At 74.2% G+C, this 49,403-nt stretch carries 43 protein-coding genes and 2 pseudogenes; 29 read left to right on the forward strand and 16 right to left on the reverse strand.

Features of this window, described 5'->3' with window-relative positions; all coding sequences use genetic code 11:
- Window positions 1–61: 61 nt before the first annotated feature.
- Window positions 62–1,387: an ABC transporter substrate-binding protein gene (locus AB0L34_RS04760; protein ID WP_363701894.1), complete on the reverse strand. Its 1,326-nt coding sequence runs from the start codon at window positions 1,385–1,387 to the stop codon at window positions 62–64.
- Window positions 1,388–1,447: 60 nt separating this feature from the next.
- Window positions 1,448–2,962, reverse strand: a complete 1,515-nt coding sequence (locus tag AB0L34_RS04765; RefSeq protein ID WP_363701896.1) for an alpha-N-arabinofuranosidase — start codon at window positions 2,960–2,962, stop codon at window positions 1,448–1,450.
- A 136-nt stretch (window positions 2,963–3,098) separates the two neighbouring features.
- On the opposite strand from AB0L34_RS04765, the gene AB0L34_RS04770 reads away from it, so the two are divergent.
- The gene (locus AB0L34_RS04770; RefSeq protein WP_357457429.1) at window positions 3,099–4,106 is read left to right on the forward strand and encodes a LacI family DNA-binding transcriptional regulator; all 1,008 of its coding nucleotides are present in this window, start codon (window positions 3,099–3,101) and stop codon (window positions 4,104–4,106) included.
- A 22-nt stretch (window positions 4,107–4,128) separates the two neighbouring features.
- On the opposite strand, the gene AB0L34_RS04775 is transcribed toward AB0L34_RS04770, so the two are convergent.
- From AB0L34_RS04775 to AB0L34_RS04785, 3 genes and pseudogenes are all read right to left on the reverse strand, one after another.
- A complete protein-coding gene (locus tag AB0L34_RS04775; protein ID WP_357457427.1) occupies window positions 4,129–4,854 on the reverse strand; it encodes a methyltransferase domain-containing protein in 726 nt (241 codons plus the stop codon).
- A 151-nt stretch (window positions 4,855–5,005) separates the two neighbouring features.
- Window positions 5,006–5,251 (reverse strand): annotated as a pseudogene (locus AB0L34_RS04780) (hypothetical protein); the annotation flags it as partial.
- A gap of 38 nt (window positions 5,252–5,289) precedes the next feature.
- Window positions 5,290–6,927 (reverse strand): ABC-F family ATP-binding cassette domain-containing protein, encoded by a 1,638-nt coding sequence (locus tag AB0L34_RS04785; protein ID WP_363701898.1) that lies wholly within the window; start codon window positions 6,925–6,927, stop codon window positions 5,290–5,292.
- 173 nt (window positions 6,928–7,100) lie between these two features.
- Between AB0L34_RS04785 and AB0L34_RS04790 the strand changes: the two genes are divergently transcribed.
- The 3 genes from AB0L34_RS04790 to AB0L34_RS04800 all read left to right on the forward strand — a co-directional run bounded on the left by AB0L34_RS04790 (window position 7,101) and on the right by AB0L34_RS04800 (window position 8,826).
- On the forward strand, window positions 7,101–7,871 hold the full coding sequence (locus tag AB0L34_RS04790) for an ROK family protein (protein ID WP_350707078.1): 771 nt from the start codon (window positions 7,101–7,103) through the stop codon (window positions 7,869–7,871).
- 94 nt (window positions 7,872–7,965) lie between these two features.
- Window positions 7,966–8,334 carry a tetratricopeptide repeat protein gene (locus AB0L34_RS04795; protein WP_357457421.1) on the forward strand — a complete coding sequence of 123 codons (369 nt, stop codon included), beginning with the start codon at window positions 7,966–7,968 and terminating at the stop codon, window positions 8,332–8,334.
- 237 nt (window positions 8,335–8,571) lie between these two features.
- On the forward strand, window positions 8,572–8,826 hold the full coding sequence (locus AB0L34_RS04800) for a Smr/MutS family protein (protein ID WP_013736060.1): 255 nt from the start codon (window positions 8,572–8,574) through the stop codon (window positions 8,824–8,826).
- Window positions 8,827–8,926: 100 nt separating this feature from the next.
- On the opposite strand, the gene AB0L34_RS04805 is transcribed toward AB0L34_RS04800, so the two are convergent.
- Complete coding sequence (locus AB0L34_RS04805; RefSeq protein ID WP_363701901.1) at window positions 8,927–11,302, reverse strand: M28 family peptidase; 2,376 nt, start codon at window positions 11,300–11,302, stop codon at window positions 8,927–8,929.
- Window positions 11,303–11,602: 300 nt separating this feature from the next.
- Here AB0L34_RS04805 and AB0L34_RS04810 point away from each other — a divergent pair, with 300 nt between their 5' ends.
- The 7 genes from AB0L34_RS04810 (at window position 11,603) to AB0L34_RS04840 (ending at window position 20,332) form a co-directional block, all read left to right on the forward strand.
- Window positions 11,603–12,781: a fused response regulator/phosphatase gene (locus AB0L34_RS04810; protein ID WP_363701903.1), complete on the forward strand. Its 1,179-nt coding sequence runs from the start codon at window positions 11,603–11,605 to the stop codon at window positions 12,779–12,781.
- Window positions 12,778–14,532, forward strand: a complete 1,755-nt coding sequence (locus tag AB0L34_RS04815; protein ID WP_363701905.1) for an ATP-binding protein — start codon at window positions 12,778–12,780, stop codon at window positions 14,530–14,532. The genes AB0L34_RS04810 and AB0L34_RS04815 overlap by 4 nt, the downstream gene beginning before the upstream one ends.
- Window positions 14,529–14,981, forward strand: coding sequence for a response regulator (locus AB0L34_RS04820; RefSeq protein ID WP_363701907.1), 453 nt, complete (start codon window positions 14,529–14,531; stop codon window positions 14,979–14,981). Before AB0L34_RS04815 ends, AB0L34_RS04820 begins: the two co-directional genes overlap by 4 nt.
- Complete coding sequence (locus AB0L34_RS04825) at window positions 14,974–15,786, forward strand: inositol monophosphatase family protein (RefSeq protein ID WP_363701909.1); 813 nt, start codon at window positions 14,974–14,976, stop codon at window positions 15,784–15,786. Before AB0L34_RS04820 ends, AB0L34_RS04825 begins: the two co-directional genes overlap by 8 nt.
- A 191-nt stretch (window positions 15,787–15,977) precedes the next feature.
- Entirely contained in the window at window positions 15,978–17,045 is a 1,068-nt protein-coding gene (locus AB0L34_RS04830) for a hypothetical protein (protein WP_363701954.1), read from the forward strand.
- Window positions 17,046–17,081: 36 nt separating this feature from the next.
- Window positions 17,082–18,635 carry a fused MFS/spermidine synthase gene (locus tag AB0L34_RS04835; protein ID WP_363701911.1) on the forward strand — a complete coding sequence of 518 codons (1,554 nt, stop codon included), beginning with the start codon at window positions 17,082–17,084 and terminating at the stop codon, window positions 18,633–18,635.
- 71 nt (window positions 18,636–18,706) lie between these two features.
- Window positions 18,707–20,332: a serine/threonine-protein kinase gene (locus tag AB0L34_RS04840; protein ID WP_363701913.1), complete on the forward strand. Its 1,626-nt coding sequence runs from the start codon at window positions 18,707–18,709 to the stop codon at window positions 20,330–20,332.
- 28 nt (window positions 20,333–20,360) lie between these two features.
- Here the strand turns inward: AB0L34_RS04840 and AB0L34_RS04845 are convergent, their stop codons facing one another.
- Complete coding sequence (locus tag AB0L34_RS04845) at window positions 20,361–20,993, reverse strand: TrkA family potassium uptake protein (RefSeq protein WP_350707193.1); 633 nt, start codon at window positions 20,991–20,993, stop codon at window positions 20,361–20,363.
- Window positions 20,994–21,018: 25 nt separating this feature from the next.
- A complete protein-coding gene (locus AB0L34_RS04850) occupies window positions 21,019–22,353 on the reverse strand; it encodes a potassium transporter TrkG (protein WP_363701956.1) in 1,335 nt (444 codons plus the stop codon).
- Between the two features lie 140 nt (window positions 22,354–22,493).
- Here AB0L34_RS04850 and AB0L34_RS04855 point away from each other — a divergent pair, with 140 nt between their 5' ends.
- Window positions 22,494–23,630 carry a glycerophosphodiester phosphodiesterase gene (locus AB0L34_RS04855; RefSeq protein ID WP_363701915.1) on the forward strand — a complete coding sequence of 379 codons (1,137 nt, stop codon included), beginning with the start codon at window positions 22,494–22,496 and terminating at the stop codon, window positions 23,628–23,630.
- A 191-nt stretch (window positions 23,631–23,821) separates the two neighbouring features.
- Here the strand turns inward: AB0L34_RS04855 and AB0L34_RS04860 are convergent, their stop codons facing one another.
- The gene (locus AB0L34_RS04860; RefSeq protein ID WP_357457398.1) at window positions 23,822–24,052 is read right to left on the reverse strand and encodes a winged helix-turn-helix domain-containing protein; all 231 of its coding nucleotides are present in this window, start codon (window positions 24,050–24,052) and stop codon (window positions 23,822–23,824) included.
- 291 nt (window positions 24,053–24,343) lie between these two features.
- Here AB0L34_RS04860 and AB0L34_RS04865 point away from each other — a divergent pair, with 291 nt between their 5' ends.
- The 10 genes and pseudogenes from AB0L34_RS04865 (at window position 24,344) to AB0L34_RS04910 (ending at window position 33,624) form a co-directional block, all read left to right on the forward strand.
- Window positions 24,344–24,646 carry a DivIVA domain-containing protein gene (locus AB0L34_RS04865; RefSeq protein ID WP_363701917.1) on the forward strand — a complete coding sequence of 101 codons (303 nt, stop codon included), beginning with the start codon at window positions 24,344–24,346 and terminating at the stop codon, window positions 24,644–24,646.
- A complete protein-coding gene (locus AB0L34_RS04870) occupies window positions 24,643–24,897 on the forward strand; it encodes a hypothetical protein (protein ID WP_363701919.1) in 255 nt (84 codons plus the stop codon). The genes AB0L34_RS04865 and AB0L34_RS04870 overlap by 4 nt, the downstream gene beginning before the upstream one ends.
- 266 nt (window positions 24,898–25,163) lie before the next feature.
- Entirely contained in the window at window positions 25,164–26,363 is a 1,200-nt protein-coding gene (locus AB0L34_RS04875; RefSeq protein ID WP_363701921.1) for a substrate-binding domain-containing protein, read from the forward strand.
- A gap of 6 nt (window positions 26,364–26,369) precedes the next feature.
- Window positions 26,370–27,113 carry an ABC transporter ATP-binding protein gene (locus AB0L34_RS04880; RefSeq protein ID WP_357457389.1) on the forward strand — a complete coding sequence of 248 codons (744 nt, stop codon included), beginning with the start codon at window positions 26,370–26,372 and terminating at the stop codon, window positions 27,111–27,113.
- Entirely contained in the window at window positions 27,110–27,895 is a 786-nt protein-coding gene (locus AB0L34_RS04885) for an ABC transporter ATP-binding protein (protein ID WP_357457387.1), read from the forward strand. Before AB0L34_RS04880 ends, AB0L34_RS04885 begins: the two co-directional genes overlap by 4 nt.
- Window positions 27,895–28,785 (forward strand): branched-chain amino acid ABC transporter permease, encoded by an 891-nt coding sequence (locus AB0L34_RS04890; protein WP_363701924.1) that lies wholly within the window; start codon window positions 27,895–27,897, stop codon window positions 28,783–28,785. Before AB0L34_RS04885 ends, AB0L34_RS04890 begins: the two co-directional genes overlap by 1 nt.
- Complete coding sequence (locus AB0L34_RS04895; protein WP_363701926.1) at window positions 28,782–29,981, forward strand: branched-chain amino acid ABC transporter permease; 1,200 nt, start codon at window positions 28,782–28,784, stop codon at window positions 29,979–29,981. The genes AB0L34_RS04890 and AB0L34_RS04895 overlap by 4 nt, the downstream gene beginning before the upstream one ends.
- A gap of 73 nt (window positions 29,982–30,054) precedes the next feature.
- Window positions 30,055–30,206: pseudogene (locus AB0L34_RS04900) on the forward strand (short-chain dehydrogenase); the annotation flags it as partial.
- Between the two features lie 76 nt (window positions 30,207–30,282).
- Window positions 30,283–32,436 (forward strand): DEAD/DEAH box helicase, encoded by a 2,154-nt coding sequence (locus tag AB0L34_RS04905; protein WP_363701928.1) that lies wholly within the window; start codon window positions 30,283–30,285, stop codon window positions 32,434–32,436.
- Between the two features lie 246 nt (window positions 32,437–32,682).
- Window positions 32,683–33,624 carry a hypothetical protein gene (locus AB0L34_RS04910; protein WP_363701958.1) on the forward strand — a complete coding sequence of 314 codons (942 nt, stop codon included), beginning with the start codon at window positions 32,683–32,685 and terminating at the stop codon, window positions 33,622–33,624.
- 179 nt (window positions 33,625–33,803) lie between these two features.
- Here AB0L34_RS04910 and AB0L34_RS04915 read toward each other — a convergent pair whose 3' ends face one another.
- The 3 genes from AB0L34_RS04915 to AB0L34_RS04925 all read right to left on the reverse strand — a co-directional run bounded on the left by AB0L34_RS04915 (window position 33,804) and on the right by AB0L34_RS04925 (window position 37,507).
- Window positions 33,804–34,220 (reverse strand): helix-turn-helix domain-containing protein, encoded by a 417-nt coding sequence (locus AB0L34_RS04915; RefSeq protein ID WP_091627481.1) that lies wholly within the window; start codon window positions 34,218–34,220, stop codon window positions 33,804–33,806.
- A 241-nt stretch (window positions 34,221–34,461) separates the two neighbouring features.
- Window positions 34,462–35,634, reverse strand: coding sequence for an SAM-dependent methyltransferase (locus AB0L34_RS04920; protein WP_363701930.1), 1,173 nt, complete (start codon window positions 35,632–35,634; stop codon window positions 34,462–34,464).
- 220 nt (window positions 35,635–35,854) lie between these two features.
- Window positions 35,855–37,507: a DEAD/DEAH box helicase gene (locus AB0L34_RS04925; protein WP_363701932.1), complete on the reverse strand. Its 1,653-nt coding sequence runs from the start codon at window positions 37,505–37,507 to the stop codon at window positions 35,855–35,857.
- 316 nt (window positions 37,508–37,823) lie between these two features.
- Between AB0L34_RS04925 and AB0L34_RS04930 the strand changes: the two genes are divergently transcribed.
- Window positions 37,824–38,618 carry a ferritin-like fold-containing protein gene (locus AB0L34_RS04930; RefSeq protein WP_363701934.1) on the forward strand — a complete coding sequence of 265 codons (795 nt, stop codon included), beginning with the start codon at window positions 37,824–37,826 and terminating at the stop codon, window positions 38,616–38,618.
- A gap of 148 nt (window positions 38,619–38,766) precedes the next feature.
- On the opposite strand, the gene AB0L34_RS04935 is transcribed toward AB0L34_RS04930, so the two are convergent.
- Both AB0L34_RS04935 and AB0L34_RS04940 read right to left on the reverse strand, forming a co-directional pair.
- Entirely contained in the window at window positions 38,767–38,994 is a 228-nt protein-coding gene (locus AB0L34_RS04935) for a DUF3107 domain-containing protein (protein WP_350684773.1), read from the reverse strand.
- A 65-nt stretch (window positions 38,995–39,059) separates the two neighbouring features.
- Window positions 39,060–39,698: a TetR/AcrR family transcriptional regulator gene (locus tag AB0L34_RS04940; RefSeq protein ID WP_357457372.1), complete on the reverse strand. Its 639-nt coding sequence runs from the start codon at window positions 39,696–39,698 to the stop codon at window positions 39,060–39,062.
- A 146-nt stretch (window positions 39,699–39,844) separates the two neighbouring features.
- On the opposite strand from AB0L34_RS04940, the gene AB0L34_RS04945 reads away from it, so the two are divergent.
- The 6 genes from AB0L34_RS04945 (at window position 39,845) to AB0L34_RS04970 (ending at window position 48,186) form a co-directional block, all read left to right on the forward strand.
- Window positions 39,845–42,856, forward strand: a complete 3,012-nt coding sequence (locus AB0L34_RS04945) for a hypothetical protein (RefSeq protein ID WP_363701937.1) — start codon at window positions 39,845–39,847, stop codon at window positions 42,854–42,856.
- A gap of 115 nt (window positions 42,857–42,971) precedes the next feature.
- Window positions 42,972–43,946 carry an alpha/beta hydrolase gene (locus tag AB0L34_RS04950; RefSeq protein ID WP_363701939.1) on the forward strand — a complete coding sequence of 325 codons (975 nt, stop codon included), beginning with the start codon at window positions 42,972–42,974 and terminating at the stop codon, window positions 43,944–43,946.
- A 5-nt stretch (window positions 43,947–43,951) separates the two neighbouring features.
- On the forward strand, window positions 43,952–44,911 hold the full coding sequence (locus AB0L34_RS04955) for a DUF3152 domain-containing protein (protein WP_363701941.1): 960 nt from the start codon (window positions 43,952–43,954) through the stop codon (window positions 44,909–44,911).
- A 124-nt stretch (window positions 44,912–45,035) separates the two neighbouring features.
- Window positions 45,036–45,881 carry a DUF3152 domain-containing protein gene (locus AB0L34_RS04960; protein WP_363701943.1) on the forward strand — a complete coding sequence of 282 codons (846 nt, stop codon included), beginning with the start codon at window positions 45,036–45,038 and terminating at the stop codon, window positions 45,879–45,881.
- 109 nt (window positions 45,882–45,990) lie between these two features.
- A complete protein-coding gene (moeZ, locus tag AB0L34_RS04965; RefSeq protein WP_350707166.1) occupies window positions 45,991–47,172 on the forward strand; it encodes an adenylyltransferase/sulfurtransferase MoeZ in 1,182 nt (393 codons plus the stop codon).
- A gap of 171 nt (window positions 47,173–47,343) precedes the next feature.
- On the forward strand, window positions 47,344–48,186 hold the full coding sequence (locus AB0L34_RS04970; protein ID WP_363701945.1) for a prenyltransferase/squalene oxidase repeat-containing protein: 843 nt from the start codon (window positions 47,344–47,346) through the stop codon (window positions 48,184–48,186).
- Here the strand turns inward: AB0L34_RS04970 and AB0L34_RS04975 are convergent.
- Window positions 48,170–48,685: an SUKH-4 family immunity protein gene (locus tag AB0L34_RS04975; protein WP_363701947.1), complete on the reverse strand. Its 516-nt coding sequence runs from the start codon at window positions 48,683–48,685 to the stop codon at window positions 48,170–48,172. The two genes, AB0L34_RS04970 and AB0L34_RS04975, sit on opposite strands and share 17 nt — an antisense overlap.
- Before the next feature lie 29 nt (window positions 48,686–48,714).
- On the reverse strand, window positions 48,715–49,332 hold the full coding sequence (locus tag AB0L34_RS04980; RefSeq protein WP_350707170.1) for a hypothetical protein: 618 nt from the start codon (window positions 49,330–49,332) through the stop codon (window positions 48,715–48,717).
- Window positions 49,333–49,403 lie beyond the last annotated feature (71 nt).

A 49,403-nucleotide genomic window follows, 5' to 3' on the forward strand; every position in this document is an offset into this window, starting at 1 on the left:
CCGCCGGGGGCGACGCGCCGTCGCGCGCCGCCCCGACCTCGATCACGTCCGCCACGGGAGATCAGCTCCCGTACTTCTTGCGGTTGTCCTCGAGCTGCTTGTTGGCCTTGGCCGCGCCGTCGTCCAGCGCCTGCCTGGGCGACTTCTTGCCCAGCGCCGCCTCGTTGAACGAGTTGTAGAAGGTCGTCATGACCTCGCCGAGGCCCGGGGCCGCCGGCGGGAAGGCCGCGTACTCCAGCTCGGGGGCGAGCGCGTTCACCTCGGCCAGCGCCGTGAAGTCGGCGCTGTCCCGGACGGTCTTGCGGGCCGGGACCTGGCCGCCCTTGGCCCAGTCCAGGGAGTGCTGGCTGAGCCAGTTGATGAAGACCTTCGCCGCCGAGACCTTGTTGGCGTCGTTGGCCCGCTGCTTGACGATCGTGAAGTTGTGCGAGTTGGCCCAGGCGGCCGGCTGGCTGCCGATCTGCGGCAGGGGCGCCACCCCCCACTGGATCTCCGGGCTCTTCTTCAGGTCGTTGACCTGCCAGATGCCGTTCCAGTTGAAGGCGTTCCGGCCGCTCTTGAACGCCAGGTAGTCGGCGTCCTGGCCGACGTTGGCGGGGGAGTGGCCCTGCTTGATCAGGTCGACCAGCCAGGTGCACGCCTCGACGGCCTGGTCGGAGTTGAAGGTGGCCCTGGTGGCCTCGGCGTCGAAGACGCTGCCGCCCCACTGGTGCAGCAGGGAGTAGAAGGTCATGCCTCCGGTGAACTGGAACGGGCTGACCCAGAAGCCCTGCACGCCGGACTTCTTCAGCTCGGTGAGCGCGGCGGTGTACTCGTCCTTCGTCGCCGGCGGCTTGGCCGGGTCCAGGCCGGCCTTCTGCATGACCCCCTTGTTGTAGTAGAAGCCGAGGGGGTGCATGTCCAGCGGGATGCCGTACCGCTTGTCGTTGTAGAGCCCGCCCTTCCAGACGGTGGGGGCGAAGTCGGCCTCGCTCAGCTCCAGCACCTTGGCCACGTCGTCCAGTTCGGTGATGACGCCACGGGCGGCGAAGGTGGCGAGCTGGTCCATGTGCATGACCGCGATGTCCGGCCCGTTGCCGCTGGAGGCCGCGCCGGGCAGCTTGGCGTAGTAGTCCGCCCACTCGTACGTCGCGATCGTGACGGCGATGTTCTGGTGCTCGGTGTTGAACTGGTTCACCAGCGCCTTGAAGATGTCGCCGTCACCGCCGGTGAACCCGTTCCACAGCTTCAGGTCCACCTTGGGGCCGGTGTAGTCCTTGCCGCCGTTGCCGGCCGCCGGGCCCGAGCTGTCGTCGTCGCCGCAGCCGGCCAGGGTCAGCGAGGCGGCGGCGCCGAGCCCGAGGCCGAGGCCGAGCAGGCGCCGCCGGCTCATCTCGTTCTGCATCATGCGGGTTTCACTCCTTGGGGGGACGGGGATGAATTGTGCGTGCCCAGGGTCGGTCCGGCGTCAGCCGGCGGCGGGGGAGAAGCGCAGCACGTTCCAGGAGACGGCCGGCAGTCGTACGGCGCACCGGCCGCCGTCGGTGGTGGGGGTGGGCAACTGCCGGGGCGTCACCCGGTCGGGCTCCGCCTCCGTGTTCGTCGCCGTCGGGTCGTCCCCGGCGGCGAGGCTCAGGTGGGATTGACCGGATAGTCCTGCCAGGCCGCGCAGGTCGAGGTGCAGCTCCAGGTCCGTCTCGTCCCGGTTGACGGCGAAGACGGTCAGCCCGCCCGTCTCCCCGTCGTGCACGGCGACGGTGTCGAGCACGGGGACCTCGCCGTACCGCTTCGTCTCGTAGGTCGGGCCGACCGGCTCGGTGCGCAGCACCGTCCCCCGGGCGTGCCGGGCGGTCAGCGCGAACGGGTGGAAGATGCTCTGCCGCCAGGCCGGCCCGCCGGTGCGGGTGCGGATCGGCGCGATCACGTTGGCGAGCTGGGCCTGGCAGGCCACCCCGACCCGGTCGGCGTGCCGGAGCAGCGTGATCAGCAGGTCGCCGACCACCACCGCGTCGACGGCGGTGAAGTCGTCCTCGATCAGCGCCGGGGCCTCCACCCAGCCGCGCCGGGCCAGGTCGGCCTGGAGGCGCGACTCGTACCAGACGTTCCACTCGTCGAAGGAGACCTTGAGCCTGCGTCGGTCCCGCCGCTTCGCCGCCACGTGGTCGGCGGTGGCGACCACGTCCCGGATGAAGTTGTCCATGTCGACGGCGGAGGCCAGGATGCTGGCCCGGTCGCCGTCGGACGGGTCGTAGTAGGTGTGCGCCGAGATGTAGTCGACGTGCTCGTAGGTGTGCTCCAGGACGGTCGCCTCCCAGGAGGCGAAGGTGGGCATCCGCCGGTTGGAGCTGCCGCAGGCGACCAGGCTGATCGAGGGGTCGATCATCTTCATGGCGCGGGCGGTCTCGGCGGCCAGCCGGCCGTACTCGTCGGCGGTCTTGTGGCCGACCTGCCACGGGCCGTCCAGCTCGTTGCCCAGGCACCAGAGCCGCACCCCGTACGGCTCCTCGGCGCCGTGCTTGCGGCGCAGGTCCGACAGCTGCGTCCCGCCCGGGTGGTTGGCGTACTCCAGCAGGTCGCACGCCTCCTGCACGCCCCGGGTGCCGAGGTTGACCGCCATCATCGGCTCGACCCCCGCCTCGGCGGCCCAGCTCATGAACTCGTCGAGCCCGAAGGCGTTCGTCTCGATCGTCTTCCAGGCCAGGTCGAGCCGGCGGGGACGGTCGCCCACCGGGCCGACGCCGTCCTCCCACCGGTAGCCGGAGACGAAGTTGCCGCCGGGATAGCGGACCACCGACACGCCCAGCTCCCGGGTCAGCTCCAGCACGTCGCCGCGCAGCCCCCGCGGGTCCGCCGCCGGGTGCCCCGGCTCGTAGATCCCGCCGTAGACGCAGCGGCCCATGTGCTCGACGAACGAGCCGAAGAGGCGCCGGTCGGCCGGTCCGATCGCGAAGGCCGGGTCGATCGTGAGCTGCGCGGTCCGCAAGGGGGTGCCACCTTTCCTCGTCGCGGTACCGGGTGACCGCGGTCACCCGGTGTCCCTGGTTTCTACAACGTTGTAAGCAACGTTGTAAAGAGTCGCTCACGAGGTAAAGTGCCCAGTCATGGCGGGAGGTGGCGCGGTGCGACACAGGCTCAAGGACGTGGCGGAGCGGGCCGGTGTGTCGGTCAAGACCGTCTCCAACGTGGTCAACGGCTACGTGCACGTCCGGCCCGACACCCGGGCCCGGGTCGAGGAGGCCATCGCCGAGCTGAACTACCGGCCCAACCTCTCCGCGCGCAACCTGCGCAAGGGGCGCACCGGGGTGATCGCGCTGGCCGTGCCCGAGCTGGACATCCCCTACTTCGCCGAGCTGGCCCGGCACGTCGTCACGGCCGCCGCCGAGCTGGGCTGGACGGTGCTCATCGACCAGACCGGCGGCGGCCGCGAGCAGGAGCGGGTGGTCGCCTCCGGCATCACCGAGCACCTGATCGACGGGCTGATCTTCAGCCCGCTGGCGCTCACCGCCGAGGACCTGACCGGGCTCGACGGCACCCCGATGGTGCTGCTCGGCGAGCGGGTCGACCACGGCCCCGCCGACCACGTCGGGATCGACAACGTGGGCGCCGCCCGGGAGCTCACCGCCCACCTGGTCGGGCTCGGCCGCCGCCGGATCGCCGCCATCGGCTCGCAGCGCACCCCGGAGGGGGCGAGCGCCCGGCTTCGGCTCGCCGGCTACACCGCCGCGCTCGCCGACGCCGGCATCGACTACGACGAGGCGCTGGTGGCGCCCGCGTCGGCCTGGCACCGCGCGGACGGCGCCGCCGCGATGCGCGCGCTGCTGGCCTCCGGCGTACGCCCCGACGCCGTCTTCTGCTTCAACGACACCCTCGCCCTGGGCGCCCTGCGCGCCCTGCACGAGGCGGGACTGCGCGTCCCCGAGGACGTCGCGGTGGCCGGCTTCGACGACATCGAGGACGGCCGGTTCTCCGTGCCCACCCTGAGCACCATCGCCCCCGACAAGGAGCGCATCGCCCGGCTGGCCGTGGAGCTGCTCGCGGGCCGCATCGACGGCGACCGCACCGCGCCGCCCCGGGAACTCTCCGCCCCCTGGCGCCTCACCCCCCGCGAAAGCACCCTCGGCCGCTGACCCCGGCTGCCCGTCCGGCGGGTCAGTCGAAGAAGCGGGCCAGGTGCGCGGGGGTGGGGCCGGCCGCGTCCGGGGTCAGCGGGGTGAGGTCGGCGAAGATCGAGGCGCCGTCGCAGCCGACGTGCAGCGGATACCAGCGCGGGGTGCCCGGCGGGCGCTGCAGGCAGATCCCCTTGACCGTCTGCACGTCGAGCAGCCGGACGTGGGTCGGGTCGGCGACGGCGTTCACGTGCCGCCACCACGGGCTCATCACGTGCAGCACGCCGCCCGGCCGGAGCACCCGGTGGCACTCGTCGACCAGCGGCAGGAAGTCGACCAGGTGCTCCAGGATGTGCACCGCGAACAGCACGTCCACCGAGTCGTCGGCCAGCGGCAGCGAGGCGGAGAGATCGGCCACCGCGTTCACCCCCGGGGCGGGGTAGATGTCCAGCCCCAGGTTGCCCGGCCACTGCTTGGTGGCGCCGCAGCCCAGGTCGACCACGACCGGGTCGCGCCCGCCGACCCGGACCCGGCACCAGACACCGAACACCCCGTCGAGCCGGCCCACCCGGTCCCGGACCAGGCGCAGGTCGGACGGCTCCGCGACCTCGCCGCCGAGGTGGGCCACCCCCCGGTCGAAGCGCACCTCCACCGCGAGGTCGCGCAGCCGGTCGTCGTGCCGGGCCTGGTCGGCCCACGCCTCGGCGAGGAATACGTCGATCGCCCGCAGCCGCTCGGCCGAGGGCGGGGTCTGTCCCAGCGCGACCATCCGGGTCCACCTCCCGCGGGCCGATACCCGGATCTCCGCCCGATATGCCCCGCGACACGTCGTGCCGTGAGCCGGGCGGTCAGCCGGTGATCGTCCGCCGGGGGCGACCGCCGCCGCGCATCCGCTGCCGGGGCGGCGGGGCGGCCGGCTTGGGCCGCTTGAGGTGGTAGCGGTGCAGCTCGTTGTTGCCGGGCAGGGACGGGTCCTCGCTCATGGCCACCAGCTCCCAGCCCTGGTCGCCGGCCCGGTTCAGGTGGGCCAGCGCGGTGTCGCCGTAGGGCGTCACGTCGACCATGGAGCCGTCCGGGCCGTACCAGACGAAGACGACCTCCCAGCCGATGTCGTTGGTGGCCGCCTGGCGACGGCGGACCAGCAGCGCGTACTCCCACTTGAGCATGGGGTCATTGTCACCCGCCGCGAGCGGGTCGGCACGGATCAGTCCTCGGCGATCCGTCCGGCGGCCACCCGCAGCCGCCGGTTGGTCTGCACCGCGTCGAGCATCCGCCGGTCGTGGGTGACCAGCAGCAGCGTGCCCGGGTAGTTGGCCAGGGCGGACTCCAACTGCTCGATGGCCGGCAGGTCCAGGTGGTTCGTCGGCTCGTCCAGCACCAGCAGGTTCACCCCGCGTCCCTGGAGCAGCGCCAGCGCCGCCCGGGTCCGCTCGCCCGGGGACAGGGTCGCCGCCGGGCGCAGCACGTGCGCCGCGCGCAGGCCGAACTTGGCCAGCAGCGTCCGCGCGTCCGCCGGCGACAGGTCCGGCACGGCGGCGCGGAACGCGTCGAGCAGGGGCGCGTCGCCGAGGAAGAGTCCCCGGGCCTGGTCCACCTCGCCGACCACCACGCCCGGGCCGAGCGCGGCGTGCCCCTCGTCGAGGGGGAGCCGGCCCAGCAGGGCGGCGAGCAGCGTGGACTTGCCGGAGCCGTTCGCCCCGGTCACCGCCACCCGGTCCGCCCAGTCGACCTGGAGGGTCACCGGGCCGAGGGTGAAGCCGCCCCGGCGTACGACGGCGTCGCGCAGCGAGGCCACGACGGCGCCGGCGCGGGGCGCGGCGGCGATCTCCATCCGCAGCTCCCACTCCTTGCGCGGCTCCTCGACCACCTCCAGCCGCTCGATCAGCCGCTCGGTCTGCTTGGCCTTGGCCGCCTGCTTCTCGGTCGACTCCGAGCGGAACTTGCGGCCGATCTTGTCGTTGTCGGTGGCCTTGCGGCGGGCGTTCTTCACGCCCTTCTCCATCCAGGCCCGTTGCGTGCGGGCGCGCGCCTCCAGCGCGGCCCGGGTGTCGGCGTACTCCTCGTACTCCTCGCGGGCGTGCCGGCGGGCGACCTCGCGCTCCTCCAGGTAGGCCGCGTAGCCGCCGCCGTAGTGCCGGATCTGCTGCTGGTGCAGGTCCAGCTCCAGCACCCGGGTCACCGTGCGGGTGAGGAACTCGCGGTCGTGGCTGACCAGCACGGTGCCGGCGCGCAGCCCGGTGACGAACTCCTCCAGCCGCTCCAGGCCGGCCAGGTCCAGGTCGTTGGTCGGCTCGTCCAGCAGGAAGACGTCGTAGCGGCTGAGCAGCAGCGAGGCCAGCCCGGCGCGGGCGGCCTGGCCGCCGGAGAGCCCGGTCATCGGGTGGTCCAGGTCGACCGTGAGGCCCAGCTCGGCGGCGACCTGTTCGGCGCGCTCCTCCAGGTCCGCCCCGCCCAGGCCGAGCCAGCGCTCCAGCGCCTCGGCGTAGTCGTCGTCCGCGCCGGGCGCGCCGTCGGTGAGCGCCGCGGTCGCCGCGTCCAGCGCGGCCTGCGCGGCGGTGACCCCGGTGCGCCGGGCGAGGAAGTCGCGGACGGTCTCGCCGGCGCGCCGCTCCGGCTCCTGCGGCAGGTGCCCGACGCTCGCCGTGGGCGGGCTGAGCGCGATGCTCCCGGCCTCCACCGGCAGCAACCCGGCGAGGGTACGCAGCAGCGTCGACTTGCCCGCCCCGTTCGGCCCGACCAGCCCCACCACGTCCCCGGGTGCGACCACCAGGTCCAGCCCGGAGAACAGCGCCCGGTCCCCGTGCCCCGCGGCCAGCCCCTTGACGATCATCGTCGCGCTCATCAACCGCGACCCTATCCCGCCTCCCGCCCCTTCCCACCCGCTCGCCCTCCCCGCCCCACCGCCTCCGCGATCTTGCACTTCGTGCCCGGACGGGTGGGGCGAAAGCCGCGGACGTGGGGCCGAAAGTGCAAGATCGCGAACCAGGCTCGGGAGGCGCACGGCACACTGCTCAGGTGGTGACCACTCTGGCGATCGATTGTGGCGGCGGCGGGATCAAGGGGTCCGTGCTGGACGAGGCGGGCACGATGCGCGCCCGGCCGCTGCGGGTGCCCACGCCGTACCCGCTGCCGCCGGCCCTGTTCGTCAAGACGCTGCTCGACCTGGGCGGCCGGCTGCCCGCGGCGGACCGGCTGACCGTCGGCATGCCGGGGATGATCCGACACGGCGTGGTGGTCGCCACCCCGCACTACGTGACCCGCTCCGGGCCCCGGTCGAAGGCCGACCCGGGCCTGGTCGCAGAGTGGTCCGGGTACGACGCGCGGACCGCGCTCGCCGAGGCGTTCGGCGTGCCGGCGCTGGTGCTCAACGACGCCGAGGTGCACGGCGCCGGGGTGGTCGCCGGGACCGGCTGCGAGCTGGTGCTGACCCTCGGCACCGGGCTGGGCAGCGCCCTTTTCGACGGCGGGGTGCTCGCCCCGCACCTGGAGCTGTCCCACGCGCCGGTGCGCTGGGGCACCACCTACGACACGTACGTGGGGGAGCCGGAGCGGCGCCGGCTCGGGGACGCGTTCTGGTCCCGCCGGATCCGGCAGGTCGTGGACGGGCTGCGCCCGGTGTTCCGCTGGGACCGGCTCTACCTGGGCGGCGGAAACTCGCGGCTGATCCGGCCCGAGCAGCTCGCCCGGATGGGCGACGACGTGGTGGTGGTGCCCAACACGGCGGGCATCGTCGGCGGCGTACGCGCCTGGGATCTGGTCGCCGGCCGGCACGGCGCACCCACCTGATCCCGCCCGCGTTCCGCCCGGGAACAGTCGCGGTACGCCGGGTGTTGTGCCAGCGTCGGGAGAAGTGGCGGCGTGACACGAGGGGGTGGGTCGAATGGATCTTCTGGCCGAGTACCGGCGGGCGACCATGTTCTTCGAGGCCGGTGACCCGACCGGAGCGGCCCGGCTGCTCGAACCGATCGTGGCGGCCGAGCCCGACAACTCGTCGGTGCGGCAGCTGCTGGCCCGGGCGTACTTCCAGTCGGCCCAGCTCAACCGGGCCGAGGAGCAGCTCCGCGAGCTGGTCGACCGCGACCCCAGCGACCACTACGCCCACCACGTGCTGGGCCGTACGCTGGAGCGGCTGAACCGGCACGCCGACGCGTTGCGGCACCTGCGCATCGCGGCGGCGATGCACAGCGGCAACGACGACTACCGCACCGCCCTGGACCGGGTGCAGGCCCGGGTCGCGGGCGGTCGCTGACGGCGGACGACCCGACGCCCGGGGAAGTGGGCGCACGGACGGGGCAGCTCGAGAGGGCTGCCCCGTCCGTACGGTCGTCACCGGGTGCCCGCCGGGCAGCTTGCGCGACGAGTGGAACGCCGTGGCTGTCACACGGGTCTGATGACAACCATGGTGTTCCACCCGTGCGGGTGGGGCGGAGCGCGCCGGGCGGCCTACCATCGGCGGCATGGGACGTGACCTGCCGGTGGCTGCGCGATGAAGCTGAAGCTGGACCTCCACGACATCTTCAACAAGGGTCACGACATCGACCGCGCCCTGCGCGGGATCATGGACGAGGCGGTGGCGAAGAAGGCCACCCTGGTCGAGATCATCCCCGGCAAGGGCTCAGGCCAGCTCAAGAAGCGGGTGCTGCGCTTCCTCGACCAGAAGGACGTCAAGCAGCTCTACCACCGCGTCGAGAAGGACTCGAAGAACTTCGGTCGCCTCTTCGTGCACTTCCGCTGGAAGTAGCGGCGGCGCGGCCCCGGTCGGGAGAGCCGACGCCGTCGATGGCTGGGAGACCACGCCGTCGACTGCGATCGGGGCCGCCCGGTGCGGCGGCCCCGATCGGTCAGAGCGGATACGTGCGGGCGACCGCGAGCATCTCGGAGCTGTGCGAGCCGACCACCCCGACGTCCGGCGGGCGGGGCCGGAAGCCGGGCAGCGCGTCCAGACCGTCGCTGGCGTCCATCGCGCGCAGCGCCACCTGCCCCGCCTTCGGCGTGACGGTCAGGGTCACCTCGACGCCCTCCGGCGGCGGGGCGTGGAAGACGACGCCGAAGCCCCAGCGGCCCTCCCGGGCCTCCGCCGGCACCGACCGGCCGGCCACCTCCGCGCGCAGCACCGTCGCGGTCGCCGAGTCGACGTGCAGGGTGGCCAGGCGGACCTGGCGCTGCGGGACGAGCCGCAGGCGCAGGGTGCGCTCGGTGCCGGCGGTGGTGTCCGAGAGCACCTCCAGCTTCGGCGCGGGCAGGTTCGCCGCCTGCGCCGGACCGGCGCGCAGCTCGGCGTCGCCGAGGCCGGGGAAGTCGGCGACCTCGACGACCCCGTCGACGTAGCCGTCGGTCCACGGCTGCGGGTCCTCCTCGTGGGAGAGCCAGCGGGCCTGCCCGGTGCCGGCGTCGAGGGCGTACATCAGGTGGGTGGGCGCGGGGTGCGCGGCGTCGAAGCGGTCGACGGCGAGCCCGACCCCGGCGAACACCACCGCCGCCAGCGCGGCGGCCGCGGCCGGCAGCGCGCCGAGCCGGCGGGCGCGCAGGGCGACCATGCCCCGCTGGCCGCCGGCCTGCGGGTGCAGGAGGTCGACCACCGGCAGCGCGGCCAGGCCGAGCAGCACCGCGACCAGCGCCGCGACGCCGCCCATCGCCATGCCGAGCGCCGGGAACAGCAGTACGACGGTGGGCAGCAGCACCACCACGGCCACCGCGGCGGCCAGGGTCGCCGCGACCACCGGCCACGGGCCGTCGATCCGCGCGCCCACCGCGACCAACCCGGCCAGCGCGCCGGCCAGGGCCGGCAGGGTGACCAGGTACGCCCCGCCGGGCACCAGCACGGCGAGCAGCACCCCGAGCAGGGCCAGCCAGCCCAGTGCGCCGATCGCGAGCGCGGCCGGGCCGACCCGGCGGCGGGTCAGCGCGTACCAGGCGAACAGGACGGCGGCGGCGAGCGCCACCACGGCCAGCCGGTACCAGGCGGGCCGGTACGGATCGAGCAGTTCGGCGTAGCCGGGGCGGACCGCGGTGACCGCCGCCCAGAGCAGGTGGGCGGCGAGCGGGGCGATCACGATCGGTGCCAGCGTCAGCCCGAACCCGGCGGCGAGCCGGCCCCCGGTGACGCGGCCCCGCCGCCGGGCCAGCCAGCCGAGGGCCACCACGGCGGCGAGCGCGAGCAGCGCCAGCGGCAGGGTCAGCCAGCCGGGGTAGCGGACCAGCCCGCCGGGCACCGGGAAGTAGGTGGCGTCGTGCCCGGACTCCAGCGCCGTCAGGTCGACCCGGCCGAACTCGCGGGCGAGGCCGAGGGCGTTGTCGCCGTGGTGCTGGAGGCTGGCCCGGTCCATGGCCGCCGGGGTGTCCAGCGGGGTGTGGTAGATCGCCCCGCCGTCGATGTACGCCGAGTTCAGCCCGACGAAGTCGGCGTCGAGGAACGCGGTGAAGTCGGTGTCGTTGGGCAGCGCCCGGTAGATCTCCACCGCGAACGACGTGCCGACCGGGTGCGGCGCACCCCGGCCGAAGGCGTCCACCAGCGCCGCGTTGTTCCGCGAGGTCTCGAACATGATCACTGGGCCGGTGGAGCCGCGCGCCTCCAGGTTGAGCACCACGCCGCCGTCGGCCGCCAGGGGATGGCCCGACGCGAACGCCGACGCCCCGCACAGGCACGCCTCCTCGGCGTCGGTGAGCACGAAGACGATGTCGTTGCGCGGCCGGGGGCCGGCGGCCAGCGCGCGGGCCACCTCCAGGATGGCCGAGGTGCCGGCGGCGTCGTCGTTGCCGCCGGGCCCGGACTGGACCGAGTCGTAGTGCGCGACGAGGAAGACCCGGCCGGTCGGATCGGTGCCGGGAAGCCGGGCCACCACGTTGCGGACCCGGGCCAGGGTGGCGCCGCCGGCCGCCCCGCTGAGCTGGCCGGCCTCGGGCGCGACGGTGTCCTGCACCTCCGTCTCCAGGCCGAGGCCGCGCAGCACCCCCTCGACGTGGGTGCGGACCTGGTCGTTGGCCGGGCTGCCGGCCACGTGCGTCCGCGCCGCGACGACCTTGACGTGCTCGTACGCCCGGCCCGCGCTGAACTCGCCGGGCGGCGCGTCGGCCGGTCGCGGCGCCGGGGTGCGCAGATCGAGCAGCGTGCCGGCGCCGACGGCGACGAGCGCGACGAGCGCCGCCGCGGCGGCGGCCAACCGGCGGCGTGGCCGGGCCAGCGCGCGGTCGGCGGCGCGGGTGGTGGGTGCGCCCACGGGGACTCCTCGGGGGTGGGGCCAGGGGTGGCACCAATCCTGCACCGGGGCGGCGCCCGCGGGACTCCCCCGGACGGGCGGGGCAGCGCCCGTGCCGCCCGGCGGGCAGTGATCCGGCCCATGCCCGCGCCTGCGGCGCCCGTCGTGTTGTGTGCGAACGTTGTCTAATACAGGATCAGCAGGGCACTCGGAAGGAGCCCCGACATCACCAGCGATCTCCCTCGTCTCGCGGCGGTGACCCGGTCGCACCGGGGGGCCGGCTCGGCCGGTTCTCCTGTCGTGCCGTACCCGCACGGCGGCATGGGGAGGCACCCCAACCTGCCTCCGGGTGAGCGGCTGCGGGTGCTGCTGGTCGAGGACGACGAGGGCGACGCCTTCCTGGTCGGCGAGCTGCTCGCCGAGACCAACTCCATGATCGAGCTGCTGGTGGCGACGAGCCTCAGCGAGGCCCGGCGGCGGGTGGTGGGCGTCGACTGCGTCCTGCTCGACCTCGGCCTGCCCGACGCGCAGGGCCTCGACGGCCTGCGCCAGGTGCTGGAGATGGCCAGCGGCGCCGCGGTCTGCGTGCTGACCGGCCGCTCCGACGAGCACCTCGGCATCGTCGCGGTCGCCGAGGGCGCGCAGGACTACCTGGTCAAGGGCGAGGTCGACGGGGTGCTGCTGACCCGGGCGCTGCGCTACGCGGTGGAGCGCAAGCGGGCCGACGAGAACGCGCGGCGGCTGCGCGAGGTCGAACTGCGCCAGGCCGAGTCCGCCCGCCTCGAACGGGGCCTGCTGCCGCAGCCGCTGATGACGACCGACGAGGTCGCGGTGCACACCTTCTACCGGCCCGGCCGGCACGCCGCCCTGATCGGCGGCGACTTCTTCGACGTGGTGCAGACGAGCCCCGACCGGCTGGAGCTGATCGTCGGCGACGTCTGTGGGCACGGCGTGGACGAGGCGGCGCTCGGCGTGGAGCTGCGGGTCGCCTGGCGGGCGCTGATCCTCGCCGGCGTACCGGACGACGAGGTGCTGCCGGCGCTGGAGCAGGTGCTGATGAGCGAGCGCCGCCTCCAGGAGATCTTCGCGACCGTCGCCACCGCGCGGCTGGACCTCGACGCCAACCGGGCCACCGTCCGGCTGGCCGGGCACCCGCCGCCGCTGCTGCTCGCCGGTGGCAAGGTGGCGCCCGTTCCGGCGCCCGGCGGCCTGCTGCTCGGCGTACGACCCCGCCGGCCCGTGGCCTACGACCTGGAGTTCGACACCGATGACTGGTCCCTGTTGATGTACACCGACGGGCTGATCGAGGGGCGGGTCGGCGAGGGCGACGAACGCCTCGACGTGCCCGGCCTGGGCGGCCTGCTCGCCGACCCGGCGAGCGTCGCCGTGCCGCTGGCCGAGCTGCCGGCCTGGCTGGTCGGGAGCGCCGAGCAGCTCAACGGCGGGCCGCTCGCCGACGACGTCGCCATGCTGCTGGTCAGCCGGGGCGGTGGCCGGTGACCGGAGTCCGCGAGTGGACCCTGCGCCAGCGGGTCGTCAGCCTGCTCGCCGTCGTCGCCGTGCTTCTGGTCGGCCTGGCCGGTGGCGCGGTCGTCGTGGCGGCGAAGAACCGGACGCACATCGACGCGATCCTGAACAAGACCGGCCCGCTGCGGGTGCAGGCGCAGGAGGTGCTGAACTCGCTGCTGGACCAGGAGACCTCCGTCCGCGGCTTCGCGGTCAGCGGCGACCAGGCCGACCTGGCCCCGTACGACGCCGGCCGGGCGCGGGAGCGGGAGCTGGTCGCCGAGATGCAGCCACTGCTTCGCGACTACCCCGCGATCCGGGAGCAGCTACGGGTCGTCGAGGAACGGGCCGAGGCCTGGCGCCAGGCGGTGGCGGTGCCCGTCATCACCACGACGGAGCAGAGCGGCACCGCCGCCGGGCAGGCGCTCGTCACCGACCAGGCCCGGGCGCAGTTCGACCAGGTCCGCGCCGCCCTGGACAACCTCCAGTCCGAGATCATCGAGGCCCGGCAGCAGAGCGCCGAGGACGTCCGGCGGACGAGCGACCTGCTGGTCGTCCTGCTGATCGCCGCCCTGGCGGTGGTGGTCATCGCCGGCAGCATGCTGCTGATCTCCCTGGACAAGATGGTGGTCCGCCCGCTGACCGGGCTGGCCGACCAGGTCCGGGAGGTCGCCGAGGGCGACTACCGGAACGGCATCACCGGCGCCGGCCCGCCCGAGTTCGTCCGGCTCGCCGGCGACGTCGACGCCATGCGGCGCAAGATCGCCAAGGAGCTGGACGAGGTACGGGAGGCCCGGGAGCGGATCGAGTGGGTCAACAGCCAGCTCCAGAAGCAGGCCGAGGAACTCACCCGCTCCAACCGCGACCTGGAGCAGTTCGCGTACGTCGCCTCGCACGACCTGCAGGAGCCGCTGCGCAAGGTGGCCAGCTTCTGCCAGCTCCTCCAGCGCCGGTACGCGGGGCAGTTGGACGAGCGGGCCGACCAGTACATCGCGTTCGCCGTCGACGGTGCGCAGCGGATGCAGCGCCTGATCAACGACCTGCTGGCGTTCTCCCGGATCGGCCGGCTCACCACCGGCTTCACCGAGGTCGACATGAACAAGGTCATGGGCGACGTGGCCGGCCAGACCGAGGCCGCCCGGCAGTACGCCGACGCCGAGCTGACCTGGGACGAGCTGCCGGTCGTCCGCGGCGAGGAGCCGCTGCTGACCAACCTGCTGGCCAACCTCGTCAGCAACTCGATCAAGTTCCGCCGTCCCGACGTGCCGCCGAAGGTGCACGTCTCGGCCCGGCTGGTCGGCGACGAGTGGGAGATCAGCTGCCAGGACAACGGCATCGGGATCGAGCCGGAGTTCGCCGACAAGATCTTCGTCATCTTCCAGCGGCTGCACGCCAAGGACGCGTACCCGGGCACCGGGATCGGCCTGGCGATCGTCAAGAAGATCGTGGAGTACCACGGCGGCCGGGTCTGGGTGGACACCGGCACCGAGGAGGGCACCGCGATCCGCTTCACCCTCCCCGCCCTGCCCGAGGACGTCGAGGCGGCGACCGCTGCCGCTGCCGACGCCGACGGGCCGGCGACCGACGACGCCGGGGACGGCGACGGCACGAGCGGGGACGACGGCGGGGCGACGGGCGTGCCGGAGCAGGCCGCTGGTTCCGGCGACGAGACGGACGCCACGGACGGCCCCGACCGGGCGCCGGCAGGCGGTAGAACGGGTGACATGAGGGAGACGGTGGGATGACCGCACCGGCGGACGGCAAGAGCCCGATCGAGGTCCTGCTGGTCGAGGACGACCCGGGCGACGTGTTGATGACCCAGGAGGCGTTCGAGGAGCACAAGCTCCGCAACCGGCTGACCGTCGTCTCGGACGGCGCCGAGGCGCTGGCCTACCTGCGGCGCGAGGGCCGGTACGCGGACGCGGTGACCCCGGACCTGGTCCTGCTCGACCTGAACCTGCCCCGCCGGGACGGGCGTGAGGTGCTGGAGGAGATCAAGAAGGACGAGCAGCTCTGCCGGATCCCGGTCGTGGTGCTGACCACCTCCCAGGCCGACGAGGACATCCTGCGCAGCTACCAGCTGCACGCGAACGCGTACGTGACCAAGCCGGTGGACTTCGAGCGGTTCATCTCCGTGGTCCGGCAGATCGACGAGTTCTTCGTCAGCGTGGTCAAGCTGCCGCCACGTGGCTGACACCCTCCTCGACGACGTCGGTGGGCTGCTGCACGAGGCCGCCGACCAGGTCGTGCTGCCGCTGTTCCGGAAGCTGGACGACGCCGACGTCACCGAGAAGGCGCCGGGCGAGCTGGTCACCGTCGCCGACCGTCGCGCCGAGGAGATGATCTCGGCGGCCCTGCGCCGGCTGCGCCCCGGCTCGGTGGTGGTCGGCGAGGAGGGCGTCGCCGACGACCCGGGCCTGCTGCGCCACCTGCGCGGTTCCGGCGACGTATGGCTGGTCGACCCGGTCGACGGCACGTCGAACTTCGCGGCCGGCCGGCGGCCGTTCGCGCTGATGGTGGCGCTGCTGACCGGCGGCGAGCCGGCGGCCGCCTGGGTGCTCGACCCGCTCGCCGGCACGCTGGCCGTCGCGCGGGCGGGTGAGGGGACGTGGCTGGACGGCCGGCCGGTGCGGACCGGCGTGGACACGCCGCCCGTGGACGCGCTGCGCGGTGCCGCGATGTCGCGGTTCCTGCCGCCGGCGTCGAGGGCGCGGGTCGAGGCGGGCGGCGGGCGGGTCGGCGAGCTGCTCCCCGGCCAGCACTGCGCCGGCCGGGAATACCTGGACGTGCTCACCGGCGACCAGCAGTTCGTGCTGTTCTGGCGCACCCTGCCGTGGGACCACGCCCCCGGCACCCTGCTGGTCCGGGCGGCCGGCGGCGTCGCCCGGCGCTTCGACGGCGCCGACTACCACCCCGCCGACGAGGGCCACGGCCTGCTGGTCGCGGTGAGCGAGCGGGTCTGGGTGGAGGTCCACGAGGCGCTGCTCGGCGCTGCGTGACGTCGATGCGACACTGCGTCGAAGTTCGATGGCCGGGGCGGTCACGGGCCTGGTCACGAGCGGCCGGTCCGGTATCCTGACCGCCGGTCTCCGCCAGCAGGCCGCCGACCGGCGCCCGGCGGGGCCGCCGCCGCGCAGCGCTGCCACCCGGGGCCGGCGGCCGACGAAAGGATGCTTTCGTGCGCAGGACCATGCCCGTCGGGCGTCGCGGCCGTCCGCTGATCGCCCTGTCGGCGCGGCGTGCCCGCCGCCCGCTGTCCACCCCGTCGGCCGTGCGCCGGCCGCTGGTCGCCCTGCTCGTCGCGGTGGCGCTGCTCCTCGGCGGCGGCGCCGTGCCCGCGTACGCGGAGCCCAACGAGGGCGGCACCAAGAAGCTGCGGGACGCCCTGGAGGCCACCGCCAAGGCGCACATCGAGGCCAAGGCGAAGCTGGACAACTCCAAGCGCCGGCAGAAGACGCTGACGGGGCAGCTGACCACGCTGGAGGGCCGCCTGGTCGAGCTGACCGCGCAGGTCGGCGAGGTGGCCGCCCAGTCCTACCGGGTGGGCCGGCTCACCCCGACGGCGATGCTGCTCAACAGCGCCTCGCCCGAGGCGTTCCTGGAGCGGGCGGCCCACCTGGACCTGATGGCGCAGCGCGACGGCCGGCGGCTGCGCGACCTGACCGAGGCGCGCGAGCAGGCGCGGCAGGCCAAGATCGCCCTCGACACCGAGGTCCGGGAGCAGCAGAAGCAGCTCGCGGTGATGGCGAAGAAGAAGAAGGAGGCCGAGGCGGCGCTCGCGGCGGTCAGCTCGGGCAGCAGCGGCGGCTTCAGTGGCGGGAACTCCTCCTCGGCGAAGCCGGCGCCGCGCAACCCCGACGGCTCCTGGCCCTCGGAGTCCTGCTCGGTGAACGACCCCACCACCTCCGGCTGCATCACCCCGCGCACGCTCAACGCCCTCCAGCAGACCCAGAACGCCGGCTACAAGCGGCACGTCTCCTGCTACCGCAGCGGCGGCTCCGGTGAGCATCCCAAGGGCCGGGCCTGCGACTTCTCGGCCGCCACCGGCGGGTTCGAGGACAAGACCGCCACCGGCGGGGACAAGGCGTACGGGGACAGCCTCGCCGCCTGGCACGTGCGCAACGCCAGCCGGCTCGGGGTGCTCTACGTGATCTGGTACCGGCAGATCTGGCACCCGGGCACCGGGTGGCGGGCGTACAGCGGCAGCGGCAGCCCCGCCGCCGACCACACGAACCATGTTCATCTCTCGATGTACTGACCCGCGGCCCCAGGTTCACTGCGTACCATCGCGCGGGTGAGCTCCCCATCGTCCGACGTCACGGCCCCGCCGGCCATGCCGGAGCGGCCGTCCGCCCGGGCCCTGCCCAACGGGCTCGCCGCGTTCCTGGTCTTCTTCTCCAGCGGCGCCGTCCTGGTGCTGGAGACCGTCGCGCTGCGCCTGGTCGGGCCGTACGTCGGGGTGACCCTCCAGGTGACCAGCTCGGTCATCGGCATCGCGTTGGCGGCCATCGCGTACGGGGCGTGGTCGGGCGGCTGGCTGGCCGACCGGCGTAACCCGCGCACCCTGCTGGCCCCGGCGCTGGTGCTGGCCGGCATCGCCACCGCGGTCACCCTGCCCGTGGTCCGGTACGCCGGCGAGGTGCTGCGCGGCGGGGCGGCCACGGCCATCCTGCTGCTCGTCGCGCTCGCCGTATTCGTGCCGGCGGCGCTGCTCGCCGCGGTCACCCCGCTGGTCGTCAAGCTCCAGCTCGCCGACCTGCGGCGCACGGGCCAGGTGGTCGGCCGGCTCTCCGGCATCGGCACGCTGGGCGGCATCACCGCCACCCTGGGCACCGGTTTCGTGCTGGTCGCCGCGCTGCCCAGCACGGTCATCCTGTTCGCCCTGGCGGCCTCGCTCGGGCTCACCGGGCTCGGTCTCGGGGTGTGGCTGCGCCGGCAGGACCGGGCGGAGCTGCCCGGCCCGGCGCGGGCCAAGGTGGCCCTGGCCGTGCTCGGTCTCGTCGGCGCCGGGCTCACCACGGTCGCCCCGAACCCGTGCGACATCGAGACGGCCTACCACTGCGCCAGCGTCGAGACCGACCCCGGCCGGGGCTCCGGCCGCACCCTGCTGCTCAACTCCGCCCAGCACTCGTACGTGGACCTCGCCGACCCCACCCACCTGGAGTACGCGTACACGCGGTGGATCGGGGCGGTGGCCGACGTGGTGGCCCCGGCGGGGCAGCGGCTGGACGCGCTGCACCTGGGCGGCGGCGGGTTCACCGTGCCGCGCTACCTGACCGCCACCCGCCCGGGCACGGACAACGTGGTGTTCGAGATCGACGGCGGGCTGGTCGAGCTGGGCGAGCGCGAGCTGGGCGTACGCCAGGGGCCGGACCTGCGGGCGGTGGTGGGTGACGCCCGGATGCTGGTCGCGGGGGAGGCGACCGACAGCCGGGACCTCGTGGTCGGCGACGCCTTCGGGCACCTGGTGGTGCCCTGGCACCTGGCCACCCGGGAGATGGCCGCCGAGATCCGTCGGGTGACCCGGCCCGGCGGCGTCTACGTGCAGAACGTCATCGACTACCCGCCGCTGCGCTTCATCCGCAGCGAGCTGGCCACCGTCGCCGCCGAGTTCCGGCACGTCGCGGTGATCGCCCCGGCGGCGGCGCTCGCCGGGCAGGAGGGCGCGAACTTCCTCATCGTCGCCTCCGACGCCCCGCTGCCGTTGGACGCGATCCGCGACCGGCTGGTGGACCTGCGGGAGGGTGCCACCCTGCTCGCGGGCGCCGAGCTGACCGCCTTCGTCGGCGGGGCGCTGGTGCTGACCGACGACTACGCCCCGGTGGACCAACTCCTCGCCACCGCCTGATCGGGTGACTTCGGTGACCGATTCCGACCGCCGAGGTGTAGCCGGGGCAGTCCGGGGCAACAACGACCCCCATGGGTGGACCGATCCGGGACGGCGCGCAACTGCTGGGTGAGCGGTACCGGCTGATCGAGCAGCTCGGCGCGGGCGGCATGTCCGTCGTGTGGCGGGGCTACGACGAGGTGCTCGGCCGCCAGGTGGCGGTCAAGGTGCTCGCGTCCCGCCTGGCCAACGACCGCGCGTTCCGGCACCGCATCCGGATCGAGGCGCAGGCCGCCGCGCGGCTGTGCCACCCCAACATCACCAACGTCTACGACTACGGCGAGTCCGAGCAGGTCGGCCTGACCGTGCCGTACGTCGTCATGGAGCTGGTCGACGGCGAGTCGCTGACGGGCCGGCTGCGGCGGGGGAGCCTGCCCTGGCGGGAGGCGGTGACGATCGGCGCGGAGGTGGCCTCGGCGTTGGCCACCGCGCACGTCCGGGGCGTGGTGCACCGGGACGTCACCCCGGGCAACATCATGCTGACCGCCACCGGCGTCAAGGTCGTCGACTTCGGCATCTCGGCGCTGGTGGGCGAGAAGGAGAAGGGGCCGGACGGGGCCCTGCTCGGCACGCCCGCGTACCTCGCCCCGGAGCGGCTCGACAACGGCCAGGTCTCCCCGGCCACGGACGTGTACGCGGTGGGCCTGCTGCTCTACCGGATGCTCACCGGCAGGCTGCCCTGGCAGGCGAGCACCACCACCCAGATGCTGCGTGCGCACATGTACAACGACCCGGAGCCGATGCCGCCGGTGCCGGGGCTCCCCGACGAGGTGCGCGACCTGGTGCGCCGGTGCCTGGCGAAGCGGCCCGAGGACCGGCCCGGCACCGCCGAGGTCGCCCGGACGCTCGCGGAGGCGGCCGGCATGATCGCGGCGGTGCCCGTCTCCCCGGCCGCCGGGCCCGTGGACCCGGCCGAGCTGGCCAGCGCCGGCACCACGATCCTGCCCTGGTCCGCCGCCACCGACGCGCTGCCGTTCTCGGGTACGCGCAACCGGCGGGCGGCGACGCGGCGCCGGCGGGTCGAGGCGGGGGTGGCCGCCGCCGGCCTGGTGGCGGTGACCGCGGCGCTGTGGGGGGTGACCTCCCGCAGCCCGGCCAGCGGCGGCATCGACCAGCCGACGCAGGCGCGGATGGGGGCGGAGCAGCCGGCGCCCTGCCGCGTGGCGTACACGCTGCGCAAGGACTCCGGCAAGGACTTCGCCGCCGAGCTGACCCTGACCAACACCGGCCAGCAGGAGCTGCGCGGCTGGCGGATGAGCTTCACCTTTCCCGGCCAGCAGACCGTGACGAAGTCGGTGCCCGTGCCCGTACGCCAGCAGGGCCGGACGGTGCTCGTGGAGCCGGCCCCGGAGCGGGCGTTGGCCCCCGGCGCGTCGGAGAAGTTCACGCTGACCGGCCGTCACACCGGGACCAACCCGCTGCCGGTGGAGTTCCGCCTCGGCGACGAGACCTGCGGGGTGCAGGTCTCCGGCGTGGCCGGCTCGGCGCCGAGCACCGCGCCCGCCACCAGGGCCCCGACGACCAAGACCCCGAAGACGAAGGCCGGCACCTCCGCGGGCGGCTCGAAGGCCAAGTCCGACAACTCCGGCAAGGGGAAGGGGTCGGGTGGTGGAAAAAAAGCAAGCCAGGAAAGGGAAAGGGACGATGACGACGACTGAGTCCGCCACAGTCAGCTGAGCCCGCCGGTCAGCTCAGCGCCGCGAAGCTCTGCACCTGCGCGATGTTCCCCTCGATGATCAGCATGCTGCCCGGGGAGATGACGGTCTCGTCGGTGGCGTACCGGAAGCGTTCGCCGGGCAGCTTCACGCCGACCACCCGTACCCCGTAGCGCTCGGTGGGCACCAGGTCCGTCAGCGGCCGGCCGACCATCGCCTCCGGAACGCACACCTTGGCGATGGCGAAGTCGTCGCCGAACTCGATGAAGTCGAGCATCCTGGTGACGATCAGGTGGGCCACCCGTTCGCCGGTCTCCGCCTCGGGAAAGATCACGTGGTGCGCGCCGACCGAGCCGAGGATCTTCGCGTGCTTCTCCGAGGTCGCGCGGGCCCAGATCTGCGGCACGCCCAGCTCCGTCAGCGCCAGCACACTCAGCACGCTCGCCTCCACCGAGGCGCCGATCGCGACCACCGCCCGGCCGAACTCCGCCACGCCGAGCTGCCGCAGCGCCCCCTCCTCGGTGGCATCGGCCTGTACGACGCGGTCGAGTTGGGCCGACCATCGCTGCACCTGGTCCGGGTTGCGGTCGATGGCCAGCACGTCGTGGTCGAGCGCGGTCAGCGCGCCGGCCAGGTGGTAGCCGAACCGGCCCAGCCCGATCACCAGGACGCCGCCTTCGTTCGTGGTTCTATCCGACAATGGGTTGCTCCTCCGGGTAGCGGTACAACCGCCGGCGGGTGTTCAGGGCGATCGCCGACCCGAGGGTCAGCGGCCCGACCCGGCCGACGAACATGAGGACGATCAGGGCGAGCTGGCCGCTCTCCGGCAGCGCGGAGGCGACCCCGACGCTGAGACCGGTGGTGGTGAACGCCGAGGTCACCTCGAACAGCGCCTGGTAATAGCGGACTCCCTCGGTGAGAAAGACCAGCAGCACCGTGCCGACGGCCACCAGCGCGACGCTGAGCAGCGCGACGGTGATCGCCTGGCGTTGGCTGGCGGTGGCCACCCGGCGGTTCCCGACCGTCACGTCCGGCTCGCCCCGCAGCTCGGCCCAGATGACGAAGGCGAGCAGGAAGAAGGTCGTCACCTTGATCCCGCCGGCGGTGCTGGCGCTGCCGCCGCCGATGAACATCAGCGCGATGATCAGCGGATAGGTCTCGTCCTCCAGGCCCTCGACGTCGACGACGTTGAAGCCGCCGGTGCGGATGAACGCGTTCTGGGTGAACGCCAGGAGGAGCTTGTCCGGCCAGGCGTAGATGCCCAGCGTCCGCGGGTTGGCCCACTCGATGACCAGCAGGCACAGGAAGCCCACCACCAGTAGTGTCAGGCTGCCCCAGACGGTGAGTTTGGTGGCGACGGCCCAGCGACGCGGCTGCCGCCACTCCCGGGTCGCCTCGAACAACGCCGGGAAGCCGAGCCCGCCGACGATGGTGCCGATGGCCAGCGGCAGGGTGACCCAGGCGTCGGAGGAGAAGCCGATGAGGTTGTCGGTGTAGAGGGCGAACCCGCCGTTGTTGAAGGCCTGGACGGCGTGGAAGACGCCGATCCAGAGGGCCCGGGTGAACGGGTAGTCGTAGGTGATCCAGAGCCGGGCCGTCAGGATCGCGGTGATCACCGACTCGCAGACCAGGGCGAGGCCGGCGATGCGCAGCAGCAGCCGGCGTACGTCGCCGATGCCGAACTCGGCGGTCTCGGCCTGCACCAGCAGCCGGCTGCGCAGCCCCAGCCGCCGGGCCACCACCAGGATCACCAGCGTCGCCCCGGTGACGATGCCGAGGCCGCCGACCTGGGTGAGCACGGTGATCATCACGAGCCCGAACTCGTTCCAGTAGTTCGGGGTGTCCACGACCGCCATGCCGGTCACCGAGACCGCCGAGGTCGCGGTGAACAGGGCGGTCAGGAACGGGGTGTAACTGTGCTCGCTGGTGGCCCAGGGCAGCATCAGCAGCCCGGTGCCGAGCAGGATCGCCACCAGGAAACCGAACGGCACGATCCGCACGGGGTGACGAAGAAGCCGGCGCACCAGACAATCTTCCTTTTCCATCGCGATCCGGGTGTCGAAACCGGCATGCCCAGGGTTCATCCGCCCGTCAGCCGCCGACCAACTCGCCGTCAATCCGGACAGGTCTGCTGAGGCGGATCCCTCGACGACAGGAGACGGCGTTGCGACGTACCCTTTCCGCCCTCGGAATGGCCGGGGCCCTGCTCGCGGCCGCCGTGGCCGTGCCGACCGTGGCCGCGTCGGCCGCCCCGTCGGTCGCCCCGGCACCCGCCGCCGAACGGGCCCGGGCGACCGACCGCCCCCTCGTCATCGCCCACCGCGGCGCCAGCGGCTACCGGCCGGAGCACACCCTGGAGGCCTACCGGCTGGCGATCCGGCAGGGCGCGGACTACATCGAGCCGGACCTGGTCGCTACCCGCGACGGCGCGCTGGTCGCCCGGCACGAGAACGAGATCAGCGGTACGACCGACGTGGCCGCCCGCCCCGAGTTCGCCGCCCGCAAGGCCACGAAGACCATCGACGGCGTCGCGGTCACCGGCTGGTTCACCGAGGACTTCACCCTGGCCGAGCTGAAGACGCTGCGGGCCAAGGAGCGGCTGCCGCAGGTGCGCGTCGGCAACACCGCCTTCGACGGGCGGTTCGACGTGCCCACCCTCCAGGAGGTCATCGACCTGGCCCGCGCCGAAGGGCGGGCGCGGGGGCGCACGATCGGCGTCTACCCGGAGACCAAGCACCCCACCTACTTCGCCTCCATCGGGCTGCCGCTGGAGGAGCCGCTGGTCGAGGTGCTGCGGCGCAACAAGCTGACCCACCGGAACTCGCCGGTGATCATCCAGTCGTTCGAGACGGCCAACCTGCGCAAGCTCGACCGGATGATCGACGTCAGGCTCGCCCAGCTCCTCGACGCCACCGGCCGCCCGTACGACTTCACCCTCGCCGGCGACGCCCGCACCTACCAGGACCTGGCGAAGCCGGCCGGCCTGAAGTGGATCGCCGGCTACGCCGACGGTGTCGGCGTGCAGAAGAACCTGATCGTCCCGCGCGACGCCACCGGCAAGCTGCTCGCCCCGACCACCCTGGTCCGGGACGCGCACCGGGAGCGGCTGGTCGTGCACGCCTGGACGTTCCGGGCGGAGAACCAGTTCCTGCCGGCCGACTTCCGGATCGGCACCGACCCGAACGCCCGTGGCGACATCCAGGCCGAGTACGAGCTGTTCCTCGGCCTCGGCCTGGACGGCATCTTCAGCGACCACCCGGACACCGCGGTCGCCGCCCGCGAGGGTCTCGCCCGGCGCTGACCGATCCCGCCGCCCCATCGCCGGCCCGTCACCCCTCCCCGGGTGCCGGGCCGGCGTCGTTTCCGGCCTGCCCCGTCTCGTGCACGTCGAGCCGATGCCGCAGACGGTTCAGGCGTCCCGGGTTGGCTGTGCGGACACTGTCCAGCTGCCCCGTCCATGAGGGCAGCTCGACAGAAGCGGAGCGGAGGCAGCTACGCGGTGGGGCGCTCGGCCACGTAGGTGCCCCGGCCAGGCTGGCCGATGATCAGCTCGCGGTCGTGCAGCAGCGACATTGCCCGATAGGCGGTGTTCATGGCGACCCCATACTGGTCCGCGATCTGCCGTGTCGAGGGCAACTTGTCGCCGGGCTTCAACTCGCCACTCTTGATCTTTGCGGCGAAGTCGTTGGCGATCACTTTGTAGGGCGCTGGCGCTGTGGGCATGACGAAGACTCCGGTTGGTTCGGCGACTCCGATCCTGCCCTACTTACTCAAGTAACTGCAACAAGTCGTGACGTGACGATGACGGAGGGGCTCGACTAGCGCAAGATACTGGTGTAGGTTGCTGCGTGTCCGGCTCCGGTTGGTTCGGCAAACCTCGGGGTTCGGACCTCAAGAGGGCTCCGGGGTCGTACCGCCGACGAGGGCTGCGGTCGCGGGGCCGGCGGCCCGGTCCGCATCCCCTACCTGTGGACCGGGCCGCCTTCCAGCGGACGCGACGCGAGGACGGTGGTCATGCGCAAGGTGCTGAACCTGTTCCGACCGGCCCGGCGAGGGCGGGTGAACCGGCCGCCCAACGGCGGCTGGTGCCGGTCGGACTCCTGCCGCCCGCTCACCGCAGGGCAGATCCGCGACCGGCGGTTCCGCTCTGTGCGGCGGGGGCTCGACCCGGTCGAGGTGCACGCGTTCCTGCACCGGGTGGCAGCCGAGTTGGCCGCCACCCGTCGGGACCTCGCCCTCACCGCCGAGGAGAACGCGCGGATCAAGCGGGCGCTGCGCAGTTGGCAGTCCCGGTTCGCGCCGGGCTGGCGGCGGTGAGCCGGGAACGGTTCGTGGTGCACCTGCCGGTGCTCGCCACCGACCTGCGCGCCGCGAAGCGGCTCGCCCGGGCGATCACCCGGGCGCTGGGCTTCCTCCCGGACGTCGACCGTGGCGAGACCACCGTCTCGGCGGAGGACGCCCAGCACGTACGCCATCGGGTCTTCTGCGACAGCCTGCTCGACGGCGGTCGCCGCTGCGGGCGGGCGGCGGACCACGACGGCCCCTGCGTCCCGCCGGAGCGGCCGTGACGGGTGCCCCGGCCGGCGGGGCGCGGGAGGAATACGGCATTCGGTGGGTATCGGTGGCGCGGGGCGACACAGGAGCGTTTCCATCGATGGCCCGGAGACCCATCGCGGACGTGCGCCGTTCAATGCCGAGTCGTGACCGTTGTAACTCTCGGCCACCCCACCCCTGTTACTTGTGTGTTTCGGCCACATAGCCCGTGCGTGACGTCACTTCTAGCGTGAGCCGTCACATGTAGTTCCCTACCTCCGAGTCCTCACGTGGAGTCGCAATGACGGTCCGGACGACGCGGCGGGTGTTCCTTTCCGCCGCCACCATGATGGCCGCGGCGCTCGCCGCCACGGCCTGTGGCAGCCCGCAGGAAACCGCCTCCGGCGGCGGTGACAGCGCCGCCCCGGTGAAGGTTGGCCTGGTGTACTCCCAGTCGGGAGCCCTCGCCAGCTACGGCAAGCAGTACATCGAGGGGTTCAAGGCCGGCCTCGACTATGCCACCAAGGGCACGAACAAGGTCGGCGACCGGACGATCGAGATCACCGAGGTCGACGACGCCGGCGACCCGGCGAAGGCGGTCTCCGCGGCCAAGGACCTGATCGGTAAGGGCAACAAGATCATCGCGGGCTCGACCGCGTCCGGCGTGGCGCTCCAGGTCGCCCCGATCGCCGCGCAGAACAAGGTCCTCTTCGTCTCCGGGCCGGCCGCCACCGACGCGGTGACCGGCGCCAACAAGTACACGTTCCGCTCCGGGCGGCAGTCGTACCAGGACGTGGTGACCGCCAAGTCGTTCATCGGCGACCCGGCCGGCAAGAAGGTCGTGGTCTTCGCCCAGGACGGCGCCTTCGGCGACGCCAACGAGGCCGCCGTCAAGACCGTCATCGGCGGCGCGGGCGCAACCGTCAGCAGCGTCCGGGCCCCGGCCAGCGCCACCGAGTTCACCCCGTTCGCCAGCCAGATCAAGTCCGCCAAGCCGGACCTGCTCTTCGTCGCCTGGGCCGGCACCACCGCCCCGGCCATGTGGCAGACCCTCGACCAGCAGGGCGTGCTCTCCTCCACCACCGTCGTCACCGGCCTGGACATCCGCGCCTCGTGGCCGACCTTCGGCGCCGCCGGCAGCAAGATCTCCTTCCTGTCGCACTACTTCGACGGGGCCTCCGACAACGAGGCCGCCAAGGCGCTGAAGGCCAAGGTCGGCACCGTCGACCTGTTCCACCCGGACGGCTTCGCGGCCGCGCAGATGGTCGTGCGCGCCGTCGAGGAGGGCGGCGACGACGTCGAGAAGATGGTCAAGGCCCTGGAGGGCTGGAGCTTCGACGGGGTCAAGGGCAAGATGAGCATCCGCGCCGAGGACCACGCGCTGCTCCAGCCGATGTTCCAGGCCAAGCTGACCGGCAGCGGCACCACGTTCACGGCCACCGCCCAGAAGGCGCTGACCGGGGACGAGACCGCGCCGCCGGCCGTGGCGATGAAGGGCTGACAACAGATGCTCGCCACCCGCGGTCTGACCTGGCGGATCGGTGAGGTCGCCATCGTCGACAGCGTCTACCTCGACCTGGCGCCCGGGGAGTTCCTCGGCGTCATCGGGCCGAACGGCGCCGGCAAGACCTCACTGTTCAACCTGATCACCGGTGTACGCCGGGCCACGGAAGGTCGGATCACCCTCGACGGGGAGGACATCGGCTCCCTCCCGCCGCACCGGCGGGCCCGCCTCGGGCTCGGCCGTACCTTCCAGGCATCCTCGGTCTTCGGTTCGCTCAGCGTGCGGGAGAACGTCCGGCTCGCCGTGCAGGCGCACCGCGGGGGCTCGATGAAGCTGTGGCGGCGGGCGGCGGCCGACCGTGAGGTCGCCGCCGCCGCCGACGCGGCGCTCGACCGGGTCGGCCTCGCCCACCGGGGCGAAGCCCTCGCCGGCACCCTCGCCCACGGCGAGAAGCGGAAGCTGGAGATCGCCCTGCTGCTCGCCGGGGAGCCCCGCGTCATGCTGCTCGACGAGCCGATGGCCGGCGTCAGTGCCGAGGACGTGCCCGAACTCGTCTCGGTGATCCGCTCGCTGACCGGCGACAGCGGCCGGTCGGTGCTCATGGTCGAGCACCACATGGACGTCATCCTGGAGCTGGCCGACCGGATCGCCGTGATGCACCACGGCGCGCTGCTCGCCTGCGACACCCCGGAGACGGTGATGGCCAACCCCACCGTGCAAGAGGCATACCTGGGGGAGTCGCTATGAGCAGTGAACCGATTCTCAGCGTGGAGAACCTGTCGGTCCGGATCGCCGGGCTGCACATCCTCCAGGGGGTGTCCTTCACGGTCGCCCCGACCGGCGTCACGGTCCTGCTCGGGCGCAACGGCGTCGGCAAGACGACCACGCTGCGCGCGATCGTCGGCCTCACGCCGCGTGGCGGCGAGGTCCGGGGCGCGATCCGGATGGGCGCGCAGAGCCTGCTGGCCCGGCCGACCCACCGGCTGATCCGCGGCGGGCTCGGCTACGTGCCGGAGGACCGCTGCGTGTTCGCCGGGCTCACCGTCACGGAGAACCTGCGGCTCGCCGAACGCCGGGGCACCACCCCGGCGTACGACAAGGTCTACGCCCTCTTCCCGGAGCTGGACCGGCGCGGACGGCAACGGGCCGGCTCGCTCTCCGGCGGGCAGCAGCAGATGCTCGCGATCGGCCGCGTGCTGCTCAACGACAACCGGCTGCTGCTGATCGACGAGCCGACCAAGGGCCTCGCGCCGAAGGTGGTGACCGAGGTGGCCGAGGTGCTGGAACGGGTCGCCGAGTCCGTGCCGGTGCTGCTGGTCGAGCAGAACCTGGCGGTGGTCCGGCGGCTCGCCCGGGACGCGGTCGTGCTGGCCGCCGGGCAGGTGGCCTGGACCGGCGACGCCCAGGAGCTGCTGCTGGAGACCGCCCTGACCAAGTCGTTGCTGGGCGTGGGCTCGGCTGAGGGGCACGCGCCGAGCGCGAGGAGTGAGCTTGCGAGCCCCGCAGGCGCGAGGAAGGACCAGCACTGATGGACACCGTCATCCTGTTGGCGCTGACCGGGCTCGGCCTGGCGGCGCTCTACTTCCTGGTCGCCAGCGGGCTCTCCCTGGTCTTCGGCCTCGCCGACGTGCTCAACTTCGCGCACGGCGTCTTCCTCGGCGTCGGCGCGTACGGGACCTGGTGGGCGGCGCACAACCTGCCCGGCGCCGGCTCGGACGGCTTCGGCTTCGTGGTCGCCGTCGCCTTCGGGGTGGCCGCCGGCACGCTGGTGGCGATGCTGGTCGAGCTGGTGCTGATCCGGCCGCTCTACTCCCGCACCATCGAGCAGGTGCTGGTCACCGTCGGCCTCTCGCTGGCCGGCGTGGCCCTGCTCCAGGCCACCTGGGGCGCGGACGCCCGGCCGTTCCCGCGCCCCGAGTGGACCCGGCAGGTCACCTCGATCCTCGGCGCGAACGTGCCCAACGGCGGCCTGCTGCTGATCATCGCCGCGGTGCTGGTGCTCGGCGCGATCCTCGCCTTCCTCCGCTGGACCCGCTACGGCCTCATCATCCGGGCCGGCGTCGAGAACCGGGAGATGGTCACCGCGCTCGGCATCGACGTGCGCAAGGCGTTCACCCTCGTCTTCGCCATCGGCGGGGCGGCGGCGGCGCTGGCCGGCGCGCTCGGCGGCGTCTACTTCGGCACCGTCTCGCCCGGCCAGGGCAGCTCGCTGCTGATCTTCGCGTTCATCGTGGTGGTCATCGGCGGGATGGGCTCGGTGGTCGGCTCCGCGTACGCGGCCGTCGCCGTCGGGCTGACGCAACAGTTCGTCAACTACTACGGCACCTCCGGGCTGGGCGACATCTGCGTGGTCGCGCTGCTGGCCGTGGTGCTGCTGCTGCGCCCGCAGGGCGTCGCCGGAAAGGTGGCAACGGCATGACCGAGGTCAAGAGCCCCGAGGTCCCCACGCCTCCGGCGGCCGTGCCGTCAGAACCGCGTCCCGGTCGGCGCCGTTGGCGCCGGTTGCGTCCCTGGCTGGCGCGACTGCGTCCCGGTCGGCGCCGTTGGCGCCGGTTGCGTCCCTGGCTGGCGCGACTGCGTCCCTGGCTGCCCCTGGTCGCGTTGGTGGTCGCGCTGATCCTGCCGTACTCGACGCTGCACCTGCCGGGGCTCTTCGAGGGGCCGCTGAACGAGCCGGGCAACCTGCAGGTGCTCGCCATCTGCCTCGTCTTCGGCGGCCTGGCGGCCGGGTACGACCTGCTTTTCGGGCGGACTGGGATGCTCTCCTTCGGGCACGCCCTCTACTTCGCCGCCGGCGTCTACGGCACCGACATCCTCGTCACCAAGGCGGGGCTGCCGCTGTGGCAGGCCGCGCTGCTCGCGATCACCAGCGGGACGATCCTCGCCGCGCTGCTCGGCGCGATCGCGCTGCGTACCGTCGGCATCGCGTTCGCCATGGTGACGCTGGCCTTCGCCCAGGTCGGGGCGATTCTGGTGGCCCGCGACTTCGGCGGGCTCACCGGCGGCGAGGAGGGGCTGCCACTCGACGTCTCCGGCGTGCCAGCCGCTCTGGTCGGGGTGAACAACACGTTCAACCTCTACTGGTTGGCGCTGGCGTACCTGGTCGTGGTGGTCTTCGTGGTGCACCGGGTCTCCGGCTCGCCGACGGGGCGGGTGCTCGCCGGCCTGCGCGACGACGAGCGGCGCATCGGGGTGCTCGGGCTCGACCCGTACCGGTTCAAGCTGGTGGCGTTCACCCTGGCGGGTGGGCTGGCGGCGGCCGGCGGCGTGGTCTACGTCCTGATCGTCGGCGGCGCCTCGCCGCACATCACCTCCTCCGAGTGGACCCTGGCGCTGCTGGTCATGGTGGTGCTCGGCGGGCCGGGCACCCGGTGGGGTCCGGTGATCGGCGGCATCCTCTACATGTACCTGGACCACCGCCTGGTCGCGTTCGGCACCTCCGACGCGGTGGAGGCGTTGCCCGGGTTCCTGAGCCGCCCGCTGTCGCAGCCGCTGTTCGTGCTCGGCACGGTCTTCATCCTGGCCGTCTACTTCTTCCCCGGCGGCCTGGCCAGCCTCGCCCCCCGCGTGGCACTCCTGCGCCACTCGCTCCGCAAGCCGTCCCGTCCGTCCTGACCCGGCCCGGGCCGGACAGACCCCGTTGATCATGAAGTTGCCGCGAAACGCCGTTGAGGGTGGCAATAACCTCATGATCGACGGGGTCTCGGTCGTGGGGAGGAGCGGTGCGGGAGGGGTGAGCGGTTGGCGGTGGTGAGTGGCGGCGGGACCGGGATCGGGGCGGCCGTCGCGCGGGCGCTCGCGGCGGACGGGTGCGACGTCCTGATCGTGGGGCGGGGCGACCGCCACCGGCCGGATCGTGACCGGAACCTCCCGCGTGAACCGGGGCGCGGTCGTCCGGCGCTGGTAGAAATGCCGGATGAGCCAGGATCGGACGGCGGTACGGGAGCGGGCCGAGGCGGTGCTGCGGCGGTTGGCCGGCGAGCACGCCCGGCTCCGCGAGGACCAGTGGCGGGCGATCGAGGCGCTGGTGGTCGACCGGCGCCGGGTGCTCTGCGTGCAGCGCACCGGGTGGGGCAAGTCGGCCGTCTACTTCGTGGCCACCGCCCTGCTGCGGGGGCGCGACCATGATGCCGCCGCCGGACAGGGCGACGGGGGCGGCACCGGCCCGACCGTGATCGTCTCGCCGCTGCTGGCGCTGATGCGCAACCAGGTCGAGTCGGCGGCCCGCGCCGGCATCCGGGCCCGCACGATCAACTCGGCCAACCTCGACGAGTGGGACGAGATCACCGCCGAGATCCACGCCGGGGCCGTCGACGTGCTGCTGATCAGCCCCGAGCGGCTCAACAACCCGGACTTCCGGGACACGGTGCTGCCGAAGTTGGCCGCCACCACCGGCCTGCTGGTGGTCGACGAGGCGCACTGCGTCTCCGACTGGGGGCACGACTTCCGGCCGGACTACCGCCGGCTGCGTACGTTCCTCGGCAACCTGCCCGAGCGGACCCCGGTGCTCGCCACCACGGCCACCGCCAACGCCCGGGTCACCGCCGACGTCGCCGAACAACTGGGCGACGCCCTCGTGCTGCGCGGCAGCCTGGACCGGGAGTCGCTGCGCCTCGGCGTGCTCGACCTGCCGACCCCGGCGCACCGGCTGGCCTGGCTCGCCGACCACCTGGACCGGCTGCCCGGCTCGGGCATCGTCTACACGCTCACCGTCGCCGCGGCGGGGGAGACCGCCGAGTTCCTCCGCTCCCGGGGCTACGCGGTCGCCTCCTACACCGGCCAGGCCGAGGACGCCGACCGGCGCGCCGCCGAGCAGGACCTGCTCGACAACAAGATCAAGGCGCTGGTCGCGACGAGCGCCCTGGGCATGGGCTTCGACAAGCCCGACCTGGGCTTCGTGGTGCACCTCGGCGCGCCGGCCTCACCCATCGCGTACTACCAGCAAGTCGGCCGCGCCGGCCGGGCCGTCGCCCACGCCGAGGTGCTGCTGCTGCCCGGCGTCGAGGACGCCGCGATCTGGCGCTACTTCGCCTCGCTGGCCTTCCCGCCGGAGGTGCAGGTCCGCGCGGTCCTGGCCGCCCTGCACACCGACCGCCCGCTCTCCACGCAGGCCCTCGAACCGATCGTCGACCTGCGCCGGGCCCGGCTGGAGCTGATGCTCAAGGTGCTCGACGTCGACGGCGCGGTCCGCCGGGTGCGCGGCGGCTGGCTCGCCACCGGCGAGCCCTGGGTCTACGACGAGGCCCGGTTGCGCCGCGTCGCCCAGGCGCGCACCGCCGAGCAGCAGGCCATGCGGGAGTACGCGACCACGCCCGACTGCCGGCTGCGTTACCTGCGCGAGTGCCTGGACGACGCCGGGGCGACCGACTGCGGCCGGTGCGACCGCTGCGCCGGCCCGCTGTTCACGCCCGAGGTGTCCGACGTCGCGCTGACCGCCGCGCAGACCTTCCTCGGCCGCCCCGGCGTGGAGATCGCGCCGAAGAAGCTCTGGCCGACCGGGCTGGAGGCGGTGGGCGTACCGCTCAAGGGGCGGATCGCCCCGGCCGAGCAGGCACTGCCGGGGCGCGCGGTGGGGCGGCTGTCCGACCTGGGGTGGGGCGGCCGGCTGCGCGACCTGGTGGCGCCGGAGGCGCCCGACGTCGCCGTCCCCGACGACGTGGCCGCCGCCGTGGTCGAGGTGCTGAAGGCGTGGGCGCACGGGGACGACCCGTGGCCACGCCGCCCGGTCGGCGTGGTCGCGGTCGGCTCGCGCAGCAGGCCCCGGCTGGTCGGCTCGCTCGCCGAGCGGATCGCCGCCGTCGGCCGGCTGCCGATGCTCGGCCGGGTGACGGCGGCCGGCCCGGCCGGCGGCGGGGGCCCGCGTGGCAACAGCGCCCAGCGGGTACGCGCGCTGCACGGTGCCTTCACCGTGCCGGAGGACCTGGCCGACACCCTCGCCGGCCTCGACGGGCCGGTGCTCCTCGTCGACGACCTGGTCGACTCGGGTTGGACGATGACGATGGTCGCCCGGGAGCTGCGCCGGGCCGGCGCCCCCGACGTGCTGCCCCTTGCCCTGGCGGTGGCCGGCTGAGCCGCGCGTCCGCGTCGCGGACCCGGCCGGGAAGTTCCCGGGCGGGCGGGATTGCGACCGCCGCCACGCCGTGTCGCCGGCGGGGCGGCGCGACGGTGACGGAGGGTAGCGTGAGCGACATGACCGATCAGCAGCCCGGGCGTGAGCGGGAGGGCCGCGTTGCCTGACCAGGCGTCGGCCGTGCCGGACCAGGGATCGACGGTGCGTGAGCAGACCTCGGCGGGGCCGGACCAGTCCCCGGTCGGGATGGACCAGTCCCCGGTCGGGCCGGAGCAGGTGTCGGCCGTGCCGGACCGGAGCACGCTCCGGCTGGCGCTGGTCGTCGGCGGCCTGGTGCTCGCGGTGCTGCTCGGCTTCGGTCTCGGCCGGCTCAACGGCGGTGGCCCGACAGGGCCGGTGGGGCGGGACAGCGCCCTGGCCGACCACGCCCACGCGCCCGGGACGGGCGCGCACGAGCACGGCGCCGACCAGGACGCGGCAGCGGAGGCGGCGGGCCTCTCGGTCACCTCGGCCGGCTACACGCTCGCCCCCGTGGCGTCGTCGTTCACGGCCGGCCGGCCGGGCGAACTGCGCTTCCAGGTGCGTGACGCGCAGCGCCGCCCGGTGACGCGGTTCGCCGTCGTGCACGACAGGCCGATGCACCTGATCGTGGTGCGCCGCGACCTGACCGGCTACCAGCACCTGCACCCGACCATGGCCGCCGACGGCACGTGGTCGGTGCCGCTGACCCTCCCGCAGCCGGGCGTCTGGCGCGCGTACGCCGACTTCACCGCGCTCGCCGACGACGGCCGGCAGACGGCGGTGACGCTCGGGGTCGACCTGGTCGCGCCCGGCGGCTACCAGCCGCGGCCGTTGCCGGCGCCGGCCACCTCGGCCACGGTCGACGGGTTCACCGTCGGCTACCAGGGCACACCGCAGGCGGGCCTGACCGTCCCGCTGACCTTCCGCTTCGGCTCGGCCGCCGGCGGCACCCCGACGCTGGAGCGCTACCTCGGCGCGTACGGCCACCTGGTCGCGTTGCGCGAGGGCGACCTGGGCTACCTGCACGTCCACCCGGAGCCGCAGGCGGTCGACGGGGCGGTGAAGTTCTGGGTGACCACGCCCGGCCCGGGCCGGTACCGGCTCTACCTCGACTTCCAGGTCGGCGGCGTGGTGCGGACCGCCGAGTTCACCCTGACCGTGCCCTGACCCTCCGGCAGCCGGCCCCGTCGTCGCGCCCTCGGCCCCGTCATCGTCGCGCCGCGGCCCCCGTCGTCGCGCCACCGGCCGCAGTCGTCATCGCCACCGGCGCCGCGGATGGCGGCTCGGCCCGCGCTGCGAGTGGTGCCTCGGCCCGCGCTGTGCGTGGCGGCGGCGCGGTTGGCGGCTCAGCCGGCGCGCCGGATCGGGCGGCGGGCCAGGTAGCGCAGCAGGTCGCGGATGTGGTGCTTCTCCTCGGCCGGCACGGTCGGATCGGCCAGCCGTTGCAGGATCACCCGGACGTCCGCCTCGACCGGGCCGTCGTCGACGCGCCGACGGGGCGCGGGGCCGGCGTCGGGCAGGCCGAGCGCACGGAACGCGGCCGCGACCGGCAGGTCCAGCGCGGCGCAGAAACCCCGCACCTTGGCGAGTTCGGGGTAGTCCTGCCAGTCCCCGGCGAGCCAGCGGAACACGGTGGAGCGACCGACGCCGGTGTGGGACGCCAGGTCCGTCACGGTCCACCCGCGTTCCTCGCGGGCGTCGTCGATGGCGCGCCGCACGAAGCGTGCGAAGGCCATCTGCGGCGATACCTCTACCGAACCCATCCCTGCGGGTCTTCCCTCCCGACCGGCACCCGGCGGTGCGCCTCCGAGGGTAGTACGGAAAGGTATGGAAGCAATTGACTGACCGACCAGACCGTCCCGTCGGCGGGACTTTTTCGCCGGAACAATGACGCGAATCACCCGGGACCGAGCGATGGTCGTCGCTTCTCAACCAAGCCGCGAGCGGCTGGGGCGCCTTGGGCACCGCGTGGCCCCCGCGGGACCGGGGCCGCGATCGACCGCGCTAGCGCGCTGACGCGCCGGCGTCCGGGGTGGTTGCGGGGAGCAGCGTCGCCAGCCGTGGGGTGACGTCCCACTGGCCGACCAGGTCCCGGTACTCCGCCCGCTGGCCGTCCGTCGGGGCGGTGCCGGTGCGCCGGGCCCGGATGAGCAGGTTGCGCGGGGTGTGCCGGGAGTCGACGAACTCCACCACCTCGGCCCGGTAGCCGTGCAGCCGCAGCAGCCCGGCCCGCAGCGCGTCGGTGAGGACGTCCGCGAAGCGCTCGCGCAGGATGCCCTGCCGGGTCAGCAGGTCGTACGGCGCGGGCGCCGGCCTGGCGCGCAGCTGGGCGGCGACGTCGTGGTGGCAGCACGGCGCGGCGAGCACCCAGCGGGCCCGCCAGCGCACCGCCCGGGCCAGCGCCTCGTCGGTGGCGGTGTCGCAGGCGTGCAGCGCCAGCACCAGGTCGGGGGCGGGCTCCACGACGGCGTCGGCGATCGTGCCGGCCACGAAGCTGACCCGCTCGGCCCAGCCGAGCCGCTCGGCCAGCTCGGTGTTGCGGCGGCGCTGGTCCTCCCGGACGTCCACGCCGACCAGCTCGACGTCGAGCCCCCGCCGCGCCAGCCAGCGGTACGCGGCGAAGGTCAGGTACGCGTTGCCGCACCCCAGGTCGACGACGCGCAGCGGCCCCGTCAGGTCGTCGGGGAGGGTCGCCGCCAGCGCCCGCAGGAACGCGTCGACCTGCCGGCGTTTGGCCGCCGAGCCCCCGATCGCCGCGAAGATCGGGTCGCCCGGGTCGAGCAGGTACTCCTTCGCCCGGTCGTGTCCGCCCGGCTCGGCGACCGGCCGGGTCGCGGCGGCCCGGTGCACCTGCGCCTCGCCCGACTTGGTCACCCGCAGTTGCAGCGTCGCGTCGGTGGTCTCCACGTGCCAGTTGCCGAACGGCTCGGCCAGCAGCGCGTCCACCGCCGCGTCCGCCTCGGGGCCGGGGGCGACGTTGCGGGTGTAGGGCCGGGAGCCGTCGGAGGTGGAGATCTGCAGCCGGGGACCGGCCTTCAGCGCGACCGGCCGCAGTTCGGCGCGGACCATCGAGGGGCGGTGCCCGCGCCGACGTCCGGCGGCCACCGCCCGGGTCAGCGCGGGGTCGAGCAACAGCGCCCGGACCTCGGTCAGGGCGGCATCCAGCGGTTCGGGCATTGCTCCATCTTCCTCGTCGTCTGCGGCGCACCGCCGGGCGGCCCGACCGCTTCGGGCGCGCCGCGATCCTGCCGACGTGCCGCGTGCGCCAGACCATGCGCGGTGGGCGGGTGGGGGCCGGTCGCGTTCGGTCGCCCGGTCGCGCGGGCTTCATCCGGTCACGACGGCGACATCCCCGCACCGGGGACCGGTACGGGGATGTCGGGTGTCGTGCTCGGGGTCAGTCGGCGGTCGCCTCGGCCGGCGTACCGGCGGCGGAGCCACCGGCACCACGACGGCGCCGGCGGCGGCGCGGCTTCGGGGCCTCGCCCGCGGCGGCTGCGGGGGCGTCGGCGGCCTCCGTGGTGATCACCGCGGTCGGCTCGCCCGAGACGGTCTCGCCAGCACGGCGACGCCGGCGGCGACGCGGGGTGCGGGTGCCCTCCTCGGCGGCCTCGGCCGGCGCGTCGGCGCCCGGCCCGCCGGTCTCCCCGGTGCCGCGGCCCTGGCGGCGCTCGCCGCGACCGCGACCGTCGCCGCGCCGGGAGCCCCGGCCCTCGCCCCGGCGGGACCGGCCACCGCCCAGGTCCTCCTCCACCTCGGCCGCCAGGCCGGCGCGGGTGCGCTCGGCCGTCGGCAGGGTGCCGGTGACCTCGGTGGAGATGTGCAGGTCGGTGTAGAGGTGCGGGGACGTGTGGTACGTCTCCGGCGGCTCCGGCATCTCCAGGCCCAGCGTCTTGTCGATGATCCGCCAGCGGGGCATGTCGTCCCAGTCGACGAAGGTCACCGCGACGCCGCTCGCCCCGGCCCGGCCGGTGCGACCGATCCGGTGGGTGTAGGTGTCCTGGTCCTCGGGGCAGTCGTAGTTGATCACGTGCGTGACACCGCTGACGTCGATGCCCCGGGCGGCGACGTCGGTGGCGACCAGGGTGTCGATCTTGCCCGCCCGGAACGCCCGCAGCGCCCGCTCGCGCGCGCCCTGCCCGAGGTCGCCGTGCACGGCGGCGACGGCGAAGCCCCGGAAGTCGAGGTCCTCGGCGACCCGGTCGGCGGCGCGCTTGGTGCGGGTGAAGATCATGGTCAGCCCGCGACCCTCGGCCTGCAGGATGCGGGCCACGATCTCGATCTTGTTCATCGAGTGGGTGCGGTAGGCCAGCTGCTCGGTCTGCGGCGACGGCCCCGTCTCGGCGGTGTGACCCGCGTGGATCGTCACCGGGTGGCGCAGGAAGCGCCGGGAGAGGGTGACGATCGGGTCGGGCATGGTCGCCGAGAAGAGCATCGTCTGCCGGTCCTCGGGCAGCATCGCGAGGATCCGCTCGACGTCGTCGAGGAAGCCCAGGTCGAGCATCCGGTCGGCCTCGTCGAGGACCAGCGCGTGCACCCGGTCCAGGCGCAGGTGCTTCTGCTTGGCCAGGTCCAGCAGGCGGCCGGGGGTGCCGACCAGGATCTCCACGCCCTTGCGCAGCGCGTCGACCTGCGGCTCGTAGGCCACACCGCCGTAGATCGGCAGCACCCGGACGCCCCGCGTCCGGCCCGCGGCGGCGAGGTCCTTCGCGACCTGGATGCCCAGCTCGCGGGTGGGCACGACGACCAGCGCCTGCGGCACGCCGTCGCCGCCCTCCTCGGGCGCGAAGACGCGCTCCAGCAGCGGTACGCCGAAGCCGAGGGTCTTGCCGGTGCCGGTGGGCGCCTGGCCGATCAGGTCGGTGCCGCGCAGCGCGATCGGGAGCGCGTACTCCTGGATGGCGAACGCGCGGGTGATGCCGGCCGCGGCCAGCGCGTCGACGGTCTCCTGACGCGCGCCCAGCTCGGCGAAGGTGGGTGCCTCCGGACGCACCGGAGCGGTGGCGGCCAGCTCCTGGCCGTCCATGAGTTCTTGGGTCAGCTCGCTCATATGGATTTGGGGGTGCCCTCTCGTGGGTGCGCCCCGTCATGTCCTCAGGGCGCGATCGGTGTGGCGCGGGCCACACGGTCGGCGGCAGAACGCCTGGCCGGACCGGGCCGCACGCGCGCCGTGGAGTCGGACTTCGATGGGACCGACCGGTCTGTTGGACCGGCCTGGCCAGCTCGGCGCCCACGGCAACTGCTCCATGTTACCTGAACAGCACGCCAGTCGTCCTGATTCCTGGCGCAGGTGGCATGCCCGGGGGCATCTGGTGTGACCCGCGTCACTCCCCCCGGGGCGTGCGGGCGGGCGGTAGCCTGCGCTCGTGCCCGCCCCCGACCAGACCGGCCCTGCCGTCCCGGACCGGCCCGGCCCTGCCGTCCCGGACCGGCCCGGCCCTGCCGTCCCGGACCGGCCCGGCCCTGCCGTTTCGGCTCTGTCGGCCCACGTCGTCCCGGACCCGCCCGGTCCTGCCGTCCCGGACCCGCCCGACCCCGCCGTCCCGGATCTGCTCGGCCTGGTCGCGTTCGGCGAACTGCTCGCCTTCGAGCGGATGGCCGTCGACGCCCGGCTCGCCCCCGACCTGCGCCGCCGGGCGGCCCTGAGCGAGATGGCCGCCGCCGAGATCGCCAACTACCGTCGACTGGCCGACCGGCTGGCCGCGCTCGGCGTGCTCCCCGACGACGCGATGGCGCCGTACGTCGCGCCGCTGCAGGCGTACCACGACTCGACCGAGCCGCGGGACTGGGCGGAGGCGGTGACCAAGGCGTACGTGGGCGACGCCATCACCGACGACTTCATCCGGGAGATCGCCGCGGCCCTGGCCGAGCCGGACCGCCGGCTCGTCCTCGACGTGGTGCACGACTCCGCGTACGCCGACTTCGCCGTCGCCGAGATCCGGGCCGCCATCGCGGCCGACCCGAAGGTGGCCGGCCGGCTCTCGATGTGGGCGCGGCGGCTGGTCGGGGAGGCCCTGTCGCAGGCCGGTCGGGTCGCCGCCGACCGGGGCGCGCTGACCGCCCTCATCGCCGGTAGCGACCGGGTGGACGTGCAGGGACTTTTCCGGCGGCTGACCGCCGCGCACACCACGCGGATGGCCGCCGCCGGGCTGAACAACTGACGCGCGGGCGAACTCCACCGCGACTGGCGCCAGGAAGCCTGCCGCTCGACGACCGACGCACGGAGTGCCGGACGAGCCGGCGTGCCGGGCCGGGTCGGCGGGGTCCGCGACGGGCGACGTCGTCACCCGTCGCGGGCTGCCGACCGGGTCAGCGGACGGTGAAACCGACCGCCCGCGGCGACGCCTCGGCGATCTCGACGTAGGCGACCTTGTTGACCGGCACGATCACCCGCCGGCCCTTCTCGTCGGTCAGGGAGAGGGTGCCCTCGTCCTTGGTCATGGCGTCGGTCACGATCTGCTCGATCTCGGCCGGCGACTGCGCGCTCTCCAGCACCAGCTCGCGGGGCGCGTACTGCACGCCGATCTTGACCTCCACAGTGCCTCCTCGTTCGGGCGAAAGAGCCGCCGAGGGGAAGGCTATCCGATCTCGCGCCCCGATGCTCAGGCTGACTCACCTTGCAGCGGGAAGCTGGCGATGCCCCGCCAGGAGAGCGCGGCGACCAACGCCTCCGCCTCCGCCTTGGGCACCTGCCGGCCGCCGGCCAGCCAGAACTGCGCGGCGGTCTCGGCCGCCCCGACCAGGCCGGAGGCGAGCAGCTCGGCGTGCGCCCGGCTGACCCCGGTGTCGGAGATGATGGTGTCGGTGATGGCCGCGATGCAGCCCTGCTCGACCCGCTCGACGCGCTGCCGCACCGCCGGGTCGTTGCGCAGGTCGGACTCGAAGACGAGGCGGAACGCCTCGCTCTCGTGGTCGACGAAGTCGAAGTACGCGCGCACCGACGCGCTGACCCGCTCCTTGTTGTCGTTGGTGCCGCGCATGGCCTCGTCGACCTTCGCGAGGATCGCGTCGCAGTGCGTGTCCAGCAGCGCGAGGTAGAGGTCCATCTTGCCGGGGAAGTGCTGGTAGAGCACGGGCTTGGAGACTCCCGCCCGTTCGGCGATGTCGTCCATCGCCGCGGCGTGGTAGCCCTGGGCGACGAACACCTCCTGAGCGGCGGCGAGCAGTTGCTTGCGGCGCGCCGAACGGGGCAGGCGGGTGGGCCGGCCGGCTGTCTGTGCACCGTTCCCCACAGCGGTCATGGGAACCTCCGAGTTTCTTCGTACGAGCCGGCATTTCACCCGAACCGGTCTGGGCTCAGGGCCCGTCGCGGAATTGGCCCGCCGCTGTAACTTATCGCCACTGTCACCACACGGTAGCCTCAGCGGGGGCGACCAAGGAGCGCGCGGTGAGTGAAACAGGGCAACCCGGTGCCGCCACCCCGGGAGAGCACGGCGACGGGACGGGTCAGCAGGACGACCTGGGCCGGGCCGGCAGCGGGTGGGCGCCCTCGGCGGCCGGATGGTCCCGGGGCCAGGAGGTCTCCGGGGCCCGCGAGCAGGCCTCGGCGTGGGGTCCGCCCGACCCGGGTCTCGGCTGGGCCGCCTCCTCACCCCGGCACGGCGACCTGCCGTCGCCGCTGCCCGGTCCGCCGGTCGCACCCGAGCCGCCGGCCCGGGCCAACGGTCACCACGTCAACGGCGTCAGCCACGCCGACGACGCACCGGTCGGCCGCCAGGCCCCGGTGAGCGCCCCGCCCGGCATCCTCGGCGAGCAGCGCCGCGACCCGGGAGGCGACCGGCTGGTGGTGCCCGCGCAGCGGCCGGCGCCCACGGCCGATCAGCCGTCGGACCCGCAGCACGGGCTCGCCGAGCCCGAGACCGGCCCCGCCCGGCACTCCTCCGCGGACCCGTCGGCCGGCCGCCAGCCGCGCTGGGCCGACCCCGGCCCGCCGACCTCGGCCCCGCCGGCCATGCAGGTCCCGCCCGTCGGCACGGCGGCCAGCGGCTTCGAGGTGCCGCCCGGCTTCCACGCGCCGACCGTCGACCGCTCCGCCGCCGAGGAGCCCTCCCCGGCCGCCGGTGCCACCGGCTGGGCCGACTCCTTCCCGCCGGAGCCGCCGGCCCCCGCCCCCCGCCCGTTCCCGCCGGCCGGCGAGCGCCCGCCCGCGCCCGAGCCCTCGGTGGGCGACCGACCGGCGACCGGCGACCGGCTCTCCGGCGTCGACCGCGCGCTCGGCGCGGAGCGCCCCTTCCGGCAGGAGTACGGATCCGACCCCGACCGTGGCCCGGTCGCCGGGCAGGACCCCGCGCCGGCCCCCGCCGAGCAGGCCGGCACCTCGGGTGCCACCGGCCCCGACCGCGGGCCGGGCGTCGAGCAGGTGGCCGCGGAGCACGCGCCGGGCGCCGACCGTGGGCCCGGTGCCGGCCGGGAACCGGGCGACTCCCGCGCGTCGGCCGCCGAATGGCCGCCGGCGACCGAGCCGGACTGGTCCGGCCCGAACTGGAACCGGCCGAGCTGGGGCGGCGGCTGGGCACCCCCCTGGTCCCGTGAGGAGAGCGAGCCGGCCGGCCGCCGGGCCTGGGACGAGCCCGGCCGCCGGTCCCGGGCGGAGGACGAGCCGGTCGGCCGCCGGGCGCGCGAGGAGGACGAGCCCGTGGGCCGCCGGTCCCGGGAGGACCGGGCGCCGGGCTGGACCGCCGAGCCGCACCGACCCTACGAGCCGCCGCGCGCCGAGCCGTCCGGCCGACCCTACGAGCCGCCGCACGCCGAGCCGGGCCGCCCCTACGAGGTCGGCCGGACCGAGTCCGCGTCGCGCCCGGCGTACGAGCCGCCGGCCGATCCCGCCGACCGGGCGGCGTCGCCCGCGGCCGACCGCTCCATCCCGGTCCCTGCCGAGCGACCCGCCTGGGCGGGCGGGGGGCCGTCGGGCGCGCCCGCGAGCGCGCCCCCGGCTGCGTACGACCTGGCCGGCCCGGTGGAGGGCACCACTCCTGCGCCGGCCGGGGACGAGACCGCGGGTCGGACGGCCCGGCCGTTCCGGCTCCGGTCGGTGAGCGAGGAGCGACCCCTGGAGGCGCCGGGCGGCCCGCAGGCCGCCTCCGGTCCCGCCGCCGCGGCCGCCACGGGCGGGCCCGGGCGACGTGACCGCACCCCGTCCGCGCCCGCCCCGACGAGCGCGCCTCCCTACGCGGCCCGCCGATCCGCCCCCGAACCGGCGTCGACGGCCGAGCCGGCCGGCGAGGACCGGCTCCCGGACCACCCGTCGGCGGTGTTGCCGCAGCGCGTCCCCGCCGAACCGGACGTGCCCGTCGTGCCGGAGCCGCCAGCCGTGGAGCCACCCGCCGAAACCCCGGAACTCGCCCGCATCGCCACCCACCTGCGCCGCGACGACGAGCCCGCACCGCTGCGGGAGCGGCCGGAGGGCTTCGACGTCAACGCGATCCTCGACGCCGTACGCGGGGTGGCCGGCGTTCGCGACGCGGCCCTGCGCCGCACCCCGGCCGGCGCGCACAGCCTGCGGCTCGACCTGGCCGACGGGGCCGACCCGGCCGAGGTGAGCCGGCTGGTCGCCCGCCTGCTCCAGGAGCGGATGGGGCTCGCCGCCGCCCCGCGGAACGTGCCCGGCATGCCGGCCGCCCCGGTGCGCCGCCGGTCGGCCGAGCCGCGCGCCGCCGAGACCAGGTCGCCGGGCTCCGCCGGGCCGCGGAGCGCCGAGCCGCCGGCCGCCGAGACCCGGGTGCCCGGCAGCCGCGCGGCCGGCAGCCCGACCGAGGCCCCGCAGGCCCGCGCCGAGCAGCGCCCCGAGGCGGCGCCGGAGCCCCCGCGCCGGCGCCGGCAGTCCGCCGCCCCGCACCGGGGCCGGGCCACCGTGGAGGAGCCGGGCTCGGTCTCGGCTGCCCCGGCCGGGACCCCCACCGGCAGCCCGGCGACCGCCGGCACGTCGTACTCCGGCGGGCAGGTGACCACGACGGAGTCCGCGCCGTCCCGGCCGTTGGACACCGGCGGCGCGGCCGGTCCCCGGGTGGTGATCGACCACGTCCAGGTGAGCACCTTCGGGCTCGACGCCACCGTGGAGGTGCGCCTCGTCGCCGGCGGGGAGAGCGCCGCCGGCTACTCGACGGGACCGGCGGTCGACGGGTACGTGCTGCGGCTCTGCGCGGTGGCCGCCGCGGCGGCGGTGGACGAGCTGCTCCGCGGCGGGGATCCCGGGCCGGGGCGTGGCCGCTGCTTCGTGGAGCACGCCGCGGTGGTGCCGTTCGGCAACTGCGAGGTGGCCACGGTCGTGGTGCTGCTCGTCTGCGACGGCTGGGTCGAGCAGCTGGTCGGCTCCGCGCTGGTCGCCGGCGACCCCCGGCAGGCGGTCGTCCGGGCCACCCTGTCCGCGGTCAACCGCCGGATCGAGGCGCTGCTGGCCTGAGCGCGGGGGTGTGGTCCGCCGCGCCGGGGGCGCGGTGCGGGCCGCTCGCGGCCCGCACGCGGCAGGCGCGGTTCGACGCGCTGCCGGGCGGCGCGGGCACGGGCAGACTGGAGGGATGAAGCGCGCCACCCTCTGGCCGGACCATCTCCTCCCCGAGCACTCCGTCCCGCCGCCCTGGCCGGGGCGCGAGGTGCGCCTCGACGGCACCGTGACGTACGTCCGGGACACCCCGGCCACCGCCCCCGGCGCGGAGCCGGCGCTCTACGTGCACGGCCTGGGCGGCTCGTCGCAGAACTGGACCGACCTGGCCGGCCTGCTCGCCGACCGCCTCGACGGGCAGGCCATCGACCTGCCCGGGTTCGGCCGCAGCGAGCCGGGGCGCCGCTACACCATCCCGGCCTTCACCGAGCGGGTGATCCGCTGGATCGAGCACTCCGGCCGGGGGCCGGTGCACCTGTTCGGGAACTCGCTGGGCGGGGCGATCTCGGTGCAGGTGGCGGGGCTGCGGCCGGACCTGGTCCGGACCCTGACCCTGATCTCGCCGGCTCTGCCGTTCCTCGACTTCCGGCGCTCGTTGCAGGGTCGGATGCTGCCGCTGCTGGCGATCCCCCGGGGCGAGCGCCTGGCCGCCCGGCAGCTGGCCAAGCTCGCCCCCGAGGTGATGGCCCAGCAGGTCATGGAGGCGTGCGTCGGCGACCTGAGCCGGATCAGCGAGCAGCGCCGGCAGGAGGCGCTGGAGGAGATCCGGGTGCGCTACGAGGCCGAGCACTACGCCGCCGCGTACGTCCGGACGTTCCGCGGCCTGGTCTCCAGTTTCCTGCGGTCGTACCTGCCCGGGTCGGGGTCGCTGTGGCGGCTGGCCGGTGTGGTCCGGGCGCCCACGCTGGTCATCGGAGGGCGGCACGACCGGCTGGTGGACGTCCGGGTGGCGCCGCAGGCCGCGCGGGTCGTCCCGGACAGCCGCCTGCTGATGCTCGACGGCGTCGGGCACGTGGCGCAACTGGAGGTGCCGCGCCTGGTCGCCCGTGCCGTGCTGGGCCTGCTCGCCGAAACGGGGGACACCGCGAAGCGGTCCGACATGGCAGGCTGACCGGGATGTCCTCCGCCCACCGCCGCCCCGCCCCGCCCCCGACCCGGGGCCAGCGGGCCGCAGCCTCCGCCGGCGGGCGTCGGCACTCCACGGGCCGGGCGCCGGCCGCCGCCCAGGGCCCGGACCTGTCCCGTTCCCGGCACCGCCGGCCGGCCCGCCGGCGTCGCCTCGTCGAGCTGGTCGCACTCCTCCTCGCGGTCGGCGCGGCGGTGGCGGTGGTCGCCGACCGGCGGGGTGCCGACGTCGACGCGGAGGTGCTCACCGCCGAGGAACTGGCCCCCGCGCCGGCGGTCGCGCCGGTGTCCGCCTCGCCGGTCCCGGCGTCGCCCGCCCCCGCGGACACCACGCCCCCGCCGCCGGTGCTGCGGCTGCCCGGGCCGGTGCCGTCGGCGGGCCGGGGCAGCTTCGGCTACGACGACCGGGTGCGCCCGGTGCTGGGGGAGGCCGGCAGGCTGCACCGCTACCGGGTCGCCGTGGAGTCGGGCTCCGACGAGGACGCGGGTGAGTTCGCGGCCGCCGTCGAGGAGGCGCTCACCGGGCCGGGGAGCTGGGTCGACGGCGGGCTGCGGTTGCAGCAGGTACGCGCGGACGCCCGGCACGACTTCACGGTCTACCTGGCCACCGCCGCCACGGCGGGCCGGATGTGCGCGGCGGGCGGGGTCGACATCCGGGTGGGCGGGCGGCCGTACACGTCGTGCCGGGCGCCCGGCAAGGTGATCATCAACCTGGACCGTTGGCGGCTGTCGGTGCCGCACTACGTGAGCGCCCGCGTGCCGCTCTCGGTCTACCGGACGTACGTGGTGAACCACGAGGTCGGGCACCAGTTGGGGCACCGGCACGAGCGCTGCCCGGGCAGGGGCCGCCCGGCGCCGGTGATGATGCAGCAGACGCTCTTCCTCAACGGCTGCGTCGCCAACCCCTGGCCGTACCGCGACGGTCGGCGTTACGCCGGGCCGCCGCTCTAGCCGCCGCCGACCGGACAGCGGGGGCGGGAACGCCCGCCGGTGCCGCCGTCGACGGCCTGGACTGGCCGTAGCCGAACTGCGGCAAAAGCGCGGAAATGCCAGATTCGCGTGGGACGCTCAGGTCATGACGTCGTCGTCCCCTTGCGACCCGCCTGGTCCGCCGAGCCACCGTCCGTCGCCGCGATCCCTGTCCCGGGACCGCCGCCTGCCGGCCCTGCTCCGGGACCGGCGCGCCCTCGGGATCGGTCTGGCCCTGCTGCTCGCGGCGGCCGCCGTGGTGACGCTGGCCCCCCGGCCTTACGGGCAGGCCGGCGAGCCGCCCACGGGCGACCCGGGCCGGGCGGCGTACGGGGCGGCGGCGGGCGAGCACGAGCAGCGGCCCACCCGTTCCCCCTACCCCCGGGAGGGCACGGGCAGCTTCGACGCCGCGACCGGGGACTCCCCGGTGCGGGGCACCGCCGGGCCGGTCCGGCGCTACCGGGTGGCCGTGGAGTCGGGCACCGGCCAGGACGTCGCCGCCTTCGCCGCCACCGTCGACGAGGTGCTGGGCGACCCGCGCGGCTGGACCGCCTCGGAGGAGTTCCGGGTGCAGCGGGTGGCCGAGGCGGACGACGCCGACTTCACCGTCTACCTCGCCACCCCGGACACCTCGGAGCGGATGTGCGCGGAGGGCGGGCTGAGCACCGAGGGCTACACCTCCTGCCGGCTCCCCGGTCGGGTGATCATCAACCTCGCCCGCTGGCTGGAGGCCGTTCCCGACTACGGGGCGCCGCTGGAGATCTACCGCGCCTACGTGATCAACCACGAGGTGGGCCACGAGTTCGGCGGGGAACACCAGGCGTGCCCGGCCCCGGGCGAGCCGGCGCCGGTGATGCAACAGCAGACGTACGGACTGGACGGCTGCGTCGCCAACGCCTGGCCCTACGTCGACGGCTCGCGCTACGAGGGCAAGCTGGTCCCCGGGATCTGAATATTCCCGCTCCCGCAGTTCGGGCGACGTGTCCCTCCTCATGGCCGACCGGCCCCACGACGGGCGACAATGGCTCGGTTCGCCATCAGCCGATCCCGGGGAGTCCACCGTGTCGTTGCCCCCGCTCGTCGAGCCCGCCGCCGAGCTGACCGTTGACGAGATCCGCCGCTACTCGCGCCACCTGATCATTCCCGACGTCGGGGTCGAGGGGCAGAAGCGGCTGAAGAACGCCCGGGTGCTCTGCGTCGGCGCCGGCGGTCTCGGCTCGCCGGCCCTGATGTACCTGGCCGCCGCGGGCGTCGGCACCCTCGGCATCATCGACTTCGACACCGTCGACGAGTCCAACCTCCAGCGCCAGATCATCCACGGCGTCTCCGACGTCGGCCGCTCCAAGGCCGAGTCGGCCGCGGCGTCGATCCGGGAGATCAACCCGCTGGTCGACGTGGAGATCCACAACACCGCGCTGGACCGGGACAACGTCCGCGACATCTTCTCCCGGTACGACCTGATCGTCGACGGCACGGACAACTTCGCCACCCGCTACATGGTCAACGACGCGGCGGTGCTGCTCGGCAAGCCGTACGTCTGGGGGTCGATCTACCGCTTCGACGGCCAGGCGTCGGTGTTCTGGGCCGAGCACGGCCCCTGCTACCGCTGCCTCTACCCGGAGCCCCCGCCGCCCGGCATGGTCCCCTCCTGCGCCGAGGGCGGGGTGCTCGGCGTGCTCTGCGCGTCGATCGGCTCGATCCAGGTCAACGAGGCGATCAAGCTGCTCGCCGGCATCGGCGAGCCGCTGGTCGGCCGGCTGATGGTCTACGACGCCCTGGAGATGAGCTACCGCAAGATCAAGGTTCGCAAGGACCCGAACTGCGTGCTCTGCGGCGAGAACCCGACGGTCACCGACCTGCTGGAGGACTACGAGGACTTCTGCGGCGCGGTGTCGGTGGAGGCGCAGGAGGCGGTGGTCGACTCGACCATCACCGCGCTGGAGCTCAAGGAGTGGCAGGACGCCGGCAAGGACATCTTCCTCGTCGACGTCCGCGAGCCGGCCGAGTACGAGATCGTCCGGATCCCCGGCGCGACGCTGATCCCCAAGGGCGAGATCATCTCCGGCGAGGCGCTGGCCAACCTGCCGCAGGACCGGCAGATCGTGCTGCACTGCAAGTCCGGGGTCCGCTCCGCGGAGGCGCTCGCCGCGCTGAAGGCGGCCGGGTTCCGCGACGCCGTGCACGTGCAGGGCGGCGTGCTCTCCTGGATCAAGCAGATCGACCCGTCGCTGCCCGCGTACTGACCGGTCGCACCAGAGGCCCTTCCGCCCGTGCGGGAGGGCCTCTGTGCCGTGCCGCAGCCCCGGCACCGGGCCCGGTCCGCACGTCGCGCCGGTCGACGGTGGCTACCCGGTGGACCCGGCCGAGCCGTTTCCCGGAGGCGGGACCGACTTTTCGCAGGTAGCGTGTCCGCCGTGGTCGACATGGACGCCGCGATCGGCTTCGTCGTGGCGCACGGGGACGCGGTGGACCGCGCCCGTCTCTCCCGGTTGCGCACCGGCGCGCCGGTGCCGGTGGAGCTGCTCGACGAGGCCGAGGCCGGGCAGGCGCCCGGCGGCGGCTGGCCGGCGGTGCTCGGCGGCGAGGTCGCCTCGGTCGACGCGACCTGCTTCCGCCTCGCCGAGCTGGACGACCTCGGTGCGCTCGGCCGTCCCGCCGCCCGGCACGCGCTGGACTGGCTCGCCGCCCGGCAGCTGCCCGACGGTGGCTGGGAGGAGGACCCGCGGCTGGCCGGCCTGGCTCCGGAGTGGGCCCGCCCCGGCGACCCGGAGGCCCGGCTCTACCTGACCGCCAACGCCGGCTACTGGCTGACCGTCGCCGGGCTCGACGCCCGGGCCGCCGGCCCGCTTGACCACCGGGTCGGTGGGGCGTACGCCGGGGTGGTGCAGGCGGCGGCGCACGCGCTGGCCGCGGCGCTCGCCCCCGACGGCAGCTGGCCGTCCTTCCTGCCGGCCGGGTGGCTGAGCGCGGCGGTGCTGCACCGGCAGCAGATGTACGACGAGTCGGCGCGCATCCAGGCGGTGCTGGCCGAGCGGGTGCCGAGGATGTCCCCGGCCGACGTGGCGTGGCTGGCTGCCACGCTGCGCCGGGTCGAGGGGAGCGAGGAGCAGTGGCTGTTCGTCGCCGCCCGCAGGCGGCTCGCCGAGACCCAGCGCAGCGACGGCGGCTGGGACAGCGACGACGGGCACCAGTTCGACGTGCACACCACGCTGACCGCGATCCGGGCCTGCCGCCCGGCGGTCACTTCAGCTGGCTGATCACCAACGGCCACCAGCCGTCGGGGGTGAAGGCGGCCGGGTCGATGCTCTCCAGCACCATCCGCAGCTGCTCCGCCCGTTCGGCGCGGCCCGGCTTGCCCTCGTCCGCCTCGACGAAGACCGCGAACTGGTAGAGGAACTCGACGAAGGTGCGGAAGTTGCTGTTCACCGGCTGCACGTCCGGCTGCTCCAGGTCGCACTGGAGGATCTCCCCGGTGCGCGGGTCGAGCACGTAGAGCAGGTCGTTGTTGTCGGCCACCGCGCCGACCACGATCAGTCGGATGTCCAGCGAGCCGTCCTCGGTGGTCAGCTGGATGGTGTCGTACAGCTCGATGTCGCCTTCGAGGAAGGCGGTGAAGACCACCGCCACGTCGAGCGGGATCTCGTCACCGTCGGGAAGCATCTCGGGGGTGAAACCCCCCTCCAGCCACGCCTCGCGCGGGTACGGGATGAGCTCTTCCTCGCTCCACAACGCGGTGAACCGCGGATCAGCTGCCATGACGGTCCTTCGCAGGGTCGGCGGGTGGGTCAGGAGGAGAGGCCGGCGGCGATCAGCAGCCGCCGCCAGTTGTCGGCGTACTCGCCGGCGTGCCGGCCCTTGCGCAGCCGCTGCTCGGCAGCGGCGGGACCGAAGACGACGGCCGTCAGCTCCGGGTAGCGGGGGCCGAGCACGTGCTCGTCGAAGAACGTGGCGACATCGGGGGCGATGACGGTGAACTCGACGTCCTCGTCGGGGTGCTCGTACTGGTAGACGTAGGCGCTGGACTCCATGTAGTACACGTCCAGGTCTTCCCGGTCGAGATAGATCGGGTCACCGCCGCGGATCTCGGCGCGCAGGCCGGCGGGGACGCTGTCCATCTCGTAGCCGACGATCAGCGGGCTGCCCATCGGGTCGTTCGGGTTGACCTCGTCCTCCTCCCACGCCTGCGGGGTGAGGATCTCCTTCGGCGCGTGGAACCGGAAGTCGTCGCCCTCGATCCGCCGGAACAGGCTGTAGACCTCGGCGACGCCGGGCAGGTCGGCGATCGGCTCCAGCGGAGCGGGCCCCTCGATGCGCACGCCGAAGCCGTGCTCGGCCTCCACCCGGGTGAGCAGCTCCAACTTCTCGGCGATCCGGGCGAGGACGGCGGGATCCGGCCGGGTCATGGCAGGACCTTCACGATGACCGGGGTGCCCTCGGGGACGTCGCGCAACGCCACGGAGATCTCACGGCCGAT

Origin of the sequence: Micromonospora sp. NPDC052213, assembly GCF_040679695.1 — a bacterium.
In the GTDB taxonomy this organism is placed as follows: Bacteria; Actinomycetota; Actinomycetes; order Mycobacteriales; family Micromonosporaceae; genus Micromonospora.

Bases quoted from the DNA above. Each gene is read 5' to 3' on its own strand.
- AB0L34_RS04925 (WP_363701932.1), bottom strand. From the start codon at position 37,507: ATGAGCGAGCTGACCCAAGAACTCATGGACGGCCAGGAGCTGGCCGCC.
- AB0L34_RS04795 (WP_357457421.1), top strand. From the start codon at position 7,966: ATGGATCTTCTGGCCGAGTACCGGCGGGCGACCATGTTCTTCGAGGCC.
- AB0L34_RS04890 (WP_363701924.1), top strand. From the start codon at position 27,895: ATGGACACCGTCATCCTGTTGGCGCTGACCGGGCTCGGCCTGGCGGCG.
- AB0L34_RS04915 (WP_091627481.1), bottom strand. From the start codon at position 34,220: ATGGGTTCGGTAGAGGTATCGCCGCAGATGGCCTTCGCACGCTTCGTG.
- AB0L34_RS04800 (WP_013736060.1), top strand. From the start codon at position 8,572: ATGAAGCTGAAGCTGGACCTCCACGACATCTTCAACAAGGGTCACGAC.
- AB0L34_RS04775 (WP_357457427.1), bottom strand. From the start codon at position 4,854: ATGGTCGCGCTGGGACAGACCCCGCCCTCGGCCGAGCGGCTGCGGGCG.
- AB0L34_RS04875 (WP_363701921.1), top strand. From the start codon at position 25,164: ATGACGGTCCGGACGACGCGGCGGGTGTTCCTTTCCGCCGCCACCATG.
- AB0L34_RS04910 (WP_363701958.1), top strand. From the start codon at position 32,683: ATGGACCAGTCCCCGGTCGGGCCGGAGCAGGTGTCGGCCGTGCCGGAC.
- AB0L34_RS04760 (WP_363701894.1), bottom strand. From the start codon at position 1,387: ATGATGCAGAACGAGATGAGCCGGCGGCGCCTGCTCGGCCTCGGCCTC.
- AB0L34_RS04905 (WP_363701928.1), top strand. From the start codon at position 30,283: ATGAGCCAGGATCGGACGGCGGTACGGGAGCGGGCCGAGGCGGTGCTG.
- AB0L34_RS04880 (WP_357457389.1), top strand. From the start codon at position 26,370: ATGCTCGCCACCCGCGGTCTGACCTGGCGGATCGGTGAGGTCGCCATC.
- AB0L34_RS04950 (WP_363701939.1), top strand. From the start codon at position 42,972: ATGAAGCGCGCCACCCTCTGGCCGGACCATCTCCTCCCCGAGCACTCC.
- AB0L34_RS04980 (WP_350707170.1), bottom strand. From the start codon at position 49,332: ATGACCCGGCCGGATCCCGCCGTCCTCGCCCGGATCGCCGAGAAGTTG.
- AB0L34_RS04785 (WP_363701898.1), bottom strand. From the start codon at position 6,927: ATGAGCGCGACGATGATCGTCAAGGGGCTGGCCGCGGGGCACGGGGAC.
- AB0L34_RS04810 (WP_363701903.1), top strand. From the start codon at position 11,603: ATGGGGAGGCACCCCAACCTGCCTCCGGGTGAGCGGCTGCGGGTGCTG.
- AB0L34_RS04960 (WP_363701943.1), top strand. From the start codon at position 45,036: ATGACGTCGTCGTCCCCTTGCGACCCGCCTGGTCCGCCGAGCCACCGT.
- AB0L34_RS04975 (WP_363701947.1), bottom strand. From the start codon at position 48,685: ATGGCAGCTGATCCGCGGTTCACCGCGTTGTGGAGCGAGGAAGAGCTC.
- AB0L34_RS04865 (WP_363701917.1), top strand. From the start codon at position 24,344: ATGCGCAAGGTGCTGAACCTGTTCCGACCGGCCCGGCGAGGGCGGGTG.
- AB0L34_RS04895 (WP_363701926.1), top strand. From the start codon at position 28,782: ATGACCGAGGTCAAGAGCCCCGAGGTCCCCACGCCTCCGGCGGCCGTG.
- AB0L34_RS04820 (WP_363701907.1), top strand. From the start codon at position 14,529: ATGACCGCACCGGCGGACGGCAAGAGCCCGATCGAGGTCCTGCTGGTC.
- AB0L34_RS04920 (WP_363701930.1), bottom strand. From the start codon at position 35,634: ATGCCCGAACCGCTGGATGCCGCCCTGACCGAGGTCCGGGCGCTGTTG.
- AB0L34_RS04955 (WP_363701941.1), top strand. From the start codon at position 43,952: ATGTCCTCCGCCCACCGCCGCCCCGCCCCGCCCCCGACCCGGGGCCAG.
- AB0L34_RS04940 (WP_357457372.1), bottom strand. From the start codon at position 39,698: ATGACCGCTGTGGGGAACGGTGCACAGACAGCCGGCCGGCCCACCCGC.
- AB0L34_RS04830 (WP_363701954.1), top strand. From the start codon at position 15,978: ATGCCCGTCGGGCGTCGCGGCCGTCCGCTGATCGCCCTGTCGGCGCGG.
- AB0L34_RS04885 (WP_357457387.1), top strand. From the start codon at position 27,110: ATGAGCAGTGAACCGATTCTCAGCGTGGAGAACCTGTCGGTCCGGATC.
- AB0L34_RS04840 (WP_363701913.1), top strand. From the start codon at position 18,707: ATGGGTGGACCGATCCGGGACGGCGCGCAACTGCTGGGTGAGCGGTAC.
- AB0L34_RS04860 (WP_357457398.1), bottom strand. From the start codon at position 24,052: ATGCCCACAGCGCCAGCGCCCTACAAAGTGATCGCCAACGACTTCGCC.